This window comes from Patescibacteria group bacterium, from assembly GCA_028707065.1.
Taxonomy (GTDB): domain Bacteria; phylum Patescibacteriota; class Patescibacteriia; order Patescibacteriales; family WJLG01; genus JAQTUZ01.
Genome location: JAQTUZ010000010.1, coordinates 1 through 48,271, shown reverse-complemented (window position 1 = coordinate 48,271; position 48,271 = coordinate 1). Strand labels below are relative to the sequence as shown.

Annotated in this window: 46 protein-coding genes, 1 tRNA gene and 1 pseudogene; 42 read left to right on the top strand and 6 right to left on the bottom strand. The window is 44.6% G+C overall.

Features of this window, described 5'->3' with window-relative positions; all coding sequences use genetic code 11:
• Window positions 1–251 precede the first annotated feature (251 nt).
• The 24 genes and pseudogenes from PHE24_04260 to PHE24_04145 all read left to right on the top strand — a co-directional run bounded on the left by PHE24_04260 (window position 252) and on the right by PHE24_04145 (window position 27,807).
• Window positions 252–662: a very short patch repair endonuclease gene (locus tag PHE24_04260; GenBank protein ID MDD4902326.1), complete on the top strand. Its 411-nt coding sequence runs from the start codon at window positions 252–254 to the stop codon at window positions 660–662.
• 1 nt (window position 663) lies between these two features.
• Window positions 664–1,743 carry a DUF262 domain-containing protein gene (locus tag PHE24_04255; protein MDD4902325.1) on the top strand — a complete coding sequence of 360 codons (1,080 nt, stop codon included), beginning with the start codon at window positions 664–666 and terminating at the stop codon, window positions 1,741–1,743.
• 5 nt (window positions 1,744–1,748) lie between these two features.
• Window positions 1,749–2,261: a hypothetical protein gene (locus tag PHE24_04250; GenBank protein MDD4902324.1), complete on the top strand. Its 513-nt coding sequence runs from the start codon at window positions 1,749–1,751 to the stop codon at window positions 2,259–2,261.
• Window positions 2,262–2,587: 326 nt separating this feature from the next.
• A complete protein-coding gene (locus PHE24_04245) occupies window positions 2,588–3,907 on the top strand; it encodes a DNA methyltransferase (GenBank protein ID MDD4902323.1) in 1,320 nt (439 codons plus the stop codon).
• 5 nt (window positions 3,908–3,912) lie between these two features.
• A complete protein-coding gene (locus PHE24_04240; protein ID MDD4902322.1) occupies window positions 3,913–5,775 on the top strand; it encodes a Z1 domain-containing protein in 1,863 nt (620 codons plus the stop codon).
• Complete coding sequence (locus tag PHE24_04235) at window positions 5,768–6,250, top strand: hypothetical protein (protein MDD4902321.1); 483 nt, start codon at window positions 5,768–5,770, stop codon at window positions 6,248–6,250. Before PHE24_04240 ends, PHE24_04235 begins: the two co-directional genes overlap by 8 nt.
• 827 nt (window positions 6,251–7,077) lie before the next feature.
• Window positions 7,078–7,527 carry an SRPBCC family protein gene (locus PHE24_04230; GenBank protein MDD4902320.1) on the top strand — a complete coding sequence of 150 codons (450 nt, stop codon included), beginning with the start codon at window positions 7,078–7,080 and terminating at the stop codon, window positions 7,525–7,527.
• A gap of 73 nt (window positions 7,528–7,600) precedes the next feature.
• On the top strand, window positions 7,601–8,356 hold the full coding sequence (locus tag PHE24_04225) for a hypothetical protein (protein ID MDD4902319.1): 756 nt from the start codon (window positions 7,601–7,603) through the stop codon (window positions 8,354–8,356).
• 205 nt (window positions 8,357–8,561) lie between these two features.
• Window positions 8,562–8,921 (top strand): hypothetical protein, encoded by a 360-nt coding sequence (locus tag PHE24_04220; GenBank protein ID MDD4902318.1) that lies wholly within the window; start codon window positions 8,562–8,564, stop codon window positions 8,919–8,921.
• A gap of 175 nt (window positions 8,922–9,096) precedes the next feature.
• The gene (locus PHE24_04215; protein ID MDD4902317.1) at window positions 9,097–9,516 is read left to right on the top strand and encodes a DUF2178 domain-containing protein; all 420 of its coding nucleotides are present in this window, start codon (window positions 9,097–9,099) and stop codon (window positions 9,514–9,516) included.
• Between the two features lie 11 nt (window positions 9,517–9,527).
• Window positions 9,528–9,716: a helix-turn-helix transcriptional regulator gene (locus PHE24_04210; protein ID MDD4902316.1), complete on the top strand. Its 189-nt coding sequence runs from the start codon at window positions 9,528–9,530 to the stop codon at window positions 9,714–9,716.
• An 89-nt stretch (window positions 9,717–9,805) separates the two neighbouring features.
• Window positions 9,806–10,171 (top strand): hypothetical protein, encoded by a 366-nt coding sequence (locus tag PHE24_04205; GenBank protein MDD4902315.1) that lies wholly within the window; start codon window positions 9,806–9,808, stop codon window positions 10,169–10,171.
• A 557-nt stretch (window positions 10,172–10,728) separates the two neighbouring features.
• Window positions 10,729–11,391, top strand: a complete 663-nt coding sequence (locus PHE24_04200; GenBank protein ID MDD4902314.1) for a PAS domain-containing protein — start codon at window positions 10,729–10,731, stop codon at window positions 11,389–11,391.
• Window positions 11,392–11,451: 60 nt separating this feature from the next.
• Window positions 11,452–11,829 carry an STAS/SEC14 domain-containing protein gene (locus PHE24_04195; protein ID MDD4902313.1) on the top strand — a complete coding sequence of 126 codons (378 nt, stop codon included), beginning with the start codon at window positions 11,452–11,454 and terminating at the stop codon, window positions 11,827–11,829.
• 60 nt (window positions 11,830–11,889) lie between these two features.
• Entirely contained in the window at window positions 11,890–13,971 is a 2,082-nt protein-coding gene (locus PHE24_04190; protein ID MDD4902312.1) for an ATP-binding protein, read from the top strand.
• 29 nt (window positions 13,972–14,000) lie between these two features.
• Complete coding sequence (locus PHE24_04185) at window positions 14,001–14,423, top strand: response regulator (protein ID MDD4902311.1); 423 nt, start codon at window positions 14,001–14,003, stop codon at window positions 14,421–14,423.
• 327 nt (window positions 14,424–14,750) lie between these two features.
• Window positions 14,751–18,092 carry a hypothetical protein gene (locus PHE24_04180; GenBank protein MDD4902310.1) on the top strand — a complete coding sequence of 1,114 codons (3,342 nt, stop codon included), beginning with the start codon at window positions 14,751–14,753 and terminating at the stop codon, window positions 18,090–18,092.
• Between the two features lie 538 nt (window positions 18,093–18,630).
• Window positions 18,631–19,287 carry a hypothetical protein gene (locus PHE24_04175; protein MDD4902309.1) on the top strand — a complete coding sequence of 219 codons (657 nt, stop codon included), beginning with the start codon at window positions 18,631–18,633 and terminating at the stop codon, window positions 19,285–19,287.
• Window positions 19,288–19,351: 64 nt separating this feature from the next.
• The gene (locus PHE24_04170; protein MDD4902308.1) at window positions 19,352–21,529 is read left to right on the top strand and encodes a FecR domain-containing protein; all 2,178 of its coding nucleotides are present in this window, start codon (window positions 19,352–19,354) and stop codon (window positions 21,527–21,529) included.
• A gap of 521 nt (window positions 21,530–22,050) precedes the next feature.
• A pseudogene (locus tag PHE24_04165) lies at window positions 22,051–23,322 on the top strand (3-isopropylmalate dehydratase large subunit).
• Complete coding sequence (locus PHE24_04160; GenBank protein MDD4902307.1) at window positions 23,308–24,006, top strand: 3-isopropylmalate dehydratase small subunit; 699 nt, start codon at window positions 23,308–23,310, stop codon at window positions 24,004–24,006. Before PHE24_04165 ends, PHE24_04160 begins: the two are co-directional and overlap by 15 nt.
• Before the next feature lie 56 nt (window positions 24,007–24,062).
• Complete coding sequence (locus PHE24_04155; GenBank protein MDD4902306.1) at window positions 24,063–25,220, top strand: isocitrate/isopropylmalate family dehydrogenase; 1,158 nt, start codon at window positions 24,063–24,065, stop codon at window positions 25,218–25,220.
• Window positions 25,221–25,364: 144 nt separating this feature from the next.
• A complete protein-coding gene (locus PHE24_04150; protein ID MDD4902305.1) occupies window positions 25,365–26,765 on the top strand; it encodes a hypothetical protein in 1,401 nt (466 codons plus the stop codon).
• A 76-nt stretch (window positions 26,766–26,841) separates the two neighbouring features.
• The gene (locus tag PHE24_04145) at window positions 26,842–27,807 is read left to right on the top strand and encodes a phosphotransferase (GenBank protein ID MDD4902304.1); all 966 of its coding nucleotides are present in this window, start codon (window positions 26,842–26,844) and stop codon (window positions 27,805–27,807) included.
• 172 nt (window positions 27,808–27,979) lie between these two features.
• On the opposite strand, the gene PHE24_04140 is transcribed toward PHE24_04145, so the two are convergent.
• Complete coding sequence (locus tag PHE24_04140) at window positions 27,980–29,068, bottom strand: hypothetical protein (GenBank protein ID MDD4902303.1); 1,089 nt, start codon at window positions 29,066–29,068, stop codon at window positions 27,980–27,982.
• Window positions 29,069–29,158: 90 nt separating this feature from the next.
• On the opposite strand from PHE24_04140, the gene PHE24_04135 reads away from it, so the two are divergent.
• From PHE24_04135 to PHE24_04080, 12 genes are all read left to right on the top strand, one after another.
• Window positions 29,159–30,175, top strand: coding sequence for a hypothetical protein (locus PHE24_04135; GenBank protein ID MDD4902302.1), 1,017 nt, complete (start codon window positions 29,159–29,161; stop codon window positions 30,173–30,175).
• A gap of 18 nt (window positions 30,176–30,193) precedes the next feature.
• The gene (locus PHE24_04130; protein MDD4902301.1) at window positions 30,194–31,228 is read left to right on the top strand and encodes a hypothetical protein; all 1,035 of its coding nucleotides are present in this window, start codon (window positions 30,194–30,196) and stop codon (window positions 31,226–31,228) included.
• 45 nt (window positions 31,229–31,273) lie between these two features.
• A complete protein-coding gene (locus PHE24_04125) occupies window positions 31,274–31,594 on the top strand; it encodes an MscL family protein (GenBank protein MDD4902300.1) in 321 nt (106 codons plus the stop codon).
• Between the two features lie 42 nt (window positions 31,595–31,636).
• Window positions 31,637–31,819 (top strand): hypothetical protein, encoded by a 183-nt coding sequence (locus PHE24_04120; protein MDD4902299.1) that lies wholly within the window; start codon window positions 31,637–31,639, stop codon window positions 31,817–31,819.
• 240 nt (window positions 31,820–32,059) lie between these two features.
• Window positions 32,060–32,938, top strand: a complete 879-nt coding sequence (locus PHE24_04115) for a hypothetical protein (protein ID MDD4902298.1) — start codon at window positions 32,060–32,062, stop codon at window positions 32,936–32,938.
• A gap of 212 nt (window positions 32,939–33,150) precedes the next feature.
• Window positions 33,151–33,750 (top strand): hypothetical protein, encoded by a 600-nt coding sequence (locus tag PHE24_04110; protein MDD4902297.1) that lies wholly within the window; start codon window positions 33,151–33,153, stop codon window positions 33,748–33,750.
• Between the two features lie 134 nt (window positions 33,751–33,884).
• Window positions 33,885–34,190 carry a DUF1294 domain-containing protein gene (locus PHE24_04105; protein ID MDD4902296.1) on the top strand — a complete coding sequence of 102 codons (306 nt, stop codon included), beginning with the start codon at window positions 33,885–33,887 and terminating at the stop codon, window positions 34,188–34,190.
• Window positions 34,187–34,822: a hypothetical protein gene (locus PHE24_04100; protein MDD4902295.1), complete on the top strand. Its 636-nt coding sequence runs from the start codon at window positions 34,187–34,189 to the stop codon at window positions 34,820–34,822. The genes PHE24_04105 and PHE24_04100 overlap by 4 nt, the downstream gene beginning before the upstream one ends.
• A gap of 117 nt (window positions 34,823–34,939) precedes the next feature.
• Entirely contained in the window at window positions 34,940–35,353 is a 414-nt protein-coding gene (locus tag PHE24_04095) for a bacteriohemerythrin (protein MDD4902294.1), read from the top strand.
• An 84-nt stretch (window positions 35,354–35,437) separates the two neighbouring features.
• Entirely contained in the window at window positions 35,438–36,010 is a 573-nt protein-coding gene (locus tag PHE24_04090; GenBank protein ID MDD4902293.1) for a YbhB/YbcL family Raf kinase inhibitor-like protein, read from the top strand.
• 154 nt (window positions 36,011–36,164) lie between these two features.
• The gene (locus tag PHE24_04085) at window positions 36,165–38,066 is read left to right on the top strand and encodes a cation-translocating P-type ATPase (GenBank protein ID MDD4902292.1); all 1,902 of its coding nucleotides are present in this window, start codon (window positions 36,165–36,167) and stop codon (window positions 38,064–38,066) included.
• 133 nt (window positions 38,067–38,199) lie between these two features.
• Window positions 38,200–39,198 (top strand): hypothetical protein, encoded by a 999-nt coding sequence (locus PHE24_04080; protein MDD4902291.1) that lies wholly within the window; start codon window positions 38,200–38,202, stop codon window positions 39,196–39,198.
• Between the two features lie 128 nt (window positions 39,199–39,326).
• On the opposite strand, the gene PHE24_04075 is transcribed toward PHE24_04080, so the two are convergent.
• Complete coding sequence (locus PHE24_04075) at window positions 39,327–39,824, bottom strand: GreA/GreB family elongation factor (protein MDD4902290.1); 498 nt, start codon at window positions 39,822–39,824, stop codon at window positions 39,327–39,329.
• Window positions 39,825–39,980: 156 nt separating this feature from the next.
• Between PHE24_04075 and PHE24_04070 the strand changes: the two genes are divergently transcribed.
• Window positions 39,981–40,412 (top strand): hypothetical protein, encoded by a 432-nt coding sequence (locus tag PHE24_04070; protein ID MDD4902289.1) that lies wholly within the window; start codon window positions 39,981–39,983, stop codon window positions 40,410–40,412.
• Between the two features lie 78 nt (window positions 40,413–40,490).
• Here PHE24_04070 and PHE24_04065 read toward each other — a convergent pair whose 3' ends face one another.
• Window positions 40,491–41,264: an ABC transporter permease gene (locus PHE24_04065; GenBank protein MDD4902288.1), complete on the bottom strand. Its 774-nt coding sequence runs from the start codon at window positions 41,262–41,264 to the stop codon at window positions 40,491–40,493.
• 76 nt (window positions 41,265–41,340) lie between these two features.
• Window positions 41,341–42,312, bottom strand: a complete 972-nt coding sequence (locus tag PHE24_04060; protein MDD4902287.1) for an ATP-binding cassette domain-containing protein — start codon at window positions 42,310–42,312, stop codon at window positions 41,341–41,343.
• 243 nt (window positions 42,313–42,555) lie between these two features.
• Between PHE24_04060 and PHE24_04055 the strand changes: the two genes are divergently transcribed.
• Entirely contained in the window at window positions 42,556–43,377 is an 822-nt protein-coding gene (locus PHE24_04055) for an endonuclease/exonuclease/phosphatase family protein (protein MDD4902286.1), read from the top strand.
• A gap of 4 nt (window positions 43,378–43,381) precedes the next feature.
• On the opposite strand, the gene PHE24_04050 is transcribed toward PHE24_04055, so the two are convergent.
• Window positions 43,382–44,092: a glycosyltransferase family 2 protein gene (locus PHE24_04050; protein MDD4902285.1), complete on the bottom strand. Its 711-nt coding sequence runs from the start codon at window positions 44,090–44,092 to the stop codon at window positions 43,382–43,384.
• A gap of 251 nt (window positions 44,093–44,343) precedes the next feature.
• Between PHE24_04050 and PHE24_04045 the strand changes: the two genes are divergently transcribed.
• The 4 genes from PHE24_04045 (at window position 44,344) to PHE24_04030 (ending at window position 46,284) form a co-directional block, all read left to right on the top strand.
• A complete protein-coding gene (locus PHE24_04045) occupies window positions 44,344–44,655 on the top strand; it encodes a hypothetical protein (protein ID MDD4902284.1) in 312 nt (103 codons plus the stop codon).
• Window positions 44,656–44,831: 176 nt separating this feature from the next.
• A complete protein-coding gene (locus PHE24_04040; GenBank protein ID MDD4902283.1) occupies window positions 44,832–45,125 on the top strand; it encodes a hypothetical protein in 294 nt (97 codons plus the stop codon).
• 39 nt (window positions 45,126–45,164) lie between these two features.
• Window positions 45,165–45,443 carry a hypothetical protein gene (locus tag PHE24_04035; GenBank protein ID MDD4902282.1) on the top strand — a complete coding sequence of 93 codons (279 nt, stop codon included), beginning with the start codon at window positions 45,165–45,167 and terminating at the stop codon, window positions 45,441–45,443.
• 768 nt (window positions 45,444–46,211) lie between these two features.
• Window positions 46,212–46,284: transfer RNA gene (locus PHE24_04030), tRNA-Lys, on the top strand.
• Between the two features lie 295 nt (window positions 46,285–46,579).
• Here PHE24_04030 and PHE24_04025 read toward each other — a convergent pair.
• Entirely contained in the window at window positions 46,580–48,109 is a 1,530-nt protein-coding gene (locus PHE24_04025) for a cohesin domain-containing protein (GenBank protein ID MDD4902281.1), read from the bottom strand.
• Between the last annotated feature and the right edge of the window lie 162 nt (window positions 48,110–48,271).

Sequence of the window (48,271 nt, the reverse complement as noted above, 5' to 3'; positions counted from 1 at the left end):
CCATTAATTTTTTTATGTAGTGGTGGGCGGTGGAAACGGATGACAGCTTGAAGTTCTTTTTTATATCCTCCAGAGTAGGGGAGTAGCCTTTCCGATTTTTGTAGGATTCAATGAAGGTTAAAACTTGCTTTTGTTTTTTTGTCATCATATAATATTTTCTAATTATTTTCTACTTTATATTAGTTTTCCACAACCTAACAATATTATACCATAATAGAAAATAATTAGAAAATATTTTTAATTTGTTTTTTATGGCCGATGTGTTTTCTAAGGAAAAAAGAAGCGAAATAATGTCAAAGATACGCTCTAAAAATACAAAGGCGGAAGTTTTGGTATTTAGAGAATTGAGAAGGCGCGGAATATATTTTCAGAAGCATTATAAAAGAGCGCCCGGTTCGCCGGATATTGCTTTACCGAGAAAGAAAGTAGCAATTTTCATAGACGGCGATTTTTGGCACGGCTATCGTTTTAATAAGGAAAATAGCCGGTTGCCTAAAAAGTATTGGCGCGCTAAAATAGAGGGAAACATAAAAAGGGATAGAAAAAATCGCTTATTATTGCAAAAAGCCGGATGGAGAGTTGCAAGAATTTGGGAGCATAAAATAGAAAAAGATTTCGAAGAAACACTATTAAAATTAATTAATTTTTTAAATACGAAATAATATGCCAAAAACAAAAGAAAGAAAGGAAGAGAATTCTTTAAATCAGGAGCTTGAGTTTAATCAAGCTCCGCCGAAAGACATTTTTGCTTACAACGAGCTTCGTTCTTGCTCTGATTTATTTCGAATGTATAAAGATGAAATTTTGGAAATTCAGCCTGAATTTCAGCGAAACGAGGTTTGGTCTTCTGCTTTTCAGACGCGTTTTATAGATTCTCTTTCTAAAGAGCTACCAATACCTAGTATGTGTTTTGGATATGATAAGAATAAAAATAAAATGAAAGTAATTGATGGCTTGCAAAGGATGACCTCAATCATAAAATTTTTAGATGAAGAAAAAGAATGGAAAATGTCTGATCTTAGCGACACTGATCCTAGAATATGTGGCAAAACTAATCATCAGATTAGGAAAGAAAGTCCCAAAATTTATGATGGAATTAAAAACTTGTCATTGCCTGTAACATTTTTAAGAGTGGATTATGATAAGCGCGATCACAATGAATATCTTTATGTTATTTTTCACAGATTAAATTCGTACGGTCAAAAATTAAACAATCAGGAAATAAGGAATTGCATATACAGTGGCCCATTTAATTCTCTTTTAAAAGATCTTAATGAAAACAAGGAATGGAAAAAATTGTTAAGTATAAAAAATGATATCAGATTTTCAAAGGTTGAGTTAATTTTGAGATTTTTTGCTTTCCACGATGATTATAAAAATTATGACGGAGTTTTAAATCGATTCCTTAATGAATATATGGGAAGACACAGGTCTGATAAAGATAACGGTTTAAAAGATAGAAAGCAGTTGTTTGAAGATGTTTTGTCTTTAGTATTCAATAAAATTACTGACAAAAAAACTTTATCTAAAACGAGCAATGCATTTGTTGAAGGGTTGTTTTTCGGTATTTCCAAAAATTTAGCATATTTAAAAAAATTAGACGATAAAACGTTAAAGGAACTTTTTCAAAAAATGAGCAAATTAACGGTGTTTAGAGAGGATAATTTACGGGAAGGTGTGATGAAAAAAATGAAAGTAGAAGAGCGGTTAAACGCAGTATTGTCGGTTTTTTCTAGTAAATAGATTTTATGACTGTTATCAACATACAAACTGTTAGGTCTAGCATAAAAAAATTGGAAAAATTGTCTGACGGCAATTATCTTGATTTAGAGCTGGCTTTAAAACTGTCAATATCTGAAGCGGGCGGATGGGTTGAGGAAAAAATTCATTGCATAGTTTTTTGTTATATTGATAAAACTATAAATAAAGTCACTTTAGCCAAAGAGGTTAAAGAAAGAGTTCGCCATAGGAGCTTTGGTTTTTTTTATGATGATTTTAGAAAAAAAATAGGTATGATATTGAGTGAGGCGGAGATAATGGCGCTGGAAACAAAAATTAACATAAAATTTCCTCCAGGGTTAAATCATTTTAAACAACTTCTAGGAGAGCTGTCTAATGAGAGGAATAATTGCCAACATTCTTATATTCGGAGCGGAAGAAGTGTTATTAGGTTTGGTTTTTCTCAAATAATTAGCAAGTTAGATGAAATTAATAGTGTTTTTAAAATAATTAAGGCCTTTGTGCATAATAAAAGTTTGTAGTTTTTTTAAATTTTCCGCCCGGCCCGCAGAAGCTGAGGCGATTGGGGGCCTTTTTTCGGGGGGCTTTTATCCTGTCTTCGGCCTAATGCTTTTTTGCTCATTTCACCTCTGGCTGGATACATTTTTTTCTCTCACTTTGCTTGAAATTAGGCTTTTTGACTTTCTTTAAAAAAAGTTCGTATGTAGTTCAATAATGAGAGCTCTCTAGGGCGCAGTGTTTATGACCGAGCCCCCTTAAAAATCACTCAATTGGGGTGATTTTGCATTATTTTTATTGCTAGTGGTATAATCAATATAGTTATAATTTTTGGTAATTAAAGAAGATTATGCTAATTTTAGGTACAAAAGATATAATTAAGACGTTTGAGGCTGCTAAACCAGTAATTGTTTGGTCTTTTAAGGACGTTACTCGCGCGGAAACTACCGCTCTGACACATAGTTATCATAGGTATCCAGCAAAATTTATTCCAAATATAGTTGAAAAACTAATAAATGATTTTACAAAAGAAGATGATTTTGTGCTCGATCCTTTTGGGGGGTGCGGGACAACGCTTGTTGAGTCGAAAAGATTAGGGCGGAGAAGTCTTTGTTTTGATATAAATCCCGTAGCTAAATTTATAACAGAAGTGAAGGTGACCCCGATTAATCCCATAAAATTAGATGAAGAATTTGAGAAACTTCAAAATAAACTTTTAAAAAATAAAAAGATTTTTTATAATTATCATCTTAAAAACGAGAGGATACTTTACTGGTTTGATAAAAAAATAATCACAGAATTAGATTTTCTTTATTCCAAGATAAAGAGTATTAAAAATGCAAAAATAAGGAAATTCTTTTTATGCGCTTTTTCTCATAATTTAAAGAATAGTTCAAAATGGTTAATGAAAAGCATTAAACCAACAATTGATAAAGATAAAAAAATACCACCTGTTTCAATCAATTTTCTTAAACATTCCAGGTCGATGATTAAAAAGAACGGTCAGTTTTACTCATTACTTCAAAAGAATAACAGTCTAAAGACTTCCGCAAAAGTTTTGCTTAAAGATTCGACGAAGAGATTTTCGCTTAATGATGAAGTGGTTGATTTAATAATTACTTCTCCTCCGTATGTAACGTCTTATGAATACGCAGATTTACATCAGCTTTCTTTACTCTGGTTTGGAAGTGATAGAAATAATTTTAGTGGTTGGTATAATTTTTCTAGCAACCTTAAAGATTTCAGAAAAAAATTCATCGGGACTAGCTACAAGACTGAGCAGGAAGGGGAGATTGGAAGTCAAATTGGTTTAACGATTACCAAGAGGCTTGGTGAAAAAGATAAAGCTCTTGCGAAAGACGTGTCAAATTATTTTATTGATATGAATTTAGCCTTCAAAGAGATGTACCGTGTTTTAAAAATCGGTAAACATGCATGCATCGTGATTGGAAATACTGAGCTTAGGGGGGTTGCTATATTAAATGCGGAAGTGGCAACAGAGCAAATGCTTAAAATTGGTTTCAAAAACCCCAACATAATTAAGAGAGAGGTACAAAACAAAATGATTACCCCATGGAGGGATACAAATACTGGAAAATTTACTAATATAAAGAATCCAAATAAAAAATGTGCTTACGAGTACGAGTATGTTTTAATAATGGAAAAATAATTTATATGTCAGATTTTAATTTAAACGAATTACGACAAGACGCTGTAAATAATAATCGTTATGAAAGGCGTTTGGCCAAACTTGTTTTAAAGGGCCAGGAAGTTGATAAAATTAAAGATGTTGTTGAGAGTTCTGTATCCAATACCAAAAATGGACAAAGGTCGTTTGTTATATATGGTGAACCTCAAAGTGGAAAAACGGAAATGATGATTGCACTAACAGCAAAACTTTTGGATGTTGGTTACAAAATTATCATTATTTTACTTAATGATAGTGTTCAATTGCTAGGGCAAAATCTTGAGCGTTTTCAAAGATCAGGTCTTTCTCCGTCCCCTAAAAAATTTAGCGAGGTCTTGCCACCAGAAGTTAAGATTGGAGATCATCAATGGGTTATTTTTTGTAAAAAGAACTCGAAAGATTTGCAAAAGATTATTCAAAAGCTGGATGGGCATTTTAATCGGGTAATTATTGATGATGAGGCTGACTATGCAACACCAAACTCCAAGATTAACAAAAAAGAAAAAAGTAAGATAAATGAGTTAACGGAAAACTTGATCGGCTCTGAGGGAATTTATATCGGCGTTACGGCAACACCGGCTCGCTTAGATCTTAATAAAACTCATCAAAATCAGAATGAATATTGGATTGATTTTCAGCCGCACTCTAATTACACTGGTCAAGATATTTTTTTCCCAGTTTCCACAGAAAATCTTCCGTACCGGTTGACTTTTTTACCAGATGCAGGTGATGACCCAAAATATTTGCGAGATGCTTTATTTAGCTTTATTGTAGACGTTGGGTATTTAAACACTTTAGTTAATGATCCAGAAAAAAATTACTCAATGCTTGTTCATACAAGCAGCAAAAAGGCGGACCACACGGTTGACTATAAACAAATTGTCAAAACCTTTGAAGCGTTAAAGGATAAGGATGACCAAAATCATGAACCATACTTTAAAAAAATATGGGAAATTGCTAATGAGAGATATTCTGGATATGAGAATGAAATAACTAAGTACGCGATAGGGAATATAGACAGAAACAATATTGTAGTGATGAATAGCGATAAAGAAGTTAATGTTGCTGATAATAGGACGGCCACTGATCCAACTGCCCCCTATACCGTAGTAATTGGGGGAAATATTATTTCTCGAGGCGTGACATTTAATAATCTTTTGTCCATGTTTTTTACGCGAGACGTTAAACATAAATTACAGCAAGATACTTATATACAGCGAGCCAGAATGTTTGGTTCAAGAAATGATTACTTGAAGTATTTCGAGTTAATAATTCCAAAAACTCTTTATCTGAATTGGCAAAAATGTTTTATTTTTCACAGATTATCTCTTGAGTCTCGAAAACAAGACAAGCGATCTCCTGTTTGGCTTGATGGTGAAAGAATCACTGCTGTTTCGGCAGCCAGCATAGACAAGACAAATGTTGTCGTGGATAAAGGGGAAATGAGTTTTGAACTTTTTAATTTTGATGGCGAAAGCATCAAAGAAATTGTTGAACAAAGCAGTCAACCAATTCAAAAGGTTAAGGCATTGTCAGAGTTGGTTGGTAAAAATTGTTTACCCAATTATTTAATCAGTTATATTGAAAGTTTCTGTCCGCTTGGTGATGACTCTTTGGTGGTTCATGCACCAAAGAGTATAGCGGGATATACCGAAAAAGAAGGGGAAATGGATAAGAATACAATTACCCGTTCTAAGGGGTTTATCGGTGACAGGGAAATGGAATTAACAAAATATTCTAACGCAATTCATCATATCAATATTCTTTATAACGAGGTTGGCAAAGCCCGTATTTTTTATAGGTACAGGGGTAGTATTCGTTTTTTAAAGACATCAAAAAAAAATGATTAAAGAATTTGAGTTTTATCATGGAGCAGCCTTGGTAAGGTTGCTTTATGGAGCTGATCAGGAAGTAGTTATTGAATCATTCCCGAGCGAAAGTAATGCTTCTTATATTATAAATAAAAATATAGGCCTCTATATTAAACATTCTGCAAAGAGGATGTCTCCTTGGAGGTTTAGTTTCTCGCAAGAACATAGGGATGAGATTTTAAAAATGAAAAAAATGTTAGACAAGGTTTTTTTATTGTTAGTCTGCGGGGAAGATGGAATTGTGTCTCTAAGCTTCGATGAGTTTAAAAAAATTGTTAATGAAACAAATGGTCTCGTTGAATGGGTGAGCGTCGTTAGAAACAAAAATGCAGAATATGCAGTGGAGGGCTCTGATGGTTTTCTTGGTTATAAAATTAGTAAGAAAGAATTTCCAGGAAAGCTATTTGAAAGAAATACAAATATTGAGAATTCTGTGGTCGAAAGCAGGGGGTGATATAATAAAACAGGATATCATGTATTTAATAAATAATATAAAATAATATGAATTTTGATTTTATTGGTAGTGTGGCTATGGAAATTTAATTTAGTTAACGCTATTTTTGGCGAGGATCTATTTGCGATATGGATTTCTTTGTCTGTTTTGGAAATTATTTTTTCATTTTTAATTTATAAATTGTTAGTGTTAAATTTCTTAAAGAATAAGTTATTTACTATTCTCTTTTCGGTAATTATTCCCTTGTTTGTTTTTTTGGTGGCAACTGGTTGTTTTTTTTGGTGGATACTTGAAGATTTCTCGATAGTTGGCGGACCAAGTTTTTAGGCGGTGCTTAATCGGATATTGTTTAGAAGTTTTTATTTTCAAATTTTACGCCCCGCCCCGCAGGGGCTGGGGCGATCGGGGGCTTTCTTCGCCGCTTCGCGGCGAAATCTTTTTTTTTGGGGGGCTTTCATCCGGCCTTCGGCCGGATGCTTTTTTGCTCATCCCGCCCCTGGCGGGATACTTTTTTTCTTTTCCTTTTTAAAATTCAGCGTCGGGGTTTTCTTTGAAAAAAGTTCGGATGTAGTTCAACAATGAGAGCTTGTAAAAATAATCCCGCCCCTCTCAAGGGGCGGGATTATTTTTACCATACTGCCGGAATCGGATGAGAAGCTTGTGCCCCGGAGCCCCGCTTGCTTGCAAACGGTATCAGGCGCAGGGGTAAATCCCTGCCTACCGGCAGGCAGGCGACCCCGGGAGCTAACCGATTTTAGCTAGATTTTATCGGTGCCTTTTTTCTGGCCCGAGTTGTGGATGCCCGAAATTTTAGGTATAATTTTTATATGAAAGAAAAAATCACTCTCCATGCCAAGTGGCTTATCAAGGCTCCTCTAACGGAGGTGTTTAACATGATGACTGACTTTGAAAAATGGCCTGAGTATTTTCCGCGCGTCGCGGAATCTATCCGAGTCATAAGGCAGGGAGGAAATAATTTGGAGATAGACGCGACCGTCAAATCGTTCGGCCAAAAGTTTCCGGTAAAAATGAAAACCCAGATCCTCCCTGGAAAGGGGTTTATTTCGGATAATGAAAGCCCTAAATTTGGAACTTCCGGCCACGAAGAATTGTTGCTCTCTCTACGTCCAGAAGGAACCGTAATCGATTACACCTATCAAGTTACCATCCATAAACGCTGGCTCCGTATAGTTGCACGGCCATTGATCGGCTGGTTTTCCATGAAATACTGGCAGAAAGCTGTCATAGATGAACTAAAAAAAAGACTCGAGAGATAAAATCCTGAGCGTCGTTCAGTCAAAAATGTTGCAGGCCATAAGGGATTTAATTGCTGTAATCATAATCAAGCATATGAAAAAAATAATCGCATTGTTGGCGCTCGTAATAGCCCTTATTTTTATTCTTGGCGTGAATTTTGAACATGGCAGTTCTTTGGCGGATTTTCAGGACGAGCTATTCGCGAAATATAATTCTGGCGCAGCAATAACGCCGGCAGACATTCATCGGCTGGAATCAAACAGATGGATTAGTTTGGCCTACTTTTTGGCTCCGAACAATATGGTCGTCAGACAATACTGCTTAATTGATTTAATTACCAATAATCCGAAGAACGAAAAAAAGATAATGAGTTTGGCGGACAAAATAGGCTCGGACCATGTTTGGCTCGAGGGTTATAGCTATTGGCTTTATACCAAGCCTTTCCTGGAAAAATACCAGGAAAGATTCGAAGCGGCAGAGATCAAAACATTCATCAAAGAGATTGATTCAAATTTTGTGAAAACAGCCTATCTGCGAGGCGATAAATTATATCCAGCTCCTTTCGGCGATCTGCGGGACGTTCCACTGGAAGATTCTCTTCAGAACGGCACGCTGTCCGCAGAAATCTCTATTGGAATAATCACAAAAAATAATGACGTCTATTACATTAAGGCCGCGCCTTTGGGTTTTAATATGCACACCTCGGAAAAGGACGCGGAAATAAAAATAGCAAATGGCTGGCCGGAAAATTTCGCGTTCTACGAGGGTTATGATAAAAAGTATAAGAATTTTTTTCTGGAACTGCTCGACATGATAGACGGAAGGAGATTGTTTTCTTTTTTGCAATAACAAAGAAGTTTCGGGGTCAAGTATTTTTACTAGATTTTGGTTTACTCCAGGCAGGATTCGAATTATCGCTAAGGGGGCCGTTTTTTGGTAGAATAATATAAAGATTAAAATACGATTTATGTCAGAAGAATTATTTTTTATCCTTGGGATTGTAAATAATCTATTTTTGATTTACATCTTTTGGATCCGGGAAAAAATGACCACTTTGAAAAAAGTCGGGAAATTTTATTTTATTTTGGCGATTCCGGCTGTCTATGGGATTCTTTTGGTTCAACAAGAACATAAAACGGTGCGATACAGCATCTTTCTGGGGATTTTTTTAGCATTCTTGGCTTTGGAGCTTTTATACGATTATATTTTGAAGATTCCTTTCCGTGAAAATTTGAAAAAGCACTGGAAGTCGGCGATACCTTACTTAGCCCTTTATTACGCGATGAATTATGGATTTGTGGTGATGGTCTGGAAAAACTATTCCCAAACAGGAGGAGTTATCATGCTTGGGCTTTTTATTATTCAAATAATAGTGAATATACGCACGCATTCCCCCGCATCACGAAAGAATTAACTTTGGCGCGCGAATAAACGCTTTCTTTTGCTTTAATTTTTGCATAAAATCCAATTTTTTTAGTTGGATTTTTTATATTATTTTTATTGTGGAAAACTATGCCCTTGACAGTTATGTTAGAATAATCTAACATTAGGTTAGATATGTTTAACCTAATAAAATAAATAAAAATTTTATGGAAAATCAAAAAAATGACAAAAAAAGATTTTTAGCGATGGTTATTCTCCTTGCTTGTTTAATCGTTATCATTGCGGCCTGGGGGATGTTTGATTATTTGAACAATGGCCAGAAATCGGGGCTTGGCGTCTTGGTTATCGCTTTGATCGTAGCGGCATTCGGTTTCAGATTTATTAAAATTAAATATAACAGCCTTAAGCAAGGAGAGCCGTTAAAAGATGAAAGATCGAGAAAACTTGAAACTAAAGCCGGAGCTTACGCTTTTTACATCGGCATTTACTGGCTGCTCGGCTTAAGCCTGGCGATCGACTTTTTCCATTTAAGCATTCCGGCTGATTCAGTACCGAGCATCGGCATCGCCGGCATGGCTATAATTTTCGGGTTGGCGTATTGGCATTTAAACAGGAAAGGGGAGTAATGTTAAAAAATATGGAAAATAGAATTAAAGAATTAAGGGCCAAACATAACTTGACTCAAGAGAGCTTGGCTAAAAAAGCCGGGGTCAGAAGAGAAACCATAGTTTTTTTGGAAGCCGGAAAATATAACCCGTCTTTAAAATTGGCTCATGATGTGGCAAAAGTTTTGGGAACCACGATCGATCAATTGTTCATTTTTTAAAATAAAACGGAACTGCAACGGCGGCAAGTGGCTAGACATCCTGAAATGTGATAAAATTTGATCAAGAATTATCAAGTAATTTAAAGTTTATGGAAATTACCTTATTTTTGGCGAGATTTTGGGGAAGCCTTTTCATGATCCTTGGCGCAATGTCTGTTGGCGCGAAGCTGTTGGGCAGAATCATCGAGTATACTGAAGACAAGACCATTACTATTTCAACGGGTTATATTACCTTTTTATTGGGCTTGGCTACTGTCGTTGCTCATAATGTCTGGGTGGCCGATTGGCGAGTCGCGATCACGATTTTGGGCTGGGTTACCTTATTCAAGGGGATTGAAAAAATCGGGTTTCCTGACCGCGTCAACAAAAAAGCCCAGATGTTCAAGGGCGGGCAGGTGCTCTGGGGCGGCGTTATATTCCTTATCGGCGCTTGGTTTTTTTGGATGGGTTTTTAATAGATAATTCAAGATAATGTTTATTCACTAAATTTTTTATATGGCGACAAGATTAAACGCGATCGGCACCAGGAAGAAATCCCACTCTCACAAAACCAAGAAGCGGCTGGAAATCAAGCGCTTGATGCTGGAGAAAAAAGCGGCCAAGAAAAAGAAATAGAATTTATCGATTAAGAACACCGCCTTGCGCGGTGTTTTTGGTTTTTGCCTTGGCAAAAGTCAACCCCGGGAGGTGTTTTTTTGCCTCCGTTTGGAACATTTCTTGAAAGTGTGCTATACTGTATCCGTATTGATAGTCCAATTCATATGTTCTTGGCTATAGTAAAGCTGGAGGCGCAAGAAAAAGCAATCGCTCGCGGATTTTCTAATTTTCTAAAACTTTAACGAAAGCGCTATTTTTAATAGTGCTTTTTTGTTAACCCCGATAGGAATAATCCCGCCAGGGCAAGATGCCGCTCCTGCGAGGAGAGGATCTCTATCAGGGCGAGGGCCGAGACAGGCCTGAATAAAATTTCCGCCAAAGGCGGATCCGCTTCGGGCGGTAAAAATTAAAAAATATGAATAATGACAATGTCAAAAAAATTAAGTTGGGAGAATCCAGGGAGCTTGCCCTGCATCATATGGCGGCGCTAGTCGAGGTGGCCAGAGAGTCATTTCTGATCCTTGATTCCGATCAGCGGGTAGTTTTGGCAAACCCGATTTTTTACGAAACTTTTCAGGTCACGCCAGAAGAAACGGAGAATAAATTGATTTATGAATTAGGCAATGGCCAGTGGAATATCCCCGAACTGAAGAAGCTGATGGAAGAAATTTTGCCAAAACAAAAAGTCGTAAAAAATTATGAAGTTAGCCATTTTTTTGAGACAATCGGGGAAAAAACAATGGTACTCAATGCCAGGCAGATAGACTCGGTGCAATTGATCATTTTAGCCATTGAAGATGCTACTGCCAGCAAGGAGCTTGAAAAAAAATTGGCTGAATATACCAGGGGGCTCGAGATCAAAATAGCCGAACGGACAGCCGAGCTCGCCGCCCGGGTTAAAGAATTGGAATCGGTGAATAAAAGCATGGTGGGGAGGGAATTGAAAATGATGGAGCTCAAAAAAGAAATTGCTGACTTGAAAAAAAGGATTAAGAACGGAAACGGCAAGAACGGAAACGGTAAGAACGGAAACGGCAACCACAACAATGGAAACGGGAAAAATCATAACGGCAAGTAAGATAAAAATTCAAGATTAACGGCTTTTTGTCTAATAAATTTTAAATCTACCATCTAAAATATGGAAAATAATCAAAAATACGCATTTAAGATCTGGTGGGATGAGAAAGAGGGAATTTTGCGGGAGAAACCGAGCGGCGAAATCGATGAGGCGTGCGCGAAAAGCATGGTGGAAGAGCTGTTAAGGGCAGCCAATGCCAGGCCGGGCAAGATTTTGGTGCTGACTGATATGTCCGAAGGAGGTTCGGCTTCGTCCCGGGCCAGAAAGATCTTTGCCAAAGAGCTGAAAAACGAAAAATACGCCAAGCACGCGTTCTTCGGCTTTACCATATTCACTAAAGTTCTCGTATCCTTTATCGCGCGTTCGGCGGGCGTAAAAAATGTCGGTTATTTTGCCACCGAAAGAGAAGCTCTCAAGTGGCTGAAATCAGCTTCTTAGAATTTTTTAGTTCATCGCGCGCTAATTGCTGGAAGTTATAAGCACCTTAAGCAGAAAAAGATGAAAATCAGAACAAAAGCTTATATTTTATTTGTGATTTTTATAACAGCTGTTATCGCGCTGTTCTGCGTTTTTTATTTTAATTCGCGGCAAATCGCTAAAGTTGTCGAAAGCAATAACGATGTTGTTAATATCGGGGACGCGATAGCCGAATTAAGAATGCAGACATTCAATTATGTTTTGTATCGTTCCGAAAACTCAAAACAGCAATGGCTAGCCGCGGAAGAACTTTTGATAAAATTATTATCCCCCGAAGAGCATCTTAAGCATAAACATAGCGAAACGGAGCACGCCTTATTAGACCAGATGTGGTTAGATGCTTCGGATCTGGGCGATTTGTTTTCTCAATTAACTCAAAAAGGGATTTCCCAAGAATTGGAAACGCAAATATCTTCTCGAATAATAACTAAAAGCAGCAAAGTGATGCTTTTAACATCTCAATTGTTCAAATTTGCCAACAAACGTATTGTTGATACCCAAAAAACAGCCGACTATCTAAGAATTTTTTTTCTAACCCTGCTTCTGGCGGCGACTTTATCAATGATTTATAGTATCTTCAACTCAGTTTTGAAACCGCTTGCTAACTTGCATCGCGGCACGGAAAAAATCGAACAAGGAGATTTAGATTTTAAAGTGGGGATAAAATCCAAAGACGAAATAGGCCAGTTAGCAAGATCCTTTGACAAAATGGCAGAAAGCATTAAAAAATCCCAGGCAAGGGTAAGCGCATTTGCCGATATCACCAAAAAGAATCTTAGCAGTTTAATTCCGGTTTTGCAGAAAATATCAATGGGCGATTTTTCAGAAAACATAGCAATTCCCGAAAAAGAAGATGAATTTACCGAGCTTTTTGTGGCGCTGAACCTGATGTTTGATGATTTGAAAGAATTGAGCGCTGACGCGGAAAAGCAAAAGCAGGATTTGGAAAACGCGAATAAAGCCGCTCAAAACGTCCTTGAGGATTTGCAAGCTGAGAAGGAAAAACTCGCTGAAATCACCGCTAAAGACGAGGCAATTTTGGCCAGCATCGCTGATGGATGCATTGTCGTCAACCAGAAGGGTGAAATTGTTTTGATCAACCGGATGGCCCAAAAAATGCTTGGCTACACGAGCAAAGAATCGATCGGCAGGCAGTGGCATGAAATTTTACACCGCCAAGACGAAGGCGGAAATCCGATCTTGCCGGAGAAAGGAGCTATCCGCGCGGCACTTGCAACGACAACAACTACCGCCACCATCACCTCTTATTATTATTTAAGAAAAGACGGAACAAGGTTTCCCGTATCAAGGACAGTATCCCCCGTAACTTCTCAAGGGAAAGTAATCGGGGCAGTAAATGTTTTCCGGGATATAACTCGTGAAAAAGAAATTGACAAAATAAAAAGCGAATTTGTTTCGATCGCTTCGCATCAATTGCGCACGCCCCTGACCGGCATCCAATGGCTGACGGAATTGCTGCAAAAAGAAAAGCTGACCGATAAGGGGCAGGAATATCTAAATGATATTGAAACAAGCGGTCAGCGCCTTAATAAGCTGGTTGAACTTCTGTTGAATACTTCGCGCATTCAAGCCGGGAAAGTCAGCATCTCTCCGCAATTTGTCGATGTGGTGGATTTTACCAAGAAATTAATTGATGGTTTAGCCCCTCTCTGTAGAAAAAAAAGATTGTCTTTTGGTTTTGCTTCTGATGAGAAAGAAATAATAGCCATGACCGATGTTGGCGCGTTTCAGAACATCGCGCAAGCTATTTTTTCCAATGCCATTGAGTACACTCCTCAGGGCGGTAAAGTAGGGGTAAAGATAGAAAAACAGAGCGAGACGTTTTTATTGACTATCAGCGATAACGGTATCGGGATTCCCCAAAAAGATCAGGGGCGCATGTTTCAGGAGTTTGCGCGAGCGAGCAACGCGGGGCGCCTTAAAGCCGTGGGAATGGGATTGGGGCTTTGGATCGCCAAGCAAGCGACCGAACTTCTCGGCGGAAAAATCTGGTTTAAATCCGAAGAAAACAAAGGAACCACCTTTTTCATCGAGCTTCCCCTGGAATCAAAGCCCGTTAAAGGAGCGAAACAATTCACCTGACATATTATTTATTATTAATTTATCGCAGTATGAATAAAACAAAAATTGTCTTGATTGAAGATGATAAAATCCTCGCCAAAATTTTACGCGCCGTATTTTCAAAGGCGGGGTTCGGGGTGGCGCAGGAGGAAAACGGCGAGCTGGGCTTGGCTGTCGTGAGGAAAGAAATGCCCGCTCTCGTCTTGCTTGATTTGATGTTGCCGGGGAAAGACGGGTTTTGGGTTCTGGAAGAAATGGCGGAAAAAGAAGAATTTAAAAAAATTCCCGTCATTGTTTTGACTAATTTGGGGCAGAAAGCCGACTATGAAAAAGCGATGAAGCTCGGAGCAAGGGAATATATTGTCAAATCGCAGCACACCGTAGCGGAGATTGTGGATAAAATTAAAAATTTTTTCGCGAAAGAGGGTTGTCTGGAGCAGAAGCAGCCGGAAGCCGGAAATAAATCAAAGTAGAAAAAATTAAATCAAAATAAAGAGTTGCCCCGGCACTATCCGCCTCTGGCGGAGTTGCGGGGTAATTTTTTTTGCGCAGGCGCGGATACAGGGGCGTCTCGATTATCAATACCGCGTTTCTGGCTGCCCGGGGGCATGGCGCTTCGCTATTCAAATCGCCGACCCGGAAGATTTCAACGGGTGTTTTAGATGAAAAAACGCTTTTAAAATGATTTCTTAACCAGTCTTTACAAATATTTAAATTTTTGCTAAGGTCGAATATCAAACTATTCAAGCCTTCCCCGGTGTTTTCAACAAATAATATATTTATTTACTAAGTTAATAAATATGAGAATGAAATCACTCTTACTCACAGCTGTTCTGGCAACAGCTTTTTTGTGTTTTGGCGGTGTGGCCAATGCTCAAGCCGCCGACGTCAACAGTGCGACGCTCTTAGAGGAAACTTTAACAAATTCTTCATGCCTGGGCCGAGCGAGTTTATCGTTTCCAATCCATGTTGATCCGGGAACGACTTTTGTGATCGGACATCTGCAAGTTCAGGGATTCGGTTTGTATCAGCCGACTTTGTCGAACGGAGAACCGATTCACACCGAATTGATCAATGGCAGAGCCTGGTACTTTTATTTCCCGGTGAATGTGTCTTCCGGCGCAGGTGAAGATATTACGATAGATTTTCTTTATAAAGAAGGAAATGTTTGTGCCTGGGCCGTGCAAGTTTTTGGCCTATCTTCTCCCGCCGGTCAGCTGGACTTGATAGCGACCTCCAGCCAGACGGCTTATCAAAATCCGGTTATTACCGAGAATCCTTCCGGCAGTGTTAATAATTTTTATTTCTGGGACGTTTTTAACAAGAACGGAATCGAACCAACTTCATTGGTCAATGATAACGCTTTGCCGATCGGCCAGGGAACCGAAGCCTTGCTCAACTATGATGGACGAAACGTTTCTTGGCAAAGATCTTTTTATGCCGATCAGGACAGTGTGCAAAATTTCACCGTGCCAAATCTGGTCGGTGTCACGATGAACTGGGATTTTGAAAATTATCTTTATCATTGGAGCTTCAATGTTCAACTGGCGGATATCAATCCGACTCTTTCCGATTTTGGTCAGTTTGAATTTTACGGGACGCCGATCGCTAGTGCCGCGAGCACCACGGAAAATACCATCATGTTTCAAGGAACGCCTAATAGCCCCGTAGGCAATCAGGTCCAATTGCAAATTGAATTGCAACTCTCTTCTGCCGCGTTTACCGACGTTCCTAATGCGACCAGCAGTTTTGTCCCTTCCGGCCGGCTTATTTCGATCATTAAATCAGATTTGGCAATCGGCCAATATCACTGGCAGGCAAGAGCGGTGGATTCGCAGGGTAATGCTTCCGTCTGGCAAACCATGAGCAGCCCGGCGGCTAATATTGATTTTGCGATCATCCCTTATCCTCTGGCGCCATATCCTTATGGTTTTCAGTTTGCAAATTATGGCATTGACACGAGTACTATTCCCGTGAGCGATCTGGTTGATAGACATTACGTCTTCGATAGAGCGTTTGATTTTTCCTCCTTGCCTAATAAATACCACCAGTTTTTGTATAACACGGCCTACAGATATTATACTGATGATTTAGGGGGAGGCGACTGCTATGGTTTTTCTTTAATCTCTGCCTATGCTTATCAATCCCCGGATTACTTTGAAAATAATTTTTCTCCTTTTGCGGCTGAACTTTCTGAGGTCAATGGATTGCCGTGGAACTTGGCTGCCCCAACATTGACGTCGGCTGGTTATTATTATGCTGGAGCCATTGAATCCAGGCCGGTGCTGGCGGCAATTATGAGTATTCAGCTGCAACAGTTCGGCGATGCGTCGCAAAAAGCAATAAAAAATTCCCCGAAAAAATATCAGGATATCCTCAGTGAATTGAACACCAATCTTTCGGCCAAGACGCCTAATACGCCGGGGACTCAACTGTATCTTCTGAATATTATTTCTAAGGCTGAGTCAAGGGCACATACGGTTTTGCCCTATCGCGTTGAAGGTAATAAAATTTATATTTACGATCCAAATGATCCGGCCGCAAGTTCAGGCAGAGAAGGATCTGCTTTTAATGCCTATGTCAGTATTGATTCTGACAAATCGGCCACCTTGCACAGTTCTGGGACAGAGATGATCATCAGTTCCCTGCGAATTGAATCGGTAAAAGATCTTTATAACGGAGGGAAGCTTCCTGGTTTAAATTTATCTAAAGTTTTCGTGGTAGGGGGCAAACTTCTCCTTAAAGATACTTGGGATAATATGTCGGGTTTTTTCAACGGCCAGGTTTATGATCAAATTTTTGGGTTGCTACCGATTTTACCGGCTAAAGATGATAGTGGAGCCGGTCAATTTATACCAACAGGGTACATGATCGATACCGATGTTCCGTTAGAAATGATCGTGCAGGGTGACGGCAGCGGGCTTTTTAACCTTACCTCGGTAAGAGAAAACTATCTTGTCAATGTTTCGGGAATCACTTCCGGGCCGGGTAGTACCGATACTTTTAATTTCACTTCCAGTTCCGTCCAAGCCGTTATTTCCGCCGTTGACGCCGGCCGGCCTTTCAGTGTATTTTTGGACAATATCGGCGACGGCCAAGATCATGTCTTTACGGCCACGACCACGCCGGAAGCTAATGCGACCTACACCTACTCGGTTGATTGGAATGCTCTTGACCAGGGCCAGAATGGTGTTACCTTAAAAATTGATTTTGACGATGGCACGCCCTCGCATACTGTCGAGGTAGGCGCCAGTTTTGCCGATGATACCGCGCCCGTGACCACGCCGGCTGTAACCGGCACGCTTGGCCAAAACTCTTGGTATATTTCAGATGCCCAGGTTTCTTTAAGCGCCATTGATAACCTAGGCGGCGTTGGCGTGGAAGCGACGAAATACTCAATTGATAATGGCTCTTGGCAAACTTACGATGCGCAATCACCAATTAATATTAGCGCCGAAGGAACGCACAGTCTCCAATATTTTTCCACTGATTATTTTGGTAACGAGGAAGCAATCGCCACTTTGCTCATCAATATAGACAAGACCGCTCCTGAAGCTAAAATAGCAGTTGACTTAATTACCAGGGCCATCGCGGTCGAGGGCGTCGATCAAATCGCCAAAACCACGGTAACGAAGGATAGCCAGGGAAACTATGTAATTACCGATGAAGCCGGCCACATGACTAAGCTTGGCTTCCGAAAGGCATTTGGCTCTGACAACAAGAATTTGTTTTTTCAGGAAATCAATCCGCTTGCCTCGCCGGTAATATCATGGGACGCGCAAGGTAATTGTAAATTTAACGATGAAGACGGTCATAGCTCAAGATTTATTTACGAAAAGAAATCCAAATCGGATCAAACGACCTATGCCCAACTGATCAGCATTCAATACGACGGCGGTCCGGTTATCAAGCTGCCCATAGCTCATTTCTTTTATGTCTGGAACAAGCAAAGCGAGGTCCTCTCGAGTCAGACAGTCTATGTGAACAAAAGCTTTTTCGTCCAAGCTTTTTATGATAGCCAAGCTAACCAGACTACTACCTATCTTAAACAGAAAGGTTCGGCCATGAGCATTAAAAAGTTTCCGGGATTGGAAATAATTCAAATTTTGACGAATAAGGGCGTGTTGGGGTATCAACTCTAAATTCTAATCTTTCCTTAAACAGATTATAATATTTCCCGGACAGCGATAAATAAAAATATCGGCATCAGCCGGTATTTTTATTATCAAGCGAAGCGAGCGAAATAATCCCGCGCCTCGCGGCGATTATTTCCGAGCGAGCGCAGATAAGATTGGTTATCAAGCGAAGCGAGCGAAATAATCCCGCGCCTCGCGGCGATTATTTCCGAGCGAGCGCAGATAAGATTGGTTATCAAGCGAAGCGAGCGAAATAATCCCGCGCCTCGCAGGGATTATTTCCGAGCGAGCGATGATAAATACCTCGTCCGGCGGCACGCGAGGATACCTTTTAGAAAAGATGGGTGCAGGACTTGCCCTGCGGTTGATACCATTCATTTTGATATTTTTTAAAAAGATTATCGCCACTGTGAGCCGAATCTATTTGATAGGCGCAAATTTTTTCCAGCTTTTATAATCTTGGTTTTAATGTCATTCGTAATGCGGAGCTGCGGCTTGCCGCTCGCTTTTTCAAGCCGGCGATTTTTTGCTATAATAAAAGCATATGAAAAGCAAGATATTAATTATTTTGGCGCTATTCAGCCTGGCTCTCTCCGGTTGTTCTTTGTTTCCGCCCAACGAGCAAAAATCTTCAATTTCCGCCCAAATAAATCAGGCGCTTAATGCTGGCGCCGCGATCAAAGAAATTGCTAATCCCAATCTGAAAATTCCGGCCGATATCAATGCCGGTCAAATTGCCAAGTATTTTCAAATCGGCAATGTTCTGTTCGCTCTGGTTCTGCGCAATTCGATGAACGTTGTTTTATCAACGCCTTCCGGCTTTACCCCGTCGTTCGCGGGCATTCTGATCGCCAAACAGGGAGATAAGCAATGGATCAAATTAACCGAGATTAAAGATTCGAAAGTTACGGACAAAAATAATCCTTATTATCTCCTGGTTGATAATAAAAAATTACTGCTGACCGTGGTTGACCAAAATGGCGCGGGATCGGGAGAGGGGATGATGAAAGTTTTTGCCTGGTCAGCGGCAAATGATTGGCAATTGGCCGGCTGTTATTATTTTGGTTCCAGCTTCAGCGATCAATCGACTGACGGCGATTATTTCGCCTGGTCAACGAAATTTTCAGAACAGGAAGCGCGGCCGATCGAAGCTTGCGATAATGTCCGATTGATTTCCGTAGCGAACAGCTTAAGTCAATAAAAACTTCAATGTTTATTTGAGGATTTTTATAAAGTAAATCGATAAGCAATTTAAATATAAAAATATGCCAACAAACAAGCAAGATTTTTTTTCGCCAAGAGCAATGATCGGCAAGACTGCCGGTCTGGCCGCCACGCTGATAGTTTTCGCGGTGGTAGCGTCGCTGACAAGTTTTTTGTTCACCGGCCGCGCCAGCGCGCAAACCCTCAATCAGTATGCTTCGCCCCGGATAGCCTGCCAGGTCTTTCGCGGTCAGGGAGGCTTTACTATTATCAGGGATTTAGACAACGATTGCCTGGTGAGCAATGGCACTGCTCCGGCGATCCTTTACACTCATCTTTTTAATTCGAGCGGTAATTTTTGTTTGGAAGTTACCGGCCCCCAAGGACTTATTACCCGGCAATGCGCGCCGATCACGCAAGCAGGCGCAGCGCAGCAAACACAACAAACGCAACAAACAAAGCAAACACAACAAACACAACAGACAAAGCAAACGCAGCAGACAAAGCAAACACAAGATACTGCCCCCAAACTTGTTACGCCCCCTTCTTTTCAGCTTAAAGAGCTTCAGTATGACACTTTGCCCCATGGCAAGCAGATCCAATCCGGCGATAACGAGCGGATTGAAATTACCATGCCTGACGGTTCGGTGATTCAGCTTGATGCCAATTCTACCTTTACTCCGGTTTCCGATGATGAAGTGCAGAGCGTTTTTGGCCGGTATAGATATATGTGGCAGCCATTTCATGATGGGAAATGCATTGTCGGGCAAAACTTGGTTAGAAAAAATTGCCGCACAGTCACGACTCGCGACGCGATTTTAGGAGTCACGGGCACGGAATTTTTAGTGGACACGGATAAATTAGGAACTACCGTCAGGGTTCTGGAAGGATTATTGGCTGTCGCTGACTTGAAAGGCAAAAATATAGTTCAAGTTGCCAAGGGCCAGTTCACTTATATCAAACATGGCGGCCTGCCGACTGATCCCACGTCATTTGATCCGTCTAAACTTGACCGCTGGTGGGAGAAGAAAACTCCCGAGCAAACGGCGGTAATTTGGCTGGAAATAATCGGCGGCTTCATCGCTTTTATCATTATCCTGTCTTTGATCACGAGAAAAAGAAAACAAAAAAAAGCAGTTGGCGGAAATCTTTCCTTTACCTCCGAGTCTGGCATGGCAAGCATGATAGGGGATCACGCCGCAAGTTTCGATGCTCAGGATATTTTTCCCGTTGTCTTCCCTGTCGAAGCGATCAATATCCGGGCCTATAAGGACGCCGAAGAATACCTTGCCGGCTTCAAGACTTTTGACTTTGACTACACTAATAAGACGAATCCGCTCTTAGAAAAAGAACTCTTCGGGCAATTGGAAAAAGTGTTGCAGAGACAGGGGTTGATCCGCGTCAAAAATGATCCGCAAATCCTCATTAGTATGGATTTCTTTATCGGCAAGAAGGAACAATACACGCCGCCGACCACGGTTACCAGCACGAAAGTGGATTATGTTTGGAACGCCGGCATGATCGGCTGGAACTTCGGCGGATTCTCTTCGGCAGTGCCGATCACCAGCTCCAGCACTACGCCCGGCTACACCACCGTCAGCTATTACAGCAATATCCGGCTCAACTTTTTAAACCACGCCGAGCTGATGAAGGGCGTGAAATTGAAAACCCCGCCCTTGATCTGGATCGGCGAAGCGGATAGCGAAGGGCCTGATTCGGATATCCGCGGGATTGCGCCGGTGATATTCGGCGAGCTGGCGAGAGAGTTTTCCGCCCCATCAGCCAACGCCGCGAAACGGCATATCTGCCGTGTTCGCTACGGGGGGCTGGGACTTGGGTTTGATCCGACAGACTGGAGTGTCATCAATTATGTCGAACCATATTCGGTAGCGGCGGAAGAGGGCATAAAAGCCGGGGATGTTTTGAAAAAAATCAATGGCGAGCGTGTTATCAATTTGCCCGCCCTCGGTCATCGGTACTTAAAAAACCCGAAACTCTATCGTCCCCGGGATCCTTATTTCCAGCATGTCCTGGCTAACCGCGGCGACTCGGAGGTGGAATTGGTGATCCGCTCGGCGGAAACGGGAAAAAAGCTTACTTATAAAATAAGACCTCGCAGCGAGAGTGGCTATCTGCATGTCAATATCAACCCGCTGCGGAAAATTGCCCGGGGCAACGTTGTCGGAGTGCTATTTTTAATAATCATCATCGTAATAATTTTCCTCTACTTCATGAAATAATCCGCTGTTAGTTTCAGCGGTTCGGACATGGAACCGAAAAGTTCCTGCTACTTCAAGGTATTATTTGATAATATTCCGGCAACATGTTAAGATGAGGATTATTCACTAAATTTTTTATATGGCGACAAGATTAAACGCGATCGGCACCAGGAAAAAATCGCACTCTCATAAAACCAAGAAGCGTCTGGAAATCAAACGCTTGATGCTGGAGAAAAAAGCGGCTAGGAAAAAGAAATAAAATTTTATCGATTAAGAACACCGCCTCGCGCGGTGTTTTTGGTTTGCGCTTGGATCAGGCAATCGATATGCCGAGGGCTGGAGGATGAGACTTGTCTGCCTGACCCTAAAGGCCGCTGGTGGCGCAGACAGACGGCCTCGGAAGCCGGTATAATCGACCTTGACATTTTTTGTCTTTTCTCTTAAGATTTAACGATAAAATTGACACTGAACCGGTGAATATTTTATTGTTTTTTGAAAACTAAACAGGCTTTAAAAAGCCAAAACCAAAGAGGAGGAGCAAGATGGGCAAGACAATGTTTGCCAAGATTATCGCGCGTCATTTGGTCAGGAAATTTGCCGACGGCGGAATGGCGCTTAAGCTGGACTGGGTCTGGTGCCATGAAATCACCACGCCCAACGCAATTCTTGATATGAGGGAGCGCGGCATTGACGTGGTTTTTAATCCGAACAAGATTAAGGCCATGATCGATCATGTCAATCCGGCCAAAGACACGGCCTCGGCCATCCAGGGAAAGATTACCCGCGACTGGAGTCGTGAGCACGGCATCGAATTTCTTGATGTCGGGCGCAACGGCGTCTGTCACGCGGTTATTCCGGAAAAAGGCTGGATCAGCCCGGGCGATATCGGGATCATGGGCGACAGCCATACCTGCACGCACGGCGCTTTCGGCGCTTTCACGGCCGGTGTGGGCACGACCGAAGTGGAGAACGGGCTTATCACCGGACTTTGGATATGTCCGCCGCAAAAGGTCATTCGCGTCAACTTCAATGGCGTCTTGCCGGAGAACGTGTTTGCCAAAGATCTCATTCTGACGCTCATCAACAAGATCGGCGTCAAGGGCGCGACCAACGCGGTGCTGGAATTCGGCGGCATTGTCATCAGCGAGATGAGCATGGACGGGAGGATGACCATTGCCAATATGGCCGTGGAAGCCGGAGCGACTTCGGGAATGATGATGGTTGATGATAAGACGATCAATTATCTCTGGCCCGCCTTGAGCAGAAAAATTAATTCACCCCGGAAGGCGATCGATGAGATGCTCGAACTGAATAGCGATAGCGATGCAGAATATTATCGTGTTATTGATATCGATGTCTCCGATCTGCTTCCGGCGATTACCTACGGGTATTCACCCGGCGAAGTGGATGCGGTCTCGAGGTTCTCGGGTAAGAAAGTCGATCAGGTTTATATCGGTTCCTGCACCAACGGGCGAATCTCGGATTTGCGGATGGCGGCCGGCATCATAAAAATGTCCGGCGGCATGATTTCTGACAAAGTTCGCTGCGTGGTGGTTCCGGCAACCCAGCATATTTATGAACAGGCGCTCAAAGAGGGTTTGATCGAGATATTCGCGAAAGCCGGATGTTATGTCTCCGGACCGACTTGCGGCGCTTGTCTCGGGATGAGCTGCGGAGTAATCGCTCCGGGCGAAGTGTGCGTTTCCACGACCAATCGCAATTTTCCCGGCCGCATGGGCAGGGACGGAATGGTTCATCTGGCCTCTCCGGCTACGGCGGCTATCACCGCCGTCAAGGGAGTGATCACTGAGCCTGACCATGATTTCTGCGGAAGGGTCGCCAACAGCATTTTGGCGGACGATGGCGTTGCCCATCCCACTAGTTGGAAGAACGGAACAAAGGTTGAAAAACCGGACTATGCCAAGCTGCGCGCGCGCATTGTCAGCGGCAAAGCCGGGGATTTTTCCGGAACAGCGTTTTACCTTCCCAAGAATAATGTCGATACTGATCAGATCATTCCGGCCAAATACTTGAATCAAACCGACAAGGCGAAATTCGGCGAGCATTGTCTGGAAGACGCGGTGATTCCGGTCAAAGACCGGCCCAAACTTTACCAGTCGCGGATTTTGGTGGCTGGTGAAAATTTCGGCTGCGGCTCATCAAGAGAGCACGCGCCATGGGCTTTGGAAGCGGCCGGGATCAGGTGCGTGATCGCGCCGAGTTTTGCCCGCATTTTCGAGAATAACATGATTGCCAACGGGCTTCTTTGTGTTGTTCTGCCGAAAGAAAAGGTCGATGAGCTTTTTAAGAAAAGGCCCCCGAAGATCGCGGTCTGTCTCGAAGAAGGAGAAATAAGCTGGGATATAACGATGTCGGGTTCAAAAGCAAGGGCAAAATTTCCCGTTTCCGACTACCAGAAAGAGCTGATCAGAAACGGCGGCAGCGTCGGTTATATGATCAATCTTGCCAGCGAACTCGTGGGGGAAGGAAAACTCTAAAATCAAGCGGCGCCCGGATCTGTTTCGGGTGCCGCCTCAACTTAAGGGAGAAATTCATGAGGGAAAAAAGAATCGCCCTGGTAACCGGCGATGGATCGGGTCCGGAAATGATGGCGGCCGCTTGCGCGATCGTCATCAAAGCCGCCAGATTAGACGGCGTCGAGATTATTTTCGAAGAAACGCCGATGGGCTGGAATGCCTACGAAAAATTCGGCGACACCCTGCCGCAAGAATCTTTCAACCGGGCGGTCGAGATCGGAACGATCTTTTTCGGTGGCGTGGGTGATCCGAAATTCGACAGCACGATCGGCGTGGAAAAACCGGAGATGAAACCGGAGGCCAGATGCCTGCTGGCTCTGCGGCAAAAGATGGGGCTGCTCCTCAATTTTCGGCCGATGATCTACGTCAAAGCCTTGGCCCACCTGGCCAACGTGAAAGCGGAGACCATTCCGGAACAGGGAGTAGAACAGGTCTTCATTCGTTTTCTGCTCGAGGACAGCTATTTCGGCACGGCCGATCTGGCGGAAAAAATCGACGAGAAAACGCGCGGCATGCTCGGCATCAAAGCGAAAAAGGATGTTACGGGTACGGAAGAAATGGTCACTGACATTTCCTATTATCGCTGGCAGTCGATTCATAAGTATATCTCGGCGGCGTTCAAGTATGCCCGGGATAAGAATCTGCCGCTGATTTCCGTGGACAAAGCTAACGTGATGGCGCGCTATGATTTCTGGCGCAAGATCGTCACCGCCGTCGGGAAAAAGGATTTTCCCGAAGTACAGCTTTCCCATCAGTATGTGGATTCGGCCAACGCTTTGCTGTTCACGCCGGCCAAACTGCACGGGGTGATCGCTTGCGGCAATGAACACGGCGACATCCTCTCGGACGGCGCGGCGGCCGCTCTCGGGAGTATGGGCATGATGTGTTCGTCAGCCATTAACCCTGATACCGGCGCGGCAATGTTCGAAAGCGGCGCCGGAACAGCGCCGACGCTTAAAGGAAGGGACGAGGCCAATCCGCTCGGACGGATCCTGGCCGGAGCAATGATGCTTCGGCACATCGGCGCCAAACAGGGCGCGGTGGCGATCGAGTCATCAGTGACTTGCTCGCTCAGGGATGGATTCAGAACACCTGATCTTTACACGTCCAATATCACCGGGGATATACTTCTCGGCACCAAAGCGATGGGGGAGTTGATCCTGTCGTATCTGTAAACCACAACATCAAATAGAAAGTCAGAGGCGCTACCCTTCGGGATAGCGCCTTATTTTTATAATTTCAGGGGAGTTGCATTATTGGCCGATTAGTAAGATAATCAATGAAAGCGGAAAAAAGTTAAAATTAACGATTTAACCATTATGTTTTTATCAAAAATGAAAAAAGCGGTATTTGTCCTGTTTTTAGCCCTTTTAATGTCGAGTGCGGTCATTTTTGGCCGGCCGGTTTGCGCCGCGGCCAGCTATATTTGGAGTGATAACTTTGATGATGGTAAAACTTTGGCTGAAAAATATCAGGACGTGAGCACGAACGGCTTTTCGGTTTCTTCCGACGATGCTTTGAGCGGCCAATATTCGCTCAAGCAGATTTATAGCGTAAAGCAGGTCGATGCCGGCTGGGCGGCTCGCGTCAATAATGATGGCTTTCCCGATCACGTCTTCATGAGCTGGTCGCATAAATTCGAACAAGGTTTCCAGGGCTTTCCGCCTAAGATGGCGCGCATCCGCTATCGTCCCCGCAGCGGATCAAATGCCTGGCAGACCAGATTCGCTGTCCATACCTGGATCGAAACTGACGGCGAGGTTGTGCTTGATGTGGTGGCGCCTGATAGCACGCAGGCCAATGATGTGGGCTGGCTGCCAATCGCTTTTTCTGGCTTTACTTTCGCTGATCCGGCCAATATCGGCCGCTGGGTGAATTTTGAAATGGAAGTTAAATTAAATACTCCCGGCGCGAAAGATGGCTTATATCGCCTTTGGATTGATGGCAAATTGGTAGTGGAAAGAACCGGAGTTGATCTGCGCGGCAGCACTAATTATAAATGGAACGAGGCGATGCTGGATACTTATTGGAACGGCGGTTCGCCCAAAGTGCAGAGCCGATATTATGATGACTTTATAATTTCAACCGAACGCGTTGGATCGTCTGGCGCGGTTTCTGCTCCGAAGGAAAATGAAAATCTTTTTGGCGCTGATAAGACTACCGTGGAAAATATTTCCCTGGCGGAAGCCGGCGAAGTGTTTTCCCGAACCACGGCCATCTCATTGCCGCCGGTGGCCAAAAATATTTTCGACAAAGTTATCGGCGCGATAAAAAGCGCGGTTAGCGATGCTGATCGGGCGAGGATAAGTTATTTTATCCAAAGCGGCACTAAAACCACTCAATTCCTTGGCGCCGGTGAAAGGGGAGGAGCGGTTAGTTCGTTCGCTTCGGCCTTTTCCCGCCTGCCGCAAACAGCGGCTGACTGGCAGGACGTGATAAAAATCGGCAATGGGCGCTGGCCGACCCAGCGCAGCGCGGCCGCCGAAGCGCAAGCCAAGATTAAATTCAAAAAAGTCTATCTCCGCGAGCCGAATATGGCCAGCGTTAAGGATAATGCCGCTGTCACCATTATGACTTACGGCTTAAGGCCGGCTCAGCGGAATATGGCTTCGGAGCAGCAAGCGATCAGGATATTTAAAAATATTTACGGCTATAATCCCGCCCTGGCGCGGGATTGGGACGCGGTAAGAGCGATCGCTTACAGCGGCGCAACCAGATAAGGATCCTTCGGTTTGTGTTATAATTTCAGCATAGCAAGCCGATATTTTTAATCCTGAACAATCGAATTTAATATTTATGATAAAATACTATACCCCGAGAGAATATCAGATGATTGCGGACAGGTATGGCTTGGGAAAAATAAATCGAATTTCTTACCTTTATCTGGGCTATGGCGGATCGGCAAAAGTTGCCGTCGTCACTCCTTTGGGAAAATTTGTCATTTCCAAAAATATAATAGCAAGCGGAAAGGGGATCGTGGGGAAATCAAAAGAAGGGCTGCAATACGAGATCGATATGCTCAAAACCGTGGAGGGAATGCCCGTGCCATCATTTTTGCGATCAAAGCGAAAAACATTCATTGAAAAATTCCGCGGCGGGCTGGTAACCGTCTATCGTTTTCTCCCCGGCAAGCCGCCCCGGAAAATCACTCCGGCCATGGCTTACCAACTCGGCGAATTTTTCGGGGAGTTCCATAAACGAAGCCATAAATTCAAGAAAGATTTGGCAGCCAGGAGAAAATATTACGATCTAAATCCGGCGGTGATGGAGAAAATGCGCCCCGGCGCCCATAGACAAAAAAATGCTATTTTAAAGAAAGCCGTCGAGATCGTCGAGCAGGGCGTAAAAGATAATTATCCCCCGGCAGAAATACCCGCGGGGCCGATCCACGTTGATCCGTATTCCCGCAATGAACTTTTTCAAGGGAATAAATTGTCGGGCATAATCGATTTTGGTAATTTTTATCTCGGGCCGCTGATGATCGATGTGGGCAAGATCATCATGTGGAATTGCTGCCCTGGGAAAAAATTGGACAAGCGTCTTTTGAAAAAATTCATCGGCGGCTATAAGCGCAAAAGAAAATTCAGCGGAAGAGAGAGCGCCTACCTGAAAAAAGCGATCCTTTACGCGATCTATAGCCATATCTGGGTTGATCTGTATCATGTGCCCATAAAATATGTTCCGGAAAGTTACGCTTTATTTTTGGTTAAAAATTTTTTGCCGGTTGCCCGGCAGATCGAAAGATCCGGCGCCGACTTATAAAAACTCCAACTTTTTTTACTCAATTTTTATATTTTTCCGATCCGGAGTTCTAGGCGCATTCTTAATTGGGAAGTATCAAAATTAAAATACAGGCCGATGCCTGTATTTTTTGTTTACTGGCGGATAATTGACTATGGTTAAATCGCTCAGGCTATAAGTTTAGCAAATAGTTCTATTGGCAGTTCGTTCTCGTATCCGTGGGGCCGCATTTCTGGCAAGTTTGGTAAGTAGTCCGGCATTGATTTCGATCAGTGCCGTTATAGTTATAAGTTTTTTGATAGCCGGAATTCTGGCAGCCGGAGCAGCTGGTAAAATAAACAGTTTGTTTAGTCGTACCGGTTGTGCCGCCGGTGGTTTTATTGACACAGCTGTAACTTGAGCAGAGTCCGCCCGCGCCCCAGGTGCATTTTTGTGTGCTGGCGCAATAGAAGCATTGCCCCAGATTGGCAGTGCGCGCCGCGTCGCTGCCGGCTGAACTGTAATCGCATTGCCCGCACAGAACTGATCCGGTCTTGGCCGGGCAAGATTTTTGGAAAGTGACAACACAGCTGGCGCGAGTCAGCATCGGCATTACGTCCATGCCATTGTATTGATTTTTCGGCACGCCGTAGTCGCCGCCGGTATTAACCGGTACGGGATTTTGCGGCACATAGGCGCCGATCGCTCCGGTAAAGATCATTTTCAGAAGACCTTTTTCGGTCGTTCCATCGGCAAAATTCGCGGTAAAGGGCAATAAGCATTCTTTGCTGGCGTTATAAATCGTTCCGGAAAAACATTGGAAATAATTTTCGTTTTTGTAGGCGGTAAGCAGCTGCGTGGCCGTACTGTCAAAAGTTATTTTATCGCCCAAAGCGCTGATTTTAGAGTTAAGATTACCCGGAGATAGGACGCCCAGCGTCAGCATATCGGTCGGCAGGCGGCTGGCTTGAGTGGGAAAAGTACCGCAAAGGGTTTGTTCCAAATTTTTTTCCCCTTGGATCAAGGCGGCGCTGGCAATCGAGACTATTTGCGCGCCACCGGCCGGAGTCGCGGCCGGAGTCGCGGGAGTCGTGACCGGGGTCGTAGGTGTTTTAACAGGAGTAGTTGCCGTTTTAGCGGTAGTTTTCGCCGGAGTTTTGGCTGGGGCCTGGGTTTTTTGAACTGAAGCAGCTGCGGGAGTACTGGTTGCGGCTTGTTCGCTGACATTGTCCGCACAGCCGCTCATGATCATCGCGGCAGCGATTAAAAATGCGCCAAAAATCATTAAAATTTTACTCTTCATAAAATTTGGAGGTTAATTTATATGACAAAATTATAGCACAAATGAAAAAAATATGGTATAATATAAGCAAATAATTATTTTAAAAAATTTATGGCCCACAAATCTAAAATAGTTTTAATTGTTGTCCTGGTAATCGCAATCGCAATTATCGCGGCGGCGATCTGGCTGATTCCCAAGCCGATAATTTTACCAACCCCATCTCCGTCTTCGTCCTTGATTGTTAAAAATCCCGCGCTGCCAAGTTATTGCTATGCCGAACCGGCGCTGGTCGATCCCTGGGGCCGCGATCCGAAATATGATGTTAATAAATTGCCCGCGAGCAAAATGGTCGTTAAACTCGCCTCCGTCGGAGAAAAGCCGGGGGTGCGGCCCGATCTTGGTTTGACCGAGCAACGGAATTTTTCCGTCTATTTGGAACGGCCGGATCTGGGATTAAAACAAGAAAATTGTCTTAACCCGGCCGGAACTATTTACACCTCGGATCTTATTGCCGGCTTGCAACCAAAAAGAATGGTCTTTGATTATGATTCTCCTGACTCGCCGATCAGCAGCGCCCGCGACGCCGGCAATGGCTGCGACTATCTTTACTTTCCGCATAGTTGCGTAATGAATCTTACTGCCACTTCGGCGCCGATCCAGGTTTTGATGAAAGTGGCATTTCAGGATGGAACTTTTGCCGAGCAAATGATCGCCATTCCCTTTGCGGGCAAGCTGGCTGATCCGTCGATCTTCGAACCCAAGGCGATGCCTAAGAACGGCGATAAATTCGCCTTGCGCTTTAAAGACGTGGGCGCGGATATTTATCAGATCAGGGTCGAGGTTTGCCATCCTTATGAAAACAATGGCATTAATCCCTGTCTTAAAGGCTGGGTGATTTATTTGAATAAAGAAAAAGGAAAAATAGTTCTGGACAGAACTGACCGGGACGTCAATGGTCTTAAAATTTCCACCGCTGACGGAGCGGTAGTTTTGCAGTCTGATCAGCCTTTTGACATTGCCGCCGATGACAATAAAGTAAGATACACGATTACGGCCGATAAGAGCGGCCAGATCGCGGACGGCGTCGGTACCACCATTGAATCAAATTTTAGCATTACTTATCCTTAATTAATAAGTGATAATTTTATGATCAAGAAAATATTAAAAATCATTCTTTGGATCGTCGGTATCGTGGTAATCTTGTTCATCGGCTTGATGATCGCGGTATCAGTCTGGCCCAAGGAGGGAGGAGAAATTAAAACCGCTCAGCATGATTTCAGGATGGCGAATTGCGGGATGGCCGCTACCGGGGAAATTCCCGGCTTTGCCATTCCGGCGGCAACTACCACCCCGCAAAAATATGAAATGTTTTTTTATCGCCTTTCGTTTGGCGACCAAGTTCCGGTAGCCAAGCCGAAAGTTCAAGTGCCGGGCATTGCCGGCGAATTCGATCTGAAAGGAATCGGTTCGTGCCAAATCTTTAAGCCTGGCACGACGACAATTTCGTATAGCGATCGCTATGCGCCGGAAGCGGGGAAACTTCCGCTTTCAGATATCGATAGCAAAATCGACGACTACTACCTATCGTTGAGCCGGGTGGCTAATAGTTATTGGACGAACGATCAAACTTATGCGGCAAAGAATAATGCCAATGATTTTTTTGACCAATTTTTATACCTTACCGAGCCGGGGTTCAAGCCCTTTTATCATCAGCTCAACCCGGATTTTTGGAAATGGATCGAAAAGATAACCGGCCGGAGATTGGCAGTGACGGCAGCCGATGAGTTACTATACTCATCCAAATCAAGTTACGGGCTCTGCAGCCGTCCCGACGGCGCTGATGGCGGATGTTATACGGAATTGTATTTATATCGCGGCGGAGAATTCATCGAGAAATCCGGGTTTTTGATCTATAGCAGCACCAGTTCCCGCGGTATAAGATCTGAAGAACCGATAATCGACAGGCAATTGGGTGAAAATTTTGCCAATCTGGTCGCGCAAAAGATTAAAGATGCCGGTTTGATGGAAAAGGATTGCCCGCTGGGGTTGATTATGGACGCTGGCTGGGATTACGAGATAAATCTTAACGGCGTCACGAAAATATTTCGCAATCCGCCTTCGGAGTGTAAGGACGAATTCGACAAAATTGATAAATTGATCGAGGGCTGGCTGCCGTTTTGAAGGGCGGTCTGATTTTTCTGATCATTAATTTAAGGTAAAAAATATATGAAAGGATTTTTAAATTTCATCCGCGAACAAGGCGTCGTCGGCCTGGCGGTCGGCTTCATCCTGGGTGGCGCGATCTCCAAAGTGGTGACGGCGCTGGTCAGTGATATCATTAACCCGCTGATCGGCCTGGCCTTGGGTTCGGCCAAGGGGCTGGACGCGGCGGCGATCAATCTTGGTTCGGCCAAGATCCTTTACGGGGATCTGATCGGCGTCTGCATCGATTTCATCGTCATCGCCCTGGTGGTTTATTTCGGCGTGAAATTGATCGGCTTGGACAAGCTGGACAAGAAGAAAGAACCGCCCGCGCCGCAACAGTAGATCTGCCGGGCGGGCTTGGTTATAAATTTTTGATGATCTAGTATGACTGCGTTAAAAGCCGTCCGCTATTTAGTGATCGGCGGAGATATGATTTATATTCTTTGGATCTTGTATAATGGCCTGAACGAAGGATGGCGCGATATCGCTTCCGTGCAGGCCGTGGTTTTGCTCGGGCTGATCATTCTCCTCGGACTCAATATCATCCTGATCTATCGTCGAAGTTAGTTGCTGGATTTATCGGTTAAAATTTTTTGTTTGACAGCCCATTCCAAATGTGCTATTATGGTGTTAACAATATGAAAAGCGAAATACTGACAATCAATTCAATGCATCATGGCCACTCTTTTTCGATTGGGAAAGAGCTGTGTTTAAGCGCGTAAAAATATTTTTTTACCTCCTTCAATATAACTCCTTCCCAATCGGGAAGGAGTTTTTTGTTCTTTAACATTAACAAGGGAGGTTCGGATGAAGAGGACCAGCCAGCTGGGCAGTCTGGGCGCGCCGACCGGCAGTTTGGAAGTTAAAACGGCGGAGCTGCTCGGGAAAGTCGGATTTCTATGGAAAATTTTCGGCCGCAAGTTTAAGGTAAGATTAAAGTCCAATCCGTTTCTGCGCCAATTGATTTTTCTCCGGCCGCAGGAGATACCGGGACAAGTTAAGAGCGGAGAGCTCGATATCGGTATCTGCGGCTGGGATTGCGTAGTGGAGGCGGGTTTGGAAAAAGAATTGCGCGTCGTGGTTGAATTGCCTTTTGCGCGCAAGTCCAAATCACCGGCCAGAGTGGCGCTATTCGGCAAACAGAAAAAATTCATCGATGAAAAACGGATCAAGGTGAAAACCGAATATCGGTACGCGGCCGATTTGATTTTCACCAAAGCGCAAAAGGAATTTTCTTATGGCGGCACCGAAGCCCTGGTTGCTTACTGCGGCTATGATTACGGGATCGGCGTCGTGGAAAGCGGCCAGAGCATTAAGGATAATAATTTAGTTATTGTCAGGGAATTGTTCGTGTCGCCGGTAGTCTTGATTGCCAAAGCCGATTTGTCGCCGGAGAAAACCAGACAAGTCGGGTTGTTGGGGAAAATGCTTCAGGGCGCTTTTTTGGCGGAAGAGAAGAAATTACTCAAGTTCAATATTCTCAACCCGGCCGATCTCCCCCGAATCGAAGCTGAAAAATTCTGGCTCGAGCGCCTGACTTTGAGCCAGCTTGACGGCGGAGGGTTGGCGGCCGAAGCGCTGATCAGAAAAAGCGAGGTGGTAAAAATCATCGCTCGCTTAAGCGGCATCGGCGCATCCGGCATCATCGTTCAAGCCGTTGATTTCTTTCTTCCATCCGTTCCTTGATTAGTTCTTTAATCCGCAGTTTTCTAATCCGCCAGCCGGCGGAAGGGGACTGCGGCTTTATTTTGTAAAATTATTGGTATTTAGGTTGAAAATACTTTGGGAGGTGTTGACAAAAAATTTAATTTGTGATAAGTTATTTTTTCGTTGATCTTTTTGAATTTTTATTAAATGTTTTTTGGCGCATTCAACCACCTTTAAGCGAAGGAGCGGGTATGGATTTTTTCAAAGCAATTCTGGGGAAAGCGGCGCGGATGCTGGAAGCTATCAAAGGAGCACGGCGTGAACGGCGCATGGATTATGTCGGGGAAATGCAAGGGACGATAATGGCGCGGGTGCTGGAAACTATGGAAAAAGGAGTTTTCGCGGAGGCACCGACTGAATCTGTCGCGGAAAATGAAACCACAATCGGCAAGCTTACGAGCTATGAAAAAGCTCTCTATACGGTAAGAAACGCTATTGCCAAGGAAAACAACGCCTTGGCGGAAAAAGCCGACATCATTGATTTGCCGGCCGCCAAAAAAATATTAAGCCGAAACAGACAGGAGCATAAAATACTTGATAAACTTTTCTGGGACAGTGTCGAGGTTCGGATCGGTGAAGCGGCACAAAAGGAAGGGCTGATCATCGGCATCCGCAGCGGATATGAAGTCGTGAGCTTCAATCCGCTGGAAGGCCTGTCCAATTTACTCGGTTTGCTGGAAGCACTATCGGGCCCGCTCGAGATGCATAATCCGCCGTCGAGTTACTCCCACAATTGCGCTAAATGCTCTGCCTACGATGATTGCACTCTGCCGTTCAAAAAGCCCAGATAGCAGGACGACCAGCGACAACATTTGAACAGCGGTGAATTTCCCATGGAAATTCACCGCTTTTTTTGATATTTTTTGCTCAGGCAGAATTCTGCAAGGCGGCGGACAACAGTTCGATCTTATGGTAAAATTAAATCATGGATATAACAATCTTCTATTTTCTAATTTTTCTGGTCTTCATCAACCTTGTTTCCTTTGCCGTGATGGTTTTGGATAAGAATTTTGCCGTTGCCGGGCAATGGCGGGTGAGCGAGGGCCTGCTGTTTTTCCTGGCCATTTTTTTCGGCGGGCTGGGGATTTATTTAGGCATGGTAACTTTCCATCACAAAACCAGAAAGTGGTATTTTTATTTCGGCATTCCTTTGATCTTGCTTCAGAATTTTTGCAGCTTGGTTTTGCTTTATCAGATCATTAAAGGAACCTGCTTATTCATCCGGCCATGAAAAATTCCTTGGGATTAACTGAAGGGGAGGCGAGTATTTTGAAAAAACTGAATACTCCGGTCAAAATTCAGGATTTTTTGGATACGCTGCCGCGCAATCACGAGAAGAACGGCGACACTTGCTGGTCGCCGCGGCGAGTCTTGCGGGAAAGGAAAGCGCATTGCATCGAGAGCGCGTTTTTGGCGGCCACGGCGCTTTGGTTAGCCGGGAAAAAGCCGCTGGTGATGGACTTTAAAGCGACGGGCGGCGACACCGATCACGTTATCGCTTTATATAAAATTAACGGTTATTGGGGAGCAATCAGCAAGACCAACAGTTTGGGTTTGCGTTTCCGCGATCCGGTTTATCGGACGACGCGCGAGCTGGCTATGTCCTATTTTAACGAATATCTTCACGATCTGACGCACCAAAAGACTTTGCGCAGCTTTTCCGGGCCAATTAACTTAAAAAGATTTGGTTGGCAATGGATTACGGCGGAAAAAAATTTATTTGCGATCGCCGGCGCGATCGACAATGCCCGCCATTTTCCGGTGGCGCCCCGAAAAAATCTTCGCCTGCTCCGGCCGGCCGACAAGATGGAACGGAAAGGCAACCGGCTCAAGGAATGGCAAAAGAGCGATCCGCGCACCTGATCTTAAAGTAAAATATTATAAATAATGGCGGAAATAAGCCATTATTTTTTGGTATAAAAATGATAAAAAATAGAGTATAATTAATTAAGGAAATAATCCTTAATTATTCATAAATCTATGCCTTTGATAATGTGGAATGAAAATTATTCGGTCGGTGTCAAAGAGATCGACCAACAGCACCAACAGATGATCGGCATCATCAACCGGCTGTATGAGATGGTGGAAAATAAAAATTTCAACGATGCGGTCGTTAGTGATATTTTAACGGAGCTCGTCGAATACGCCGATTATCATTTTTCCACCGAAGAAAAATATTTTCGCGAGTTTGATTATCCGAAGACCGAGAGCCACGTCGAAATGCATAACGACTATCGCGCCAGAGCCGGAGAGATGAAAGAGGATTACGAGGCCGGGAAAAAGAATGAAGTTTTGCTCGACTTGGGCAATTTTCTCAATGGCTGGTGGACTTGGCACATCAATAATACCGATAAAGAATATACCGAGTGTTTTCACCAGCACGGCTTGCGTTAACGGATCAGAGCAAAGTATTTTCTAAAAATACAGGTGTTTGGCCTGCATTTTTTGGTTTAGCCGGTTTTGCTGTATAATAATAGAATGAAAAAGATCTTACTTATTTTGGCGATTTTGGCGTTAGCCGGCTGCGCGACAAGCGCGCCGAAAGCAAAGACTTTTTATCAAAGCTATGAAGCCACGGGCACGCCGCCGATGATTGCCAACAAAATTTATATGAATATTATCAGTCCGGATTTTATTAATGGCGATTTTTTACCTGCCGATCTATCCTGCCAGGGAGAGGGGAGAGCGCCGCTTTTGCAAATAGCCAATGTGCCGACCAGCACCGCATCGCTCGCTTTGGTCGTCGACGATCCCGACGCCCCGGCCGGAGTTTTTACCCATTGGCTGGTTTGGAATATCAGCGCCGCGGCCAAAACGATCGATGCTAAAAATCTGCCTTCTGGCGCGGTGGTCGGCGCTAATTCGGGCGGGACGAACAAATATTTCCCTCCTTGTCCGCCTTCCGGCGTTCATCATTATTATTATCGCCTTTACGCTTTGGACGAAAAATTAAAGTTACCGGCCAAGACCAATATGAAAAATTTGCTTAAAGCCATGACCGGCCATATTCTTGACGAAGCGGTATTAATGGGAAAATATCAGAAAAAATAAAAGGCATTAAATCGCAGGGCAGGCACTCTCCCCATCTTTTCTAATAGGTAACTCCGCTTGCCGCCGGACGAAGTCTTTATCATCGCTCGCTCGGAAATAATATCCGCGCGGCGCGGGATTATTTCACTCGCTTCGCTTGATAATAAAAATTTTTATGTTAAAAAAATTCGAAGTTTATTTTGATAAAATTTACGCGGCCGTTTTGATTTGCCTGTTGCTGATTTATTATTTTCGTTTCGCGCCCAGGGCCGATCTGCTGATCATTTTTATCGTCGCTTCCTTGGTCGGCCTCCTGCCTGTTTTAACAAGCGCCATCCGCTCGATCAATAAGCGCCAGATTTCCGTGGATCTGCTGGCGAGCATCGCCTTGATCGCGGCCATGCTGGCCCGAGAATGGACTTCGGTGGTTTTTATCAATTTGATGCTGACTTCCGCCAGGATCTTCGGCGCTTACACGGAAAATAAAGCGCATTCGGCCTTGCGGAGCTTGCTGAAACTGCGTCCGGAAAAAGCCCGCGTTAAGCGCAACGGCAAGATCATTAAAATTGCCACGGAAAAGATCAGAGTCGGCGATCTGGTGATCATTGCCGCCGGCGAAAGAATTTCCGTCGATGGCACCGTAATCCAGGGTGAGGCAGAGATTGATCAATCTTCTTTGACCGGCGAATCAGCGCCGGTGGCGAAAAAGATCAATGACCCGGTTTATAGTTCGACGCTTAATCTTGCCGGTTCGCTGACGGTGCGGGCGGACAAGGTCGGCCGCGACACGACTCTGGAAAAAATCGTCAAGCTGGTGGAAGAATCGCAAAAAAATAAATCGAAGATCCGCACGACGGCGGAAGTTTTCGCCACCTGGTATATTATTTTGACGGTTGGCGGCGCGTTCATTGTTTTTTTTCTCACGCGAAACATTGATTTGGTTCTGTCATTATTATTAGTCGCTTGCGCCGATGATATTGCCGTGGCCGTGCCCATGGCTTTTTTGGCCTCGGTCGGTTATGCCGCTCGCCGGGGAGTGATCATTAAGGGCGGAGAATTCTTGGAAGGCTTGACGGGAGTCAAACAAGTTCTCTTGGATAAAACCGGCACGATCACCGCCGGCCGGATGAAAGCCCATGATCTTACGGTTTTTTCCGGTTTTACCGAGCAGCAATTATTATCTTACGCCGGCAAGGCCGAAAGCGTTTCTACCCACCCGATCGCCCAATCGATCTTGGAATACGTCAGATCTCGCGGCGTCAAGATCGAGGAGCCTGATATTTTCAAGGAATCGACCAGCCAGGGGATCGAGGTCGGCGGCAAGGATGAAAAGATCGTCTGCGGCAAAATTTCCTTTTTAGAAAAGGAGAATGTGCGCTTTGACGAGGAACAAAAAAAGATCATCGCCCAAGAGGAAGCCAACGGTTATACGCTGGTGGCGGTGGGCTATAACGGCCGGCCGGCGGGATTTTTGGCGCTCTCCGACGTGATCCGTCCGGGTACGGAAAAAGTCATCAGCGAGCTCAATGAGCTGGGTATTAAGAAGATCGTTATGCTGACCGGCGACAATGATAAAGTCGCGGCCAGGATCGCCAAGCAATTGGGGATCAAGGAGTATCATGCCAATCTTTTGCCGCAGGATAAATTGGACTTCATTAAAAAATCTTTGAGCCGGAAATACAAAACCATCATGGTCGGCGATGGCGTCAATGACGCGGCGGCGATCTCTTTGGCTGATATCGGCGTGGCCATGGGCGCGATCGGTTCAGATTCGGCGATCGAAGCGGCGGACATCGCCTTAATGAAAGACGACTTATCGGAATTGCCGGAAATGATCGAACTGGGAAAATATACTACCCAGATATCCGGGCAAAATTTTTGGATCTGGGGCGTGGTGAACGTGGTCGGTTTTTGCCTGGTTTTTTCAGGCATGCTTAATCCGGTCGGCGCTTCAGCTTATAATTTTGCCACTGATTTTTTCCCGCTGCTTAACTCCATGCGTCTCTTTACTCTGCATCTTAAGCTGAGCAAGCCATCGTTCACCATTAAGAAATCAGGAGTTGCCTTGGAAAATTAATTTTATTATTCCTGCGCAAAATCGGGCTTATCGGCCCGATTTTAATATTGGCCGATTGACAATTATTCCTTTAGCCATTAAGATAATCGGTTACATCGGTTCTTTTCATCGACTAATCACAAGGAGGATAACCATGCAGAAACCCCATGTTTATAAGAAGCTTCCCATCCGGAAACTTTGGCGCCTGGCGCATGCTTTGGCAGTCAAAAACAACATTGATCTTTCCCGAGGCGAACCGGCTTATTTGAGTCTGCTCAAATTTGTGCCGCCGGAAGATCTTCATCTTTGGCCCCGGGATCTGAGAGTGTATAACGCGAATAGAGAAAGATACAATTCTTCCTTTTTCATTGCGCCGGTACAACATTTCAACAAGTACCGGCGTCTGGAAGGCGCTCCGCTGCGCAATGAGCTGATTAAGATGCGGCACGCCTTGGCTAAAAGCGAACGTGAACGCCAGGACCAAAATGAAAAGCAGGCTAAGCTGATTGATTTTCTCAAGGAACGGGTCGCCGCTTTAACGAAAAGTTCCCCGGCGAGAAATAAGGAAAGCAATCCCGTCGAATCCGGAAAAGAGTCGGGGATGCTGCGGGAGAAATTGGCCGCCCGGGATGCGGAATTGGCCGTGACCAGAGAAGCCGCCGCTAATTTCCAAAACGAGATCGAGTCGTTGCGGGAGAAAGTGGCGGAGCAAGAGTTGGAGCTCATAACCTTCAGGAAGGCTTACGGCAAAGTTCAGCCGGCCGAACCGCCTGCCGAAGCCGCCAGAAAAAAAAGAAGCTATTCGCGGGGTTCGATCTGGGAAGCCGACGAAGCTTATTTCGGCGGAAAGGTCAAAGGCGTTTGTTCGGATATTCTGGACACCAAAGATGTCGATTCCCCGGCACTCCGAGAAAAAATGATGGAAGAAAGGCGGGAGATCTATGTGAAAGTGGGGGATAGATGGTTTTATTCTCACGCGATCTATCTTCGCCTGGTAACATGCAACCCGGTAAAGAGCAATAAGCAATACGATGAACTGCTTTCCCGGATAAAGAACGTGGATATCCGGAAGATGTATCCGAGTTCCGCCGATTATAACAATGTTCATCGTTTTCCGAGCCGATCTTGCGAAACTCTGTCCCAGGCCGCTTGAAAAAATACCCCCGTTCCCATGATTGGCGAACGGGGTTTTTAAATAAAAAAATCCCCTCTGTTAAGAGGGGTGGTTCCGCCGCCTCGGCGGGACGGGGTGTGTTATAACGGGGTATAGCAAAAAATTGTTTATTCGATTTTTACTATTTTATATTCAACAGTTTTATTGGCAAGTTTAACGCTTATTGTTTCGCCGATTCTTTTTCCGAGCAAGGCCGAGCCGAGCGGGGAAGAGGCGGAAATTATTCCGGCTGCCGGATCGGTTTCGGTTGAGCCGAGAATTTGGAAAGTTTTTTTCTTTTTAGAGCTCTCTACCGTCACTAAACTGCCAAGGCCGACCACGGTCTTGTTTTTGTTCGGTTCGATTATTTCAGCGCGGGCTAGCTGATCCTCGGTATCTAACATCGCCTGATTCAGCCCGCGGAGCCGGCCCTTGGCGATCTGGTAAGCGGCGTTTTCGGAAAAATCGCCCATGGCCGCCAAGCGTTTTACTTCGGCAGCCAGCGGCGGGCGGATTTTTTTCATCCGCGCCAGATCAGCAGTCAATTCAGCGAATTTAGCCTGGGTCATTTTTGGATCCGGCTTGCCCCGTAAATATTTATCGGCTTTTCTTATCGGTTGGCGCATAAAATTTTTATTAGTATATAATCATAATAGGCCAATTAGATTTTTTTATCAATTCAAGTCTCTTGACTTAAAAATAAAATTATGGTAATAAAATGGGATATCATAAAGTCGGTTAAATAAAGTTGATCTTACCTGTTCTTTAGAAAGGAGCCGAAGATGATTGTTAAAAAACGCCTTTGGGAGCAATTAGTAGCCGAAATATTGGCAATCGTCAGCGGCCCGGGCGGCGTATTGGAAGGCAGCGGGGCAAGCGTGCCTTTCCCCGGTTATTTTAAAAAAGCGATTGTCGAACCGGGCAAATTCAGCATCGAGAGATTGATCATTGAATTCGAATTAAGTTTCAAGTGCAGCTGCCTGACACATGGGGTGCCGGAGATTGAGGTTAAGGAAAAGATTGCCGCGGTGATCAAAAATTTGCCTTCGCGAATCAAAGGCCGAACAGGAATTAAGATTAGAGAAACGATCGCTGATACCGCTTTTCGCCAAGACATAGAGGTTGCTGTCGGTTATAGATTCGCGGAATTTGAAAAGAAATTTAAAAGATCTCAGGCAGAAGCGAGGCAGGCTATGGCTCCCGAAACAGATTGATTTTGCGCAAGTTTTCTTGCGCAAAAAACCCCGGACAAACTCCGAGGTTTTTTTATTTGATATTAAAAATATGTTTTTTTACAATTTCATCCTTTCGAAGGCGAAAGCGCCGACGACGAGAGTGAGGGCGGCAAAGCCGGCCATGACGCCGAAATCCATCCAGACGGAAAATTGCGAAGCGCCGAGAATAATGCTCCTCATGCCGTCGACCGAATAGGTGAGGGGATTGATGAAAGTGAAAGGCGCGATCCAGACCGGCAATTTATCGATAGGGAAAAGCGCGCCGGAAAGAAAGAAAAGCGGAAAAAGCAAAAAGCTGGAGATCAATTGAAAGCCTTCGAAACTGTCCATCATTGAGCCGATCGCCAAACCGATGCTGACCAAGGCGGTGGTGGTAAAAGCGATAATAATAAGGCACAGGACGAACTTAACAATGTCGATCTGTAATCCGGCGATTACTCCGGTGGCGCCGAAGATCCAGCCGATAGTCAGAAGGATCATCGATTGGATGAGCGAATCAGTGGCCCCGCCGACGACTTTGCCGGCAAAAATTGAAAAGCGCGAAACCGGAGAGATTAAGACTTCTTTAAGAAAATCGATTTTGCGATCCCAAACGATATAAATGCCGAAAAAGATCGAGGAAAATAAAACCGATTGGGCGAGTATTCCGGGGAAAATGAAAGCCTGGTAATTGACGCCGGTGATGGAGATAGCCGAACCCAGGCCGCCGCCAAAAAGCAAAAGCCAAAGAACCGGCGTGACGATCGCGCCGACCAACCGGGATTTTTCCCGCTGAAAAACTTTCAGCTCCCGGTACCAAATGGCCAGAATGCCTCGAAGTTCGCTGTTCATTAGATGAATTTAAGAACAAAGATCAAAGAGCAAAGAACACATTTTAAAAATGCTCTTTGTTCTTTTGTTCTTTGCTCTATTTTTTCGTCCGATAATTTATCATCCGCGCGCCCCAGCCGCCTTCGGGAGAATCTTCGCGGATCTCCCGGCCGGTATAATGCAGGAAGACATCACTCAAGGTCGGAGTATGAACTTCCACCGAATCGACTTTGCCGATGGTCTGCAAAATTTCCGCCAAGTGTTCGCTGGCATTAAGCACTGTCAATGAAACCACGCCGTCCTTAAAATCAGTCTTGGAGACATAGGACAATTTTTTTATTTCTTCCAGGCGCGGCTCGCTTATTTTTATCTTGACCACATCGCCGCCGATCACTTCTTTAAGCTTTGACGGCGCATCAAGCGCGACAATTTTTCCCGCGTCGATGATCGCCACCCGGTCGCAAAGCAGATCAGCTTCTTCCATATAATGAGTGGTGATGATGACGGTAATATTCATTTTGCCGGCCAGATCTTTGATATAGCGCCAAAGATGGTCGCGGGTCTGCGGGTCCAGTCCGAGCGTCGGCTCGTCCAGAAATAAAATTTTCGGGTAATGCATCAGGCCGCGGCCTAATTCCAGGCGCCGGCGCATGCCGCCGGAATAATTTTTAACCAGTTCATCTTTGCGTTCGGTCAATTCCACCAACTGCAAAACTTCCTTGATCCTTTTTTCCCGTTCCACCGGCGGAATATTGTAAAGCATGCCGTGCAATTTCAGGTTTTCATAGCCGGTCAAGGTATCGTCGCTCGAAGGATCCTGGAAGACCATGCCGATCGACTTGCGGACCTTGCCCGGTTCTTTGACAATATCAAAACCGTTGACCGTTGCCGTTCCCGAACTCGGTTTGACCAAGGTCGTCAGCATCATCAGCGTCGTGGTCTTGCCCGCGCCATTGGGCCCGAGCAAACCGAAAATTTCCCCTTCGGCGATTGCCAAATCAAGGCTATTGACCGCGGTCAGCCCCTTGTATTTTTTGGTCAGATCCTTTGTCTCAATAATAATCGGCATGGGAATATTATAGCATAATTCACGAGACAGGGTATGAAATAATCATTTAGACGTATTTTTTTTGTTTTTTTTGATTTCTACGAACTACGAATATTTACGAATATACGAATTATAAATTAACCCATCATCATTAAATTTTATGTTTAAACGGACTAAATTGCTTTTTCGTATATTCGTATAAATTCGTAATTCGTAGAGAAGCGCGATTGGCTTTTTTCCGCTTAAAGTTATAAAATGATATTTATGGAACAACAATTAAAAATCATCACTTTCAATATTTGGGATTTGCCGCTTTGGTTCAACAAGGAGCGCCGAGCAAGGATTGCCAAGGTCGCCGAATATTTAAAAGGAAAAAATGCCGATATCATCTGTTTGCAGGAAACTTGGGATAAGGATAACCAGCGCCTGTTAAGAGAACGGATGGGACCGGAATATTTTTGCGCGTTCGGCGAAGATAGATCGAAAAAATATTGGCTGAAGGATTTTTCCAATTTTTGCGGCGGGCTGATGATCTTTTCCAAATTTCCAGTGAGCAAGGAAAGTTTTTTTCCTTTTTTTCGTTATTATTCTGTCTGCGAAATGTTCGGACACAAGGGATTCCTGGAAGCGGTGGTGGAAACTCCCCGGGGAAAATTACGGGTGATCAATACTCATCTGCATTCTTGGATCTTCTGGGGAAAAAAATTCCGCCTCCAGCAGTTAAGAAGAATAATGGACCGCTTGGGGCCGGATAGGACCCCGGTGGTGATGGGCGGTGATTTTAATCAACACGATATTTTGAGCCATGAATCTTTTGCGGCGATGCTGGCGACCAATAATTTCTCCATCCCTGCCAGTGAAGGATTATTATTCAGCCTACCGACTTATCGCAAGGAAAACCCCTTGGTCGATAGGTGGCCGAACCGCGTGCCGTTTTCCCATCGGCTTGATTATATTTTTACCAGAGGCTTGGAGCAGTGGGGCTTTGCCGTCAAAGACCATCGCCCGATCGTCCTCGAGCCGCCGTTATCCGACCATGATCCGGTCGAACTGATATTAACCAAAGAAGACGATGCTTTGATCTGACGGTTCAAGAGTATTTTTTGTCGAAGAATATTTTCAAATAAGTCACCATATATCTCGCTGCCAGCCGCAAGAATCCAACTTTGGCAAATCGGCGCGGAGAGCTTTTTATGATCAATTTCGTATCAAACAGGATTGGTCCGGCTCTTCGGGAAACCATAATGGCGATGGCGGCGTCATCTCCTTGCCAATAATCAAGAGCGGGAAGGCCGCCGATGGCATCCAAGGCGGCGCGGCGGGCGGCGAAATTGCCGCCGATGATCACTCCGCATTTTTTTCTGAATATCATTTCCAAAAGAGCCGGAGCTTTAGGCATCAGGCGCCTGGTGTAAATTGAGTCCAAAAATTTTTTTAAGCCGGTAAAGCCATAATCATACGGTCCGGAAACCGCCACGAAATCAGGAGTTGCCAGATCCTGGCCGATCATTTCCAGCCAATTTGGCGGAGGAATCGAATCGGCATCGAGGAAGGCGATTATCTCGCCTCGGGCTTTGTCCAATCCTGCCTGGCGGGCCAGGTTCGATCCTTGTTTTTTTTCTCCGATCACCAAATCAGCGCCGGCAATCGCCGCGATCTTGGCTGTATCATCCTTGGAATTATTGTCAACGACAATAATTTCAAAATCGTTCTTCGCGACAGTCTGGGCCAATAGCGCCTTGACCGCCGCGGCAATGCTTTCGGCTTCATTATAAGCCGGAATAACCACGGAAAATTTCATAAATTTATTTGATTGGTAATTAAATTAATTTTATTATAAGTTTACGCCGTATTTTAGTCAATTTAAAAATTTATTTTTTATCCGGGAAGATTATGATCTTGGCTATTATTGAACTTGAAATAGCCAAGCTAAAAGAGAATTTTTAGGAAGTCGCGGGGTCTGAAAAAGTTTCTACTATTGACAAGGCGTAATTATTATGCTTTACTGAAAGTAGTAATAAAGGTCAATGTTCATTTTTTCCAGGAGGATTTATGAGTATGGGAGTTTCGTTTAAAAGCATAGCCAGCCTGATCGATTCGGATCGCCCGGCTGATCATTATACCTTGGTCGTGACCGGCGATGCGGCAAGCCCCCGTGCCGGGGAAACCTCTCTCAGAATCTACGCGAATTCCAGGGGGTTAACGGCCGTAGTGAAAAAAAGCGGTAACGAGGTGGATTCGGTCGAAATTAAGGGGCAAGGACAGGAGCTGACGCAGTTTTTCAAATCGATCGAAGAAGAGAGGATTAGCAGGCTATGGCTGGCGGAAACAATTCCGACCAGGGCTGACATAGTCTGCAGCTGAGTTTGCTTCCTCTAATCATGAGCTAAGGGCCATTCCGCGAGAATGGCTCTTTTTCGTGAGCGATAGTCAATGATCAAGATTAAAGGATTGACAAAATTATTAGCCGATGCTATAAGACAATTATCTGTTTAGATGGGCCTTGAGGATGTTCTTTGCTAAAAAGGAGAAAAATAATTATGGCGGACAATGGAATTATCCACACGGTAAAAGCATTGGAAAGAGCCGCTCCCGGACTAATCTTTTTGGTGATTAAAAGCGATACAATGGTGATCCCCGACAAATCGATCAAGTGTACGATCAAAGACGATGCCGAAGGAATAACAGTGATCATCAAAAAGCAGGGGAGCCAGATCGTTGAAACCAACTTATGCGGGACGCGGAATGAGCTATTCGATTTAATCGTACCGTTGAAGTTGAGCCATGTCCACATTTTGCGTCGGCTGGAGCGGCGGACGCAGACGCAATTTTAGCGGACGCGGAGCTTGATCTTTTTTAAAAGGAGAACGATCGTGGAAAAAAATAGGGTCGATTTGAACCGAGTAAAAGTCTTGGGACTAGAACGAATTCCGCGCACTAACTATGGTCTGCGGATGAAGTTGGAAGGCAAAGGTGATTACCTGACATGGGATGGCATGGTCACTCTGATGGTATTGTCGGGCGTCGATTTTGTCACGGCTGACATTAAACCGGAGGGGATCAATCTCCAGGGAACAGAAAAACAGCTCCGCGGTATGATCAGCGGGCTTGGCGCGCATGGTATCGCCGCTCTGGCGCCCGAGAAGGTATAAAAGAATAGCAATGCTGGGTCGAACCGTTCTGGGAAAGAGCGGTTCTTTTTTTTGCCCTTGGCAGGGGATTTGGCCTGAACCAAAACGTCGCCTGACTGTTTTTTTAAAACATTTTTTAGTAAAACTAACGAGCCGTTTTTTATCCACTTGACCATATTTGTCCAGGAGGTTATTATATAATTAATTCTTCCGTTAGAGCGAGCGGGGAGTCGAGCGGTAGTTCGGAACGTTAAGGCTTTTCGGTTCTGTATCCAGTACTGTTCGGTTCTGTCAGTGTGTTTTTTTCTGTTCGTAGTAATCGAGTCCTCCTTTCTGTTAAGGGTGATGATGGGACCGCTTTCTCCTCGCTCGTTTTTTAAAATTCGCACCTTCATTAAAAAGTTGTCCTTTCGCTAAATCTTCTGTCTGCCATACCTCCGAAAAGCCTCTGCATCTCGCGGGGCTTTTTTCTTTGGCGGAACTATGCTTAGATGAACTTGATTTCCTCTTGCCAAATTTTCATTTATTTGTTATTCTAAAATAGAAATAAATCACCAGTGGGTGTTTTTTATTTTATTTTAGGGTATAATTAAGATAATTCTTAATTTATAATTTTTAATTCATAATTGGATGAGGCGCCCATAGCTCCCCGCCATGAAGACGGGGCAAGCAGCCGGTATCCGCGACATGCCGCTGTGCGGCTGCGCGGAGTGAGCTCACGGCCTTCGGCCGATGTAGCGGTGAACAGCGAGTTCAATAAGTAAAACTTTATTTAAATATAAATATTCTGCGCCCATAGCTCAGCTGGTAGAGCAGCTCCCTTTTAAGGAGAAGGTCACAAGTTCAAATCTTGTTGGGCGCACAAAAAAAACAAGCCGGGTGGCTTGTTTTTTTTGTGCGCTGGTCAGGAACGAGCTATGAGCGCCGACGGAAGGAGGCGCGAATAAGCGAGTGTCCGTCCGCCCCGGGCGGACGCTGACCCTGGACGAGGGAGTGAGCCGCTTTCCGGCGGCGAGCGACCGAGGGTGCGCTGGTCAGGAGCGAGCTATGAGCTGAGGCGGAAGCCGAAGCGAATAAGCGAGTGTCCGTCCGCCCCGGGCGGATCCGCCGCCAAGCGACCGAGATTTTTTAATTAAGTAGTTTTATTGGCGTAAAGACTATTTTTTATCCCGATATTTTTCTTGATCTTTAGCTGTTGCCGGGCGTCTACGGCCGCGGAACAAATACCAGAATTGGATAACTAATAAAATAATCAGCACCAAGAAAAGAATCACTGCGCCAAGCGTGCTCATGGCCAGAGAGATAATTTTCGAAATTAGCGGCTGTTCGACAAGGATGGTTATTCTTTCCGAAGGATTGCTTTTGGCGCCTCGTTCATTAACCGCTTCCGCCCAAAGCTGATAAATTCCGCTGGCTAATTTTTTATCATAGCTAAAAGCGAAATTGCCATCCTGATCGCCCTTTACCGCGAAACTTTGCGGGCTGTTATTTCCTTTTTGGAGCCAGATGATCAAATTGCCATTGCGATAAGTCCGTCCCTCGGCCGCGAGAATACCTTCAGTTGACATGACAAAAGGATATTTAGTGAAAACTGGCGGCTGGACGGAAGTGATAATGAATTTATCGGTGAGGGAATTATAATTTCCGGCTCGGTCAAAGACCTGGGCGAAGAGATAGTGTTCGCCCGGATTTTGCAACGGTAAAACATAGGAGGCGGTTCCAGCCGCCTCGGCAGGAATAGCGATAGTATTACCGCCATCAATTTTTATTTGATAAAATTCCACCCCGGACAAAGTATCGGTCGCCGTCAGGAGTATTTTGGGTTGCGGGTCGCCGGTCTCCTTGCCGTCAATAAAGCTAAGGCTGAATTGTTCCGGCGGCTTGGTGTCAATTTGGAAGGGGAAATGGGCGATATCACCCCAGCCGGCCTCGTTGCGCAATTGCACATGCAAATACCAAACGCCGTCTTCCAAATCGCTGAATTTAATTTCGGCAAGAGGCGGGCTATAAATGGTTTTGGGGCGCGAATCAGGGGATTTATCATTAGATATCCTGTCTGCCGTAATGTCCGGAGTGATCAGCCAGGTGAATCGGGGATTGTTGTCGCTATACCAGGGAAGAGGGGCGGGATGAGTGAGAGAGGTGATTATGGGAGAAGGAGGAATGCCGGCGGCTGGAGCAGGCGTGATCACCGGCGGCTGCGGGACGGCGGCGCTGATGGAATAATTTGCCCGCCCGGCGCCGGAAAGGATGCTGGTGCCATTGCCGTCGTTGGCTAAGACCTGGCTCGCTGAAAAAGATAGCGAGGCGGTTCCGATAGTCTTGGCTTTGAAGGTGATGGTAAGTATTTTTCCGCTCTTGCCGCTAAATCCCGGGTTCAGCACTATACCTTCAAAATTTATTGTTCCTTGAGCGTTAGCGTAAGCCGGCTCCTTGATCCATAAACTAAAAATTGATCCGCTTTTGGAGAGAGAAACAATTTCCAATTTATCCGCGGGAAAGGAGATCACGCCAGAGGCCGCGTTCATCGCCTGATCCTGGCTGGAGACGTAGACGCTGACGGAAAAATTTTTGCCCGCGGCATAAGAGCCCGAAGCCGGAGAAAAATACAAGCTGGCGGCTTCTGCCGCCGCGCTTGAGACGCTAAAAATCACGAATATAAAACTAAAAAACACTAAAATTTTCATGAGTTTTCGCGCAGGTATTCTTGTTATTTCGTGTTTCTTCTCCATAAATTTCTAGTAAAATAGCCGGCAATAATTAAGACCAACGCGACAATCAGCATTATTAAAACAATGGCGTTCCGGGCGATAATATCGATAATATTTTGATAAGCTGTTATCGGCTGG

What these genes read in the sequence shown, in the direction of transcription:
- PHE24_04135 (MDD4902302.1), top strand. Translation starts at nt 29,159, where the DNA reads ATGGCCCACAAATCTAAAATAGTTTTAATTGTTGTCCTGGTAATCGCA.
- PHE24_04225 (MDD4902319.1), top strand. Translation starts at nt 7,601, where the DNA reads ATGAAAAAAATAATCGCATTGTTGGCGCTCGTAATAGCCCTTATTTTT.
- PHE24_04155 (MDD4902306.1), top strand. Translation starts at nt 24,063, where the DNA reads ATGAGGGAAAAAAGAATCGCCCTGGTAACCGGCGATGGATCGGGTCCG.
- PHE24_04045 (MDD4902284.1), top strand. Translation starts at nt 44,344, where the DNA reads ATGAGTATGGGAGTTTCGTTTAAAAGCATAGCCAGCCTGATCGATTCG.
- PHE24_04240 (MDD4902322.1), top strand. Translation starts at nt 3,913, where the DNA reads ATGTCAGATTTTAATTTAAACGAATTACGACAAGACGCTGTAAATAAT.
- PHE24_04040 (MDD4902283.1), top strand. Translation starts at nt 44,832, where the DNA reads ATGGCGGACAATGGAATTATCCACACGGTAAAAGCATTGGAAAGAGCC.
- PHE24_04120 (MDD4902299.1), top strand. Translation starts at nt 31,637, where the DNA reads ATGACTGCGTTAAAAGCCGTCCGCTATTTAGTGATCGGCGGAGATATG.
- PHE24_04070 (MDD4902289.1), top strand. Translation starts at nt 39,981, where the DNA reads ATGATTGTTAAAAAACGCCTTTGGGAGCAATTAGTAGCCGAAATATTG.
- PHE24_04025 (MDD4902281.1), bottom strand. Translation starts at nt 48,109, where the DNA reads ATGAAAATTTTAGTGTTTTTTAGTTTTATATTCGTGATTTTTAGCGTC.
- PHE24_04200 (MDD4902314.1), top strand. Translation starts at nt 10,729, where the DNA reads ATGAATAATGACAATGTCAAAAAAATTAAGTTGGGAGAATCCAGGGAG.
- PHE24_04245 (MDD4902323.1), top strand. Translation starts at nt 2,588, where the DNA reads ATGCTAATTTTAGGTACAAAAGATATAATTAAGACGTTTGAGGCTGCT.
- PHE24_04085 (MDD4902292.1), top strand. Translation starts at nt 36,165, where the DNA reads ATGTTAAAAAAATTCGAAGTTTATTTTGATAAAATTTACGCGGCCGTT.
- PHE24_04060 (MDD4902287.1), bottom strand. Translation starts at nt 42,312, where the DNA reads ATGCCGATTATTATTGAGACAAAGGATCTGACCAAAAAATACAAGGGG.
- PHE24_04230 (MDD4902320.1), top strand. Translation starts at nt 7,078, where the DNA reads ATGAAAGAAAAAATCACTCTCCATGCCAAGTGGCTTATCAAGGCTCCT.
- PHE24_04215 (MDD4902317.1), top strand. Translation starts at nt 9,097, where the DNA reads ATGGAAAATCAAAAAAATGACAAAAAAAGATTTTTAGCGATGGTTATT.
- PHE24_04145 (MDD4902304.1), top strand. Translation starts at nt 26,842, where the DNA reads ATGATAAAATACTATACCCCGAGAGAATATCAGATGATTGCGGACAGG.
- PHE24_04140 (MDD4902303.1), bottom strand. Translation starts at nt 29,068, where the DNA reads ATGAAGAGTAAAATTTTAATGATTTTTGGCGCATTTTTAATCGCTGCC.
- PHE24_04190 (MDD4902312.1), top strand. Translation starts at nt 11,890, where the DNA reads ATGAAAATCAGAACAAAAGCTTATATTTTATTTGTGATTTTTATAACA.
- PHE24_04180 (MDD4902310.1), top strand. Translation starts at nt 14,751, where the DNA reads ATGAGAATGAAATCACTCTTACTCACAGCTGTTCTGGCAACAGCTTTT.
- PHE24_04050 (MDD4902285.1), bottom strand. Translation starts at nt 44,092, where the DNA reads ATGAAATTTTCCGTGGTTATTCCGGCTTATAATGAAGCCGAAAGCATT.
- PHE24_04125 (MDD4902300.1), top strand. Translation starts at nt 31,274, where the DNA reads ATGAAAGGATTTTTAAATTTCATCCGCGAACAAGGCGTCGTCGGCCTG.
- PHE24_04185 (MDD4902311.1), top strand. Translation starts at nt 14,001, where the DNA reads ATGAATAAAACAAAAATTGTCTTGATTGAAGATGATAAAATCCTCGCC.
- PHE24_04080 (MDD4902291.1), top strand. Translation starts at nt 38,200, where the DNA reads ATGCAGAAACCCCATGTTTATAAGAAGCTTCCCATCCGGAAACTTTGG.
- PHE24_04150 (MDD4902305.1), top strand. Translation starts at nt 25,365, where the DNA reads ATGTTTTTATCAAAAATGAAAAAAGCGGTATTTGTCCTGTTTTTAGCC.
- PHE24_04255 (MDD4902325.1), top strand. Translation starts at nt 664, where the DNA reads ATGCCAAAAACAAAAGAAAGAAAGGAAGAGAATTCTTTAAATCAGGAG.
- PHE24_04110 (MDD4902297.1), top strand. Translation starts at nt 33,151, where the DNA reads ATGGATTTTTTCAAAGCAATTCTGGGGAAAGCGGCGCGGATGCTGGAA.
- PHE24_04260 (MDD4902326.1), top strand. Translation starts at nt 252, where the DNA reads ATGGCCGATGTGTTTTCTAAGGAAAAAAGAAGCGAAATAATGTCAAAG.
- PHE24_04170 (MDD4902308.1), top strand. Translation starts at nt 19,352, where the DNA reads ATGCCAACAAACAAGCAAGATTTTTTTTCGCCAAGAGCAATGATCGGC.
- PHE24_04210 (MDD4902316.1), top strand. Translation starts at nt 9,528, where the DNA reads ATGGAAAATAGAATTAAAGAATTAAGGGCCAAACATAACTTGACTCAA.
- PHE24_04130 (MDD4902301.1), top strand. Translation starts at nt 30,194, where the DNA reads ATGATCAAGAAAATATTAAAAATCATTCTTTGGATCGTCGGTATCGTG.
- PHE24_04195 (MDD4902313.1), top strand. Translation starts at nt 11,452, where the DNA reads ATGGAAAATAATCAAAAATACGCATTTAAGATCTGGTGGGATGAGAAA.
- PHE24_04115 (MDD4902298.1), top strand. Translation starts at nt 32,060, where the DNA reads ATGAAGAGGACCAGCCAGCTGGGCAGTCTGGGCGCGCCGACCGGCAGT.
- PHE24_04175 (MDD4902309.1), top strand. Translation starts at nt 18,631, where the DNA reads ATGAAAAGCAAGATATTAATTATTTTGGCGCTATTCAGCCTGGCTCTC.
- PHE24_04105 (MDD4902296.1), top strand. Translation starts at nt 33,885, where the DNA reads ATGGATATAACAATCTTCTATTTTCTAATTTTTCTGGTCTTCATCAAC.
- PHE24_04090 (MDD4902293.1), top strand. Translation starts at nt 35,438, where the DNA reads ATGAAAAAGATCTTACTTATTTTGGCGATTTTGGCGTTAGCCGGCTGC.
- PHE24_04250 (MDD4902324.1), top strand. Translation starts at nt 1,749, where the DNA reads ATGACTGTTATCAACATACAAACTGTTAGGTCTAGCATAAAAAAATTG.
- PHE24_04235 (MDD4902321.1), top strand. Translation starts at nt 5,768, where the DNA reads ATGATTAAAGAATTTGAGTTTTATCATGGAGCAGCCTTGGTAAGGTTG.
- PHE24_04100 (MDD4902295.1), top strand. Translation starts at nt 34,187, where the DNA reads ATGAAAAATTCCTTGGGATTAACTGAAGGGGAGGCGAGTATTTTGAAA.
- PHE24_04095 (MDD4902294.1), top strand. Translation starts at nt 34,940, where the DNA reads ATGCCTTTGATAATGTGGAATGAAAATTATTCGGTCGGTGTCAAAGAG.
- PHE24_04055 (MDD4902286.1), top strand. Translation starts at nt 42,556, where the DNA reads ATGGAACAACAATTAAAAATCATCACTTTCAATATTTGGGATTTGCCG.
- PHE24_04075 (MDD4902290.1), bottom strand. Translation starts at nt 39,824, where the DNA reads ATGCGCCAACCGATAAGAAAAGCCGATAAATATTTACGGGGCAAGCCG.
- PHE24_04205 (MDD4902315.1), top strand. Translation starts at nt 9,806, where the DNA reads ATGGAAATTACCTTATTTTTGGCGAGATTTTGGGGAAGCCTTTTCATG.
- PHE24_04065 (MDD4902288.1), bottom strand. Translation starts at nt 41,264, where the DNA reads ATGAACAGCGAACTTCGAGGCATTCTGGCCATTTGGTACCGGGAGCTG.